This window comes from Bradyrhizobium sp. MI1.11 (genome assembly GCF_055811255.1).
Map to the genome: position 1 here is coordinate 1 of NZ_JBVVPM010000061.1, position 45,383 is coordinate 45,383.

Consider the following 45,383-nt stretch of genomic DNA (forward strand, 5'->3'; position numbering starts at 1 on the left):
CCGGTATGCTCATCAGACGCCTCGCATCGGGGTCCTTTCTGACGGCAACCAAAATCTCTCTGTCGAGCTTCTCTATGATCTGTTCAGCGAATAGGATCAGGGCAAAGCGGGCGGCGTCGGAGACCCTATTGTCTTTTTCGTCCCGGAGAAGCACCAGGAGTTTTGCGATGCCGGCCATGCCTGTCCCGGCGATAATGCCCAATTCGGCCATATGAGCACGCAGAGCATTTGCCGTCTGGCTGCGCTGCCTCATCAGCATCTCTCGCGTTCGCAAAATCATGCTGGCTGCTTGTTGTTCGGCAGTCTTCACCGGTATCCACTGGTTGGGCACTCGCCGGAGCTGTCCTCGTGCTGGCCGGATTGGTCGGATGGGTTTCAAAGGATCGCCAATCGCCCGATGCTGAAAAAACCACTGTCGGACCCGACGAAACGTCGAAAAGCGGCGAGAAATGAAACGACCCCAGTGCGTAACGCGCTGGGGTCGTTCCGAGGTAAGCGCCAGACTTGGGCTGGGGGGCTGAGGGTCAGGCGCCTACGACAACAAATCAGACACGCAGATTTTCCGCGCTGCTCTTACCCCGCTTCGGGTCGACTTTAACCTCGTAAGAGACTGTCTGCCCTTCGCGCGGGTCCGAGAGGCCAGCGCGCTCGACGGCGCTGATGTGCACAAAACCATCTTGGCCGCCCTCATCCGGCTGAATAAAGCCGAAACCCTTGATCGCGTTGAACCATTTTACAATAGCCTTCGCCACGTCCGTCTCCTATCAAAGTTCGGCTGTCGGGAGCCTGGCGATCCTGCTTCCATGCCAGAGAGTGGTCACAGCCGACTAGTTTGACGCAGGTGAGTTTTGATCTTTGCGCGATCCGCGTAGGCTGCGCTCATCGCATCGTTCTGATCCTCCATCCTGTTGCGTCACTTGGTTGACGAAGCTCACGTGCAGGGTAATCGGCCCCCTCGAACCATCAAGCAAGACGCGAAGCCTACTCCGCGTAGCGCTCGAACCCGAGAACGACTCTCTGCTTACCGCTGAGACGCGATCCCGCCGCATCGCAAACGACCACACGTTCTCCCGCGGTCCATTTGTGCCGCGTTCCTTCGCCGATGCATGCCACTTCGAGCGTCTCCAGGCTCAGAACACCAGCCCCAACGCCAGCCAGGCCGTAAAGAGACACGCAGAGGCCAATTCCCACGTAAGGCAATACTGTGCACATCGGCTCCCTCCCTGGTTCCGACACGCCATGGAATGCTGCAAGACTCCTCGTGGCACAACCTGTTTGGATAACACACGCGTAACAAACTTCGCCGAGGGCCACGCGCAGGCCCGGCATTTCACCCAAAACCCGACAGATGCTTGGGTTTGCGCTATCGACCATTCTGCGGCCGGTTTTCCTCGCGGTGAAGCCACGACATTGCATCGGCCCAGAAATCAGCCTCTTGTAGCGCAAGTCCCGTCAGTGTGACGGTGCCCCGGTACGCCACCTGCCCGGTCATGGCATCGACCACAGTCCACCCGAGCGCGTCACGGCGGATCATATACCGCATCGGTGCATCTAGAAGGCTCATCGGCCACCATTTTGCCGACATGCAGCGGCCTCGCAACTACCAAAAGGGGTCGCTGGGCGCGCGTACCGCACCAAGTTAGCCTCGTCCGATGACCGTTCGGGGAAACACACAAGATGGACTGGAAGAAGGAACTAGAGGCCGCTGCTTCAACAATCCGCGGCAATGTCGAACGCGCAGGAACATTAGCGCCTATTCCAAAGCCGACAGCGCCCATCGCGCCGATTGCAAACGCTCCCCAACGGGCTTCCACGCCCGAGCCAAAGTTAAACGATCTTAGGTCGTCAGTTTGCTGGTGCAGAATATGATGCCTTGCCAATATTGCCAGTAAGGCTGTCGCACTTGCGACGAATGTCGCAATTGCGACAGCGATCGTTGGGCTGGCTAGAGCCGGAGTCTCAAATTGCTTGTCATTGTGCGAGATTTCGCGAGCGCACTAGCTGGTACGACACTTGCTGGGCCAAGTTCAGGTCCGTCCGCCCGGAAAGAAGCACATGCACAGTCGCTCCATCAAGACGAGTATCCGACCGGGAGAAAGAGTGCTCTGCAGCGCGAACGAGAAGTATGCTTGTCGCATTCGGTCGAGAACTTCGCAAGCAAGAGGAGCCCGAAATGGCGCCGAAATCCCCTCAGACAGGCTTCAGTGAAACCACGCAGTACTGGCCTGCCTAAGTCGGCGGCGTGAGGCGCCAAATGGACTTATTTAGCTTCGTCGACTGTGCAAGACAAACGCGATCTCTCACGGCGCTGTTCGATCTGCTTGTGAGCTGTTCGAGCGAACTGGGGTTCGGTCAAGTGGCTTACGGGTCACTGACCGACACGGGGCCGACTCGCCTGCCAGAGTATCTCCGGGCGCCAGTGACGGTGAACTTTCCTTCCGATTGGTGCGAGCGCTATTCTGAACGCGGGTACAATGAGATTGACCCCGTGGTTCGGCGGACGACGATGCTATCGGCGCCGTTTCTATGGGATCGACTCGCCGACCAACATCAATTGCAACCGGGCGAAACGCGTTTGTTGAATGAGGCCAGAGAGGCCGGCCTGAAGCATGGCGTGACCGTACCACTGTTTGGACCATTCGGACGGCTATCCGTCGTATCGTTTGCGTCCAGTTTCGACGATGCCGACCCTGAGCATCGTCTCAGTCATCTCAACGCATTGGCTTGGCAGTTTCATCATGCGTTTGCAGAGATCGCGCCTTCATCGGAGGGCAGATGCCAAATGGAAGTGGCTCTATCCGAACGAGAGAAGGACTGCCTCCGGTGGGTCGAACAGGGAAAATCATCTTGGGAAATCGGGGTGATTCTAAAGGTCAGCGAGAATACCGTCAACTTTCACCTCAAGAACGCAATGCGAAAGCTGGAGACGAACAGCCGTACCCAGTGCGTCGTCAAGGCGATTCGCCTTAATCTTATTTGAATTGACATATGCGACCCAAGGAAGCGAGCGACGTCATTGTTTGACAATAGCTGCGAGCGCGCCCACTCCGATATCCCCTTAGATGCAGCCGCTGTTGCCATGAATAGGAGGGCGGACTATTAGCCGCATCGTTGATTGCGTGCCGTCAGAGTGATCTTCAGCGCAAGCGTAACCCGGCTGCTGATCTCAGCGGATGAAGCGCACCGCAAGCCAGATGACCCCCAGCCAAACCGCAACCGAGAAGAGCAAAGCACTTTGCAACGTCCTTGCGCGTATCCTGTGGCGCCATCTAAGGAGCTGCGATGAGCAACCGGTGAAGCGACGACCGCGTAAAACAGCTATTACTTCATCGTAATCTGTGAACCGGAAGTGAGAGCGATGCTTGCGAATATACGCCAGGCGCTCGGTGGGTGAGAGGCACTGTGCCCATACCTCCCATGCCTCATCATCAAAACACGCGCTGTTTTCAAGGACTTCGGCGAGGCGCTCGTCAGGCTTCATGATGCATCCGCTGTACTGACCATCGCGGATCGAGTTCTAGGAAGGAAACCGCACCTTCGAAACCTCTTAGTTTAGGTAGGCTAGCTCAACAATCGAACTCGGCCAGGAACTATTGGTCACGGTCAGCGCGACGTTGATCCTGACGCGAGATCAAAGCGACGTCCGGCAAGGTTTTGGATCTCTCTTCTCGTAGCCTGAGACAGCTCTGCAGGTCAGTCGTGGAGCAGTCCACGCCGTCATGGTTGCAGGAAAGAAACTCGTGATGGGCATCGATGTGGTGTGGTCAGTGGTGCAATCTCCCGACGGCATCGTCCCACCCGCTGCGCAATCGGCGCAACTGTCGTGGCGCGCCGGCTGTTTGAGGGTCGGCAGGCTGCCAGCCGGCCGCATTGAAGTGCAAGGGGGGCCGCACGCATCCTCTGAGATCGAGGGCCGGAATTGCGATTGTCGCCCTGATAGTGCCGGAGAAGGTGCCGCAGCCATGCTTCCCGCGGCCTTGCCTACTGACGAGACCATCTGTGATGAGAAAGACGCTGCTCTACGTGCACGAGTGAGTTAACCAACGTCTTAAGCAGAATTCCGCCAGGTGCTAGGCGAAACCTCGAGTTGGTTAGACGAGCAATGCCAAATGTCGCGGCAAGCGATCGATGGAGCGGAGCATGCATCAATGCATCTCGGGATGAGCGCTGGACATACCGACTTCGCTACGAGGATGCTGAGTGCGGCGCGGTTCTCTGGACATGAACATTTTCATTGCAGAATCGAGCGACCTATATGCTCGGTCGCGGGCCGCCTGCGGCAAATCGGGAGTTGCATCAATTGCAGCGCGCGCGTCGCTCATGATCTGATCCTTAGCGGCAAGAAGCTTTGCGTCTAACATGACATGAAGCGTCTCTCGAACATCAGGTGGGATCGAGCTGTCGCCGTCGATCAATTCTCTAAGTTTCCAAAACATACGCTCGACCGCTACCATCGACCCGAGGACTGACATCAGTCTTGGCGACATCATCGGCTATCTCCTTCTCCAGCCAGATTCTGGCGAGCATCCCAGCGAAATCAGATTGGTCCCCGTTTGACACCGGCACGCTAGCCGACGCCTGAAGAGGCGAATGATCTCGATACATTTTCCACTGCTACGCCCCAGCGGGTGTGAGACGGACGTTCGAGTTATGCTCAGGGAAACTCGCAAGGTGTGCGATTTGCGAGCAAAGCATCCTTCTTCCGATGCTCCAGGCCGTAAGCGTGCGGTGGCTCATGATCAAAACCGAGATGGAGCGTGTGTGCGGCGTTCCATTCGCCACAAGACTTGCAGCAGCCGGAGTGGAACTTTTGGTGGCACGCGTCCGTGCTCTTTCGTTTGTTCACTCAGATCGCTCTGTTGATGAGACCGAATTGACTGAGTGATCCCGGTCACGCAAACATGGTGATCCGATGTCCCAGTGCTCGGGGCGCCCACGCGGTGTGATTGCGTAGGGCATCGAGATCGAGCCTCGCGGCGGTGTGTTGGTCGTGCGCCAGGTTGACTTCGATAAATCTCTTGATTTTCCATTGGCTGTCCGGTCGAGCCCAGAGGAGATACCAACTTGAACGCACAGATCATTTCCATGTACCGCTTCCGGATCTTGATCCATTCTCTCTTACTGTCCTCGTCACTGCACGGCTATGCTGAGCAAAACGTGCATTTCACCCACCAGCGGCCACCGCGTTTCTCCGCACGCAACTTGCCGCGGCGGATCCGAGAGAGCACGGCTTCGGGGCTTATGTGATTCATAGCCGCGAACCGCTGAACAGTGAGGTAGTCATCATCGAGAGGTGGCGGGGTGCTAATGCCGTGCGCAGCCAGCAGAATGCGCAGTGCAGCCAACTCCGCCAGCACGATCTCGAGCTTGCGCGCGATCTCCTCCGTCTGGTCCGAGCGCCGCCGGCACTGCGTCACGACAGGCCCGACCGGACGATAGGGCACACCTTCGATTCGTGTGAAATGCGATAGACGAACTGGCGTGCCAGAGCGGGATCAGCGTGAGCTAACTCTCCTGTCCATGCCGGCCACTGTTCGGTCGATACCCACGCACGCAAAATTAGAGTCAGTGCATTTACTGCCGTAAAGCGTCCTGTTTGGTAATGTAGTCGAACGGATCGCATGCGCGTAATGGCCATTTGAACGATAAGAGCAGCCTGATCGATGCATTCGGCTGCGGTACTCATTGGCCTCGCTGTCGCCATTGCCGGGTCAAGGGCGAAGTTATTGAACCGCTGTCGGGTCACCGTCAGTGATCTGCCGCTATGAGCTCGGAGTGAATGGCATTTGCGGTGTTGAGGCAGGCATCCAGTGGTAGAGATCCGAAGGCGAGCTGGCAAAGGAGATAGTTGACGCCTGCCTCTTCGACGTGATCGAGAAGCGTTTGGCGCACCGAAGCGCGCGTGCCGACAACGCACAGTTCACTCTCAATTGCGGCATCCAATGTCAGGGGCAGGTTGGACGGAGGCAGGATGTCATTGAGGTCGTACAGGAACTTAAAGCTCTTGAGCCATGTTGCGTAGGCTCGCGCCGCGAGTGAGCGGGCCACTGCTTCAGAGCTGGCAATAACGACCATGCGGAGCAACGCGAGAAATGGTGCTGAACTGTTGACGTCACCCTCGGCGTTTTGATGAGCGCGATAGACATCGGTTATCTTACGAACGGCAGAAGAAGCGCCCATGCACGCGAGATTGGCGCCATTTGCCGCCGCCCAGCGGGCGGAGTCTGGCCGATTTGTCGCAATCCACGTTGGGGGACAAGGACGCTGGTGAGGTGAAAGCGTCAAAGGGACTTCGCGCAGCGCAAAATGCTGCCCTTCGTATGAGAGCGGGCCCCCATTCATCGCGCCAACGAAGATTTGGGAAGCTTCCTCGTAACGGCTCGAGGCCACATCGGCTCCAACGCCAAAATAGCTCAATTCGATCGGCAGAGAGCCGCGACCAAGGCCGACCTCAACCCTGCCGCCGCTCAGGTGATCCAACATGCAGATCTCCTCGAATGCCCGCAGCGGGTGATAGAGGTTGAGCAGCATGACCAAAGGACCGACGCGAAGTCGCCGTGTGCGTTGTATGACGCTTGACAGAAACAAGTTCGGCGACGGACCCAGTCCATGCGGAGTGCAATGATGCTCCGCCAGATGATAGGCATAGAAACCGAGCCGGTCGTAGGCCTCCGCCAGCGTAAGGCGGTCCGCGTATTGCCGTGCGATATCGCGGCCGTCCTCGTCAAGATGATCAAAGATGCCGCAGGTCAGATTTGAGGGAACCACGTTTCTCACTCACTCATCTCCTATATAGAGAGGACCGGAGTCCGCCGGGTTTTGGGAGTGCAAGAGGCGCTCGCTGGCAATGCGCTGTATTACTGCGAAGCCGTTCACAACGGGTCGTAATGCGGCGACTGGAGAACAAACTGGCTCGGGGCTGCCTCGCGAAGCTGCATCATGTGTGGGTCCGGATCGATTACGACAGACATCTGTGACATGAGTGGAAGGGACCATTAGCCACGACATCCCACTTTCCTAAGAATGCTGCCGACGGCGCCAAGAAACGCATCCATCTGGCGCTTTGTACCGATGCTAACCCGAATGCACTCTTCCAGGCCGGCATCCGGAAAGAAGGCAACAAGGACTCTCTGGTCTTGCAACGCCGCCTGCCACCATCTGCCACCCTGGCCTACCGGCACACGGGCGAGGAGGAAGTTCGCGTGGGAAGGCGTTACGCAGAATCCAAATTCAGAGAGGGCGGCCGTTACGCGCTGGCGCTCAAGCCTGACGTGGCGATGGTTCTCCTCATAAGCGTCGCGATGCGCAAGGACGCTCATCCCCACGGCGTGAGCGACCACATTCATATTGAAGACATTCTGGATGTTGCGAAGTCTCCCGATCAGCTCGGGATGGCCGAAGCCGAATCCGACGCGGATGCCAGCGGCGGAATAACTCTTGGAAAATGTGCGCAGGACCACAAGATTCGAATGTTGCTCAACGAGGCGTAGGCCGTCCTCAGGTGCGAAATCGACGTAAGCTTCGTCCAGTACGATCAATCGGTCAGATCGTGTAACGAGGCGTTCGATCTCGGCGAGCGGAACAAAGGTTCCAGTTGGATTGTTCGGATTGGCCAGCAGAATGAACTTGGCATGTTTAGCCGAACCGAAAAGCAGCTCGTCCATCGGCAAGCAGTCCGGTTCAGACCAGGGAATTTCAATGAAGCGGGCCCCTTGCAGCATGGCAAGCTTGCGATTGAATGAAAAACCCGGCGACATCATTGCAACGTCGTCGCCCGGGGCAAGAAAGGCTCTGTAAATGAGGCTGAGCAGTTCAGACGATCCATTGCCAGCCATCACGCGATCAGTTGCTATGCCATAGGCAGCTGCGGCCGCTTGCCTCAAGCTGACATTGTCGTCTTCTGGATAGCGGTATTGCAGCTCGAGAGCTGCAATTGCGCTTCGCATCACGACGCTTGGCAAAGGAAAGGGGTTCTCGTTCGTGTTTAGTTTCACGCAATTGTTGCCGGTGGTGGGCCGCCCGGACGGTAGAGCATCCAATTCGCGAACCACCGGCGAAAGCGAGGAAAGCATAGTCTGCAACTTTGCATCCAAAGTGGTGTTCTCCCTTTTTGTCGACGAGAGTAGTTGAGGGCGTTCGGCGAGCCTACGTGGGTGCGTGCGCTTTGTTCGGACCCGAGAAGCGCGAGGCCCGCGTGAATGTGAGTGTTGGGAGGCAGACTTGGCTCTAAGGGCCGTACCGGATCAGACTCCGTCTCAAGGTCCGATAGCGATCAGCACGGATCAGGCGTCGCACGGCGTTTTCCGAACCAATACCTGCTTCCAGGAAAGGGATGGAAGTCCCTCGACCGAACAGCGCAGCTAACGATTGGCTCAAGCTCGCGCAATCCGCAGACGGACTGCGCGTGACTGACATCGTTTCACGACGTACGGTCGTTCTAAAGAGGTCCTGACAGCTCACTCCCGAGAGCGAGGCGGGCATCAATTTCACTGACTGGAAGAAGACACCGGTCTTCGTCGGCCTTACGAATGTGGATGTGATGCTCACTGCAGTGGCACCAGACGAATGGGAACGTACTCTTCGGGCGGCCCTGCGAGCGCGCACGATAGCTGTGATAGCATTGCTGCGAGGGTGAGAAATGCTGCGACTGCCGCGATTGCGAGGCACGTGAGCAGCGCGTAATCGATATATCGAGGATGGTTCATCATTCGAACGCTCCGTACGGTGTTGGCACGGGCGGTCAGTTCTGCTCGACCGCTTCGACGGTATTGTCGCGCCAGCGGTAAACGATGAAACCAGGAGCGGCATTGTCTCCCTTGAAGTCGAATCTAACAGTGCCAATAGCCGTGTCGATTAACTCGGAGCGGAGGGCCGCAGCGACCCGCATAGCATCGAAGGTGCCGGCCCGTTTGACGGAGTCGGCCCATGCTTGAACCGCGGCATAAGCGTAGAGCGTGTAACCTGCGGCGGTTAGGTCCGAACCCTTGAGCTTGGCGACAGCAGCTGCGCCTGCAGCATTCTTCGTCGGGTCCGGCATAAACGTAAAGAGCGTGCCGTTCGCGGCCTCGCCGGCAATGGCCCAAAAGTCGGTTGTCATCAGCGGATCGTTGGCGATCACGGTCAGACGTGCGCCCGCCTCCGCGGCTTGACGCACGATCAGGCCGATCTCGTTGTAATAGCCGCCGATATAGACGAGCTGGATTCCCTCTCTCTTCAGTCGCGAAACGAGAGCGGTATAATCCTTCTCGCCTGCAACATAGCTTTGTCGAACGGGATGCTCGCCGGCTGCACGAAGGCGCGATTCAACGATATCGGCGATACCCCTGCCTGCTGTGCTCTTGTCGTCGAGGACTGCGAGCTTTGCACCTTGGTGATGCCGCGCGATGTATTCGGCGGCAACTCTGCCTTGCTGGTCATCGCGGCCGCAAATCCGAAACAGGGTCGTTAGGCCACGCTCTGTCAGACGGGGATTGGTGGACCCAGGTGAAATCTGAATTACCTCGGCTTCGGCGTATATGTCTGAAGCCGGAATCGACGAAGATGAACAGAAGTGACCAACGACGAGCTTGATTCCGTCAGTTGTCAGGCGATTGGCGACAGCGACAGCCTGCTTGGGATCGCATGCGTCGTCGGCGATTCTCAATATGAGCCTTGTGTCAGGCAGCAGACCCGAAGCATTTATCGAATCCACAGCTGCGGCCGCTCCATCGCGTATCTGCGCGCCGAGCGCCGCAGTGCTTCCCGTCATCGGACCCGCTATGGCAATGTAAACATCTTTTGCCCTGGCGCTCGAGCTCAGGGCCACGGAAAGGAGCGCAGCAGCTGCAAGCCTGTGAATGCGAAGGATCGTCATATTATGACTCCCGGTGTCTCGCGAGACGACTTGGTCTGCTTCGCCATTCTGGTATGACGCGGCGGCCAACAGTCTGGCGCAATGATGTTTGGATCGAACTCAGGTTGCGTACGAATAGGCTCAGGTTGTTGCCAGGTTGGGCCATAAGCTTCGGGCGGGCACGGACGAGCAGACGTTCCGACACTGGTCAAGAGAAGCGGTCGTCTAGGGGCTGACAGGACCAATATCGAACATTCTGCTGATACCCGGTAGATTCGCCAGTCTCCCGTGCTCGACAGGCGTGTGCCGAGGAGGCGCTTGGAAGGCGCGTACGACCATCCATCGACTTGTTCTCGTCGAGAACTCTCACCGAGAACTTCCGAAACTAATGCCGATCATTGGAGTCTACCTCGGTTTAACCGGCGCTCTGTCTGTCGCCCCGTCGATGCTTTAGAAGGTACAATGTGACGCTACGTACGAATCAAGTACTTCGAAGCGTGCTCGTTGGGGTTGATTGCCAAGATCGACAGAGCGAAAGACCCAACCGACAACGCAGAGTCCGAGGCGACTGCTAGGGACAAACCATCCGCGGTCAGACAGGATCACCATCACCTCATCCGGTTTAGAGACATTTCAGTAATAGGGCGTCGCAACGGGTGCGCTCAACTCTTTCCCAGCTGGTCCTCCAGCGCGGCGAGGGCGAGATCGAGGTATCGCATGAGGCTCGCATCCCAGCCGGCGAGATTGTGTGGTTCGGTCAATCGCGTCAGCACCTTAAGTATCATCGAGACAGTCGAATCAACTCCTGCGATCTCAGTCAGCAGCGAACGGGCCTGACGCGCGATTGCATTTGCCCGCTCGCAGCACGGAGGCTCACCCTGGTCCATGCAGCTTCGCAGCTCGTCCCGAATCTTTCGCCACCGATCTTCGCGGCTAGCGTTAGAGGCGCACGTGCAGATGGCAGAGGGGGTACGCTCCTCAATCCGCGACATGGCATCTAGCGTCGCCGGCAGCTCGTCGACACCGACTTCTCTCTTACCTTGCGTCGTCATAGTGCGCAATCGATCCCGTAATAATGTCGCGCGCGCGACTTGAAGCTCAATCCGCTCCAGATGGTTTCGCAACAGGTCCGTGAGAGATGTCCGCCCCTCGATCGCCTTGCGGATCTCAGGAAGCGAGAAGCCGAGCTCACGTAGAGCGCGAATCTGGGAGACGCGTTGTAGGCTTTCCCGATCGTACATGCGGTGACCGCCACAGGTACGTTCCGACACCGTCAATAACCCGGTATGTTCGTAATGATGCAGAGTGCGTACGGTTACACCGGTCGCCTCTGCAAGTTCTCCAATGCGCCATCGGCGCCGTCGTGGTATCGCGTTTGTCATGATCCTCAATTTGCAAGCCTACAACCTGACGTCACGTGAGAATCAAGTTATTTCAATGATCTAGATGATGCGTCTCTTGCTGCAGGCCCCAGAAGGTTAGAGTGCATGCCGGTGCTCAAGCGGCCGAGACAAGTGCAAGCATCAAGTACGCTAGCGACGCCAATTCGTCCCTCGCTGCGCGTTGCATCACCAGTCTGGCGATCGCCACGCGATTCTCGCTGGTTCGCATGCATGACGGTAAAGACGCGATCGCTTGATCGAACAGCCTTCCCAAGCTCGCGAGATCATCCGGATCGTAGACTCCGCTCGGCTTATCCAACAGAAAGCTCCCTTGATGATTGCACTCGCGCCGCACGTGACGAAGCCGTTTGGCTGTGGTGGGGCAAAAAGGAGACGGAGCGGCGACGTGTGCGAAAGAATGTGACGGGTGCGTCCACGTGGTGCCGTTGTGCAACACGGCGTTTGCTTCCCTTTTGCCCAAGAGCGCACTAACCGAACTGTACATGTCTCCTCGATCCTGCAGCAGCGGTGGCTATTTGCGGCCTGATCATCAGGAGAAGCGAAAGCATGTGCGTGGCAACCCGCTGAGACACGGCCTCCCGAAACGGGAAGCCCAGACACAGCACTGATCTGACCAGATGGCTCTTTTTCAGTCGCAATCCTTGCTGTGACGTCTATTACCTAGGCGCGCGGTGCGGTTGATTGGGTTGATTATCGTAGATCAGTCGCGCGATCACGTGCGCGGCGCGGCGCGGCGGCCGGCTCGGCGCCTAACAGCTTTTTCGACCGTCGGCTAGCCCTCTTGTGTTGGCAATGTGGGCTCGAAGGCGTCGCTCGCGCGATTGCTCCCAGGTTTTGAGTGCCGGAAGATGATGGCTGCTCTTCAACGACGCAGGTCCGCCGCCGTAAACGTCGGGAGAATGAGGGGAGGCGGAGCTCAAGACCGGTCCTGAAGACATCATCTCAACGCAGGCGCATCTGAAGCGCCTGGCAAAACGTTGCTCCCAATTTAAGGACCGGGTCTCGAACAATCGTGCCATATCCGTCGCATGTGGCGGCACTCAAAACGCGTCTACGGGCCGCCCCAGGTGCCGCGCGCTCACGCCCGGGGAAAGCCTTGGCATAACTAATACAGCAATAACTTGCGTGTTTAGGCTTGCGCCGGCTCGGTGTCGCGGAGCGCAGTACATCGGACGGCCCTCGGCAGATGTAATCCACCCGAAGTGCAAGGATTCCTAGCGACACAGCCTTTGCAGAATCACTTGGCAAGCCTTTGTTAGCCCCGCTATACGGCTCCGCAATAGCAAAGCAGAGATGCTAGAGATGCTGTAGCTTGGTGGAGGAGTTTAATGCGCGTCTTAAGACCGTGCTCAAGTCAAAGCGACTCCCCAGATCGGGGGGGCAGTGTCTGGCGGATTCGCCGCAAGGATCCCATCGAACATAAGGCTCGACGGCGAGCTGTCGCGGTATTGGCTTGCTCGTCCGGCCGCTCACTCACTCAATTCCAGCCTCTAACAGTATCGCTTTGGCAAGCGCGCTGGACATAGATGCTTCGGGTAAGATAGGCAAATCATCTTGCCGCAGCAAAGGAGCCCTTCGGGGTTAGCGGTGCGAGGCAGCAGCTCGAGATGGACGGCGGTGGCGCGGTGTGAGTCACGCCGCGATCTTTCGAAAAACACGATTGTTGCGACATCGGAAAGAAGGACCCCGCGCCGATGATCCGATTTGGCTCGGGTGAACATGTCGGCCGAAATGATCGAAAGCTGGAGGAGGAGCAGGCTTGGCGAATGGGAGCGGCGAGCGCTTACGCGGGCGCACCTTGGCACAGTTGCGGTCCTCTCATCATGAACACTCCTCACCGCAACACGCGCGCAGCCGGAAAAGTGCCGCCAGCTGATGTCACTTGATCCGGGTTGGTCCTGCGGTCTGCAAGCTTGCAGTTGCACTCGATCACGCGGCATCGCGCGCATCGAGAGGAAGATAAGCGCCGTTGAGAGAGGAAGTGTTCCGAATTTTCATTGTGACATTGTGCAAAGACACGCAGTCTTCCCCGCCCATCCGGGTTTGCGCGAGCTGGCGGTTGGCTTTGGGGTGCGCGATCGTGGGCGGCGTTTGCGTTCAGCTTTCATGTCGAACGACCTGAACGAGCAGGAAGCGCCTCTGCCGGTCATCAGCCATTTGTATCTAGTGGCGCGCTTCGGGACTAACTCCATCGCTGTTGAAGGCAAATGAGATCCACCAGTTCAGGCAAACAGCACGGGTTCGCTACCAGGTGAAGCCTGCAACTTCGATCGCAGGTGCTGGCCTTGAACCTGACGCGGAGTGCGATTCAGGCGAGTTTGGTGCTGAGGCCGAACATTGTTCGCCGGACACGCCACATAATTTCTGCGTACTCTGAAGCTGGCGCATGCACCTGTGATGCGGTCCCGTCCGAATCAGCGGAAAGTCCTTAGCCGCCAAGCGAGCTGTGTGATGCGCAGGATCGTCACGGCACGGCGAGTCAATCGGCTGCGACCCGACCAAACTACGCTTAAGCGCGCTTTTTTTCACTATGCCAAACGTCAATCAGAGGACCGGGGGCTTCGGGCCTGGCGTAAGTTCGGTCAGCGGGAGCAGGCCGCAACCGGCCCGAACAGTCCTACGACGGGCCGTGACATTGGCTGATCTCGGATGGAGAGACCATCGTGGATGCCTGCTGCAAGAATATGTTGCGCAACCACATGCTTGCAGGATCAGTATTATGAATGGCGGGCCATTGGACGGCCTCTGTGAATGTGAGAAGTCGCAGGGGGGGTTCGACAACCCGCAGCGGCATCGTCTGTGCGAAATGGCTGACCAATCTTGAGGGCATGCTCGCTATACGGTTGGTGCCCAATAACATAGGCGGAATCATGCCAAAACCCTGCACCGCGACCTCGGTGCGTATCTTGAAACCATGCTCGAGCAAGAGCCATTCGTGGAAGGAGGGCCTCAGGGAGCGCCCGAACTGGGCTTCCACGTGCCCGATCGAGATGTATTTCTCGAACGTGAGACGCGATGCTAGCTGCTTGTTCATGGGGCAGCCCACGCAGACGAAAGTGTCCTCGAACAGAGCCGCCTTCGGATGCGCGCTCGACATGAACATCTGCGGATACATGAGAAAATCGACTTCACCGCGCCGGAGAAGCTCATCAGGTTCCTCTGCGGGCGGCAGCAACTCGAAACTGATTGTTGGTGCTTCCCGCGCGACGCGGTCCACGACCCCTCGAAGAAACACGACGGTCATGAAGTCAGACAGGATGATCCTAAATCGCCGATTCGATTGAGACGGATCGAAGCCGTCTGGAGAAATAATGGAGTGCTGAATGTGAGCGAGAGCCTCGCGAATCGGGGCTGCGAGCGCTTCAGCCCGCGGCGTTGGGACAAGCTTACGTCCTTTCATGGTGAATAGCTCATCGCGAAAGTAAGTGCGAAGCCGCGCGACGGCGGCACTCATGGCAGGTTGACTGAGGTTGATGCTTCTTGCCGCCGTAGTGAGATTGCCTTGCGTCACCAGGGCGTCGAACGCGACGAGTAGATTCAGATCAAGGCCCTTGAAACGCATAATCCGGAGCGATCCACGCTGTGAATGTGTTCTATCGATATAATCGATTTTACCATTTGTACCGAATGAGGATAGCAAACGATAGTTTAGAGAGATGTCAGATCCATCAGAATGGTTACAAACCGTTGCGCGTCTCAGCCCAGCGCTAGGTATCAATCAAGACGTCTCGATCGAGCGGTCGCAGTTTCGCGCGTGTTGCGCAAGCCATATCGCCGTGAGCTAGAACGATCGGAATCCGCAAAGTTGCGTGGGCGTATACGACGAGCAAACCATCGTATGGCTTCGCCAACCCATTCTATATCCACCGTGTACCGCCGTAGACTTGAGCGAACCCTCAACCAGGCCGTAGATTGCCGTCCGGTCGCACCCCTCCGGTTGCGGGTGCCAAATGTGCCTTGGTCGCATCCGATTGGATTGCGTCCTTGCGACGGTGAAATCGTGCGGAACATGCAAGCGAAGGCGTCCTTGGCGAATCTGATGAAAGTTGCGCACACGCGCGATGTGGTCGCGATTGTGAATGCAGATCAGTCAGTGCGTGAAGATCTGACGGATATGGTGTTTTCCGCAGGTTACGTGCCTGAACCATTCGAGAGCGCAGAGGGGTCCTCGAAATCAGACCGCCGTTCGATCACGTCGTGCTTGATCGCGGACATGCACTCGAGCGCGATGAGTGGCCTCGAGCTCTTCGATCATCTGGTTGCATCCGGATGCGCGATTCCCGCCGTTCTGCTCACAGGCCATTCCAAACACGATGTGAGGCGAGGCCCTGGACTCCAGTTCATGAGCAAGCCTTTCGAAGGTAGCGAACTGCTGGCCAGGAGCCAGATAGCGAACAGGAATGACGCCCTATGAACATGATCGTGCCAGAATCCACACGAGGTGTTTCGGCGCGCCCTCCAGTCCGTTGGAGGTTGTGCTGGGAGAATGACCTTGAACTTGCTGACCACATTGAATTATCCGACTTCTTCCGGAAGACCTATGGTCCGACCGGGGAATTCAATGCAAAGCCCTTTGAAGGTCATCGAAGCTGGGCCGGCGCAAGGCCTGAAATTCGGGCAATCGGCTACGATGATCGTGGCGTTGCGATTCACATCGCGGCACTACGCCGCTTCATAAAAATTGGTCAGACCGATCTGCTCGTGGCTGAACTCGGATTGTACGGGGTTCGCCCGGATCTGGAGGGGCTTGGAATAACCCACTCGATCCGAGTGATGTATCCCGTATTGCGAGATCTTGGCGTGCCGTTCGGCTTTGGCACGGTCCGAGCTGCCCTGCAGAAACATATTACCAGGCTGCTCGGGCGACAGGGATTGGCGACTGTTCTGCCAGGGCTCCGCGTCCGGTCCGCTCGTCCGGACATCTACCTCACTGTGCCTCCGACGCGTGTGGAGGACGTGGTCGGCCTCGTTCTGCCGATTGCGAGACCCATGAGCGATTGGCCGGCGGGTGACACGATCGAACGGAACGGGCCAGAACTGTGAGGTCCACAAACGACGCGACTGAAGCGCGGAGCGACTACCCCGATGCCGGCGGAGAGCCTTGCGTCTATCTGAGCTTTGATGATGGTCCCAACCCGCTTTGCACGCCGGCTATCCTGGATGTTCTGGCGCAGCATCGGACGCCCGCCACCTTCTGCGTGATCGGTGCATACGCGGCGGCCCAGCCACAGCTGATCCAGCGCATAATTGCAGAAGGGCACGAGGTCGCAAACCACACAATGACGCACCCGGACTTGGCCAAATGCATAGCGGATGAGGTGGAATACGAGATCCTCACGACGAATAAGGTCATTGGAATGGCCTGCCCCGGGGCCTCTGTGCGGCACATGCGTGCGCCGTACGGGATCTGGAGCAAGGAGGCCTTCGCCGTGTCGGCGAAGGCCGAACTGGCAGCCCTGCACTGGTCAGTCGACCCGCAAGACTGGTCGCGTCCCGGCGTGGAGGCGATTGTTGCCGCGGTGCTGGCCTCGGTCCAGCCGGGCGCAATCGTGCTCCTGCACGACGGATGCCCTCCCGACGAGTTGGGACGCTGCCCTCATGCTGGTCGGCGCGACCAGACCGTGACGGCGCTCGCGCAACTCATTCCAGCACTGCATGACCGTGGATTTGCAATCCGGTCGCTTCCTCAACCTCACTGAATAGATCGATTCCCATGAGCCTGCTTGCCACCATCAGCACCGCTGCTGTTGCCTCCTACGCGTTGCTCTCCAGCGTCCACAAGAGCGCGCAGGCGCTTTATGCGCTGCGAAGCGACGCTCCCCTGCCGCCGTACGACGGGGTCGACGCCGATGCTCTGCCCAGCGTCGATGTCATCGTGCCCTGCTTCAACGAGGACCCGCGCACGCTGGCGGCCTGCCTGAAGTCTATCGCAAGTCAGGATTACCCAGGGCGATTGCAGGTCTACGTGGTCGACGACGGCTCGGCAAATGTCGGCGCAGTGGCCGCGGTCCATGCGAGCTACGCGTATGACCCGAGATTCACCATCATTCTGCTGCCAAGCAATGTTGGAAAACGCAAGGCGCAGATCGCAGCAATTCGCCGCTCATTCGGCGATCTCGTGCTCAACGTCGACTCTGACACGGAAATCGACAGCGACGTGGTCAGCAAGCTCGTGCGCAAGATGCAGGATCCAGCCGTCGGCGCGGCCATGGGCCAATTGAAGGCCAGCAACCGAAACGACAGCTGGCTGACCCGATTGATCGACATGGAGTACTGGTTGGCTTGCAACGAGGAGCGCGCGGCGCAGACGCGGTTTGGTGCCGTCATGTGCTGCTGTGGGCCGTGCGCCATGTACCGGCGCTCCGCGCTGCTGTTGCTGCTCGAGCAATACGAGACGCAGTTCTTCCGGGGAAAACCCAGCGACTTCGGTGAGGACCGTCATCTGACCATCCTCATGCTCAAGGCAGGGTTCCGAACGGAGTACGTTCCGGACGCCATCGCCGCCACGGTGGTACCGGACACGCTCTTGCCGTATCTGCGCCAACAGCTCCGCTGGGCGCGCAGCACCTACCGCGACACCCTGCTCGGTTTGCACCTGCTGCCCGGCCTCGACCGGTACCTCACGCTGGACGTGATTGGACAGAACCTCGGCCCGCTGCTGCTCGCCATCTCATCGATTGCCGCGCTCGCTCAGCTCGCGCTCACGGGCACCGTGCCCTGGTGGACCGGTCTGACCATCGTCGCGATGACCCTGATTCGATGCAGCGTGGCCGCCCTGCGCGCCGGCGAGCTTCGATTTATCGGCTTCTCGCTGCACACCCCGATCAACATCTTCCTCCTGCTCCCGATGAAAGCCTATGCGCTCTGTACCTTGAGCAACAGCGATTGGCTCTCGCGAAAAATAGCGAAATCACCAGACGTTGATGAATCGAAGGGCTCGACCGAAGACGCGACAACTGGACCAAGCCTTAACCCCGGATCGGAAATGCCTGGCGCAATTCGCAGGGCAGGTCTTTCGCGCGCTCCATCGCAGCTGATCGCGCCGGATGGCATTGCGGCCGAGACTGAGTAAGCAGCTTTGTAGGAGATTAGGTCGTGAACGTGCACCAGACATATCAATCGTTGGAACGGGAGCTGTCTCATGAGGATCCGTGGCGGCTCGACGACAATCCGTTCGAACGTGAGCGTCACACCCAATTGCTGCGGCTGTCGCTGTCGAACAGCGCCGTCTCAAATGGCCTCGAAATCGGGTGCGCGGCCGGTGCGTTTACAGAGAAGCTTGCTCCTCACTGCAAACGGCTCACGGTCATCGATGTTATGCCGCGAGCGATCGGTCGCGCGGTCCAGCGGACCAAGAGGTGGTCGCATATCAGCTGGGCGGCGACTGACGTTCTGCAGTTCTCGGCCGCAGAGCTGTTCGATCTGATCGTGGTCGCCGAAGTTCTCTATTATCTCGAAGACATGACACAAATGCGTATTGCAGTCGACAACATGGTCAAGATGCTTGCTCCGGGTGGGCATCTGGTCTTCGGATCTGCACGTGATGCGACCTGCAAGCGCTGGGGGCATGTCGCTGGCGCCGAGACGGTCATCACGATCTTGACTGAAGCCCTCATTGAGGTCGAACGCGTGCAGTGCCAGGGGCAGTCGGCTGACGAAGACTGCCTGTTGGTCCGCTTTCGGAATCCGGAGCCATCTTCGATCCCACCCAACGGCCGAGGCTGAGAGGAGCCACTATGCGTATCTGCGGTATCAAGTTGACGCATGACGGGGCCGTCGCTCTGATTGAGGACGGGCGAGTGGTGTTCTGCGTCGAGCAGGAGAAGCTGAACAATAATCCGCGTTATCAAACCATCGACAACCTGGATTCCGTTGTTAGCGCCTTGGCGGAGCACGGGCTCGATCCGAGCGATGTCGATCAGTTCGTCATTGATGGTTGGGATGGAGTGTTCGAATCCCAGTTTGAAGTTCTTAGTGGGACGACGACCGTCAAGCTCAAGGGCGCGCCGTATATCGAACGCCAAGGCGATAGCCCCCTCGCGTCCCGTGATCGCATCGGCCTTATGCTTGATGGGAAACTATATCCCTATCAAAGCTATCCGCATGTCACCGGGCACGTAGCATCCGCATACTGCACCAGCTCGTTTGCCAAATCCGCACAATCTGCTTTCTGCTTGGTGTGGGACGGCTGCATGTTTCCGCGCCTCTACTATGTCGAGCCGCACGGCATCCGGTTCATCGAGTGCCTGTTTCCGATGATAGGCCACGCCTATGCGACGGCAGGACATCACTTTGGACCTTACAGGCGGGCAGACCGGACCAGCTGGGATCTCGGCATCGCCGGCAAGCTGATGGCCTATATCGCACTGGGAGCTCCCGACGAGGAGATTATTGCGACGTTTCAGGAGCTTTATCAGGCGCACTTTGCCACGGATGCTGAGGGCGCTTGTCATGAGCTTGCACAGATCAACAGCTCACTATCACCACTTGAAGCTCTGCACGACTTCTTCGATGCGTGCGCACTGCGATTGAAGGCCAAGCAGGCCGAAGACATCCTTGCGTCATTTCACGTCTTTCTAGAGCGCCTGCTGGTTCGCACAATTGCCGATGTTGTGCAGCGACATTCGGATCTTGCGGGGGTGCGTAACCTCTGCATAGCCGGCGGCTGTGGCCTGAATATCAAGTGGAATAGTGCATTTCGTGCGACCGGCCTGTTCGATGACGTGTGGGTGCCGCCCTTTCCGAACGACAGCGGCTCAGCGATCGGTGCTGCTTGCTCTGCACTGGCGGCACAGCAAGGCTTTAGAGCTCTGGAATGGACGGTCTACAGTGGACCGACCGTTCGTCCCAGCGAAGTCCCGCCCGGATGGGACGGCGCGCCCTGCACTATTGGCGAACTTGCGGCAATCCTCGCGAGTGACAAGCCCGTGATCTTCCTTGCCGGGCGTGCCGAGCTTGGACCACGTGCGTTGGGTGGCAGAAGCATTCTCGCGGCTGCGAGCTGGGAGGGAATGAAAGACCATCTCAACGACGTCAAGCTTCGAGAGCATTTCAGGCCGGTAGCGCCGATATGCCTGGAGGATCGTGCCGCGGAGATTTTTAGCCCTGGAGTACCTGATCCGTACATGCTGTTCGATCACCAGACGCGACCGGAATGGCGGGACAAGATTCCCGCCGTCGTGCATCTCGATGGATCCGCTCGCCTACAGACGGTTTCCAGAACATCTCAGCATAAAGTGGTCGAGCTTCTCATCGCGTACGAGAAGCTCACAGCCATTCCGCTGCTTTGCAATACCAGCGCCAATTTGCATGGACGCGGCTTTTTCCCGGATGCTGCCGCCGCGTGCCAGTGGGGACGCGTCGATCACGTGTGGTGTGACGGCCTGCTTTGGACGAAAAAGCACGCAACAAAGGACGCGGTGCGAACAACGTCCGTCGCGATCGCGTAAGCAAATGTCAACCCCGGCAATCGACCTTTTCGAGGTGAGCAAGTCCTACAACGACCGGACCGTCGTGGACGCTCTTTCGTTTACGGTCTCGCCCGGAGAGTGCTTCGGTCTGCTGGGACCAAACGGCGCGGGTAAAAGTACGCTTGCGCGATTGATCCTTGGTGTTGCATCGCCCGACGCAGGTAAGATCTACGTGCTTGGCGAGCCGGTGCCGGCACGTGCGCCCTTGGCGCGTCGGGGCATCGGGGTTGTTCCACAGTTCGATAACCTCGATCTTCAGCTCACCGTGCGCGAAAACTTGCTCGTTTTCGGTCGCTACTTCGGCATGAGCGCGACCGAGGTCAAAGCGGTGACGCCGTCACTGCTCGAATTCGCCCGCTTGGAGAACAAGGCGGACGCCCGCGTCGCCGAACTGTCCGGCGGCATGAAGCGGCGGTTGACGCTGGCACGTGCCCTCATTAACGACCCGCAGCTCTTGGTGCTTGACGAGCCGACGACTGGCCTCGATCCGCACGGCCGGCACCTCATCTGGGAACGCTTGCGCTGGCTATTAGCGCGCGGCAAAACGATTCTTCTCACCACCCATTTCATGGAAGAGGCGGAGCGATTGTGCGACCGCCTGTGCGTGCTTGAGCACGGCCGCAAGATCGCCGAAGGACAGCCTCATGCTCTGATCGAGCAGCAGATCGGGTGTCAGGTGATCGAGATTTACGGTGGTAACCCGCATGAGTTGCTGCCGCTGCTCAGAACCCAAGTGCAGCACGCTGAGGTGAGCGGGGAGACGCTGTTTTGCTATGCCGCGGATCCCGAGCAGGTGCGTCGCCGGCTTGCCAACCGTCCGGATCTCCGTCTTCTGCAGCGTCCTCCAAATCTGGAGGATGTCTTCTTGCGGCTAACCGGGCGAGAGATGAAGGACTGAACGATGTGGCAACGTTTTGCGCCCGCGCTCCCTGCTAATCCATGGAACTGGATCGCGGTATGGCGTCGCAACTTTCTGGTCTGGCGGAAAGTCGCTCTGGCATCGATTCTTGGGAATCTGGCCGAGCCGATGAGCTCTCTGTTCGGTCTTGGCTTTGGCCTCGGAATAATCGTAGGTGGCGTTGAGGGAACTTCATACATTGCGTTTCTGGCGGCTGGTATGGTCGCCACAAGCGCAATGGTCTCCTCAACCTTTGAAACCATCTATGGGGCTTACGCTCGCATGCAGACAGGTTGCACGTGGGAGGCGGTGCTCTGTACGCCTCTTACGCTCGGCGACATTGTTCTAGGTGAAGTGGCATGGGCAGCGAGCAAGGCCTTGCTCGCCGGGACGGCGATCACGATTGTTGCCGTCGCGCTGGGGTATGCAGAGTGGTCGTCCATTCCCTATGCGTTACCAGCCATCGCCCTCACTGGCGCTGCTTTCGCGAGCCTCGCGATGGTCGTTTCAGCTCTTGCACCGAGCCACGACTATTTCATCTTCTACCAATCACTTATCCTCACCCCCATGATGTATCTGAGTGGCGCGATCTTCCCAATCAGCCAGTTACCGGGTTCATTTCAACGCATATCGGCCTTGTTGCCCCTGACACATTCGGTCGATCTCATTCGTCCAGTAATGCTCGGTCGGCCGGTCGACAGCGTCGGTTTGCATGTGGGCGCACTTTGCATCTGCGCAGCGTTGCCCTTCTTCGTCTCGGCCGCGCTGCTTCGGCAACGCCTGATGCGGTGAGAGGAATAAGGCGTAAAGCGAAGCGCCGCGCGTGCGAGATCAGACACCGGACGTAACGAACGCTCGATTCGCGGCCGACGCTTATATGAACCTCGTTTCGTTGGCGATGCCTGCGGCCCCGCAACGACGTGCGGCCGACTCGCCAAGCGAGCGATACGAAATAGGTCAACAGACCTCTCAGAATGAACGGAGAACAAGATGCTGTGTCTAGGATTGAGTGGCGGGCTTGACAGGGTCTATGAAAACCCGCTGCAACTACCGAACACGTTTCTGCACGACGGCGCCGCGGTGCTCGTCAAGGACGGTCGCGTGATCGCTGCCGTCGAAGAGGAGCGTCTCAACCGCATCAAACATTCAAACAAGCTTCCGAGTAGTGCGATTGAATACTGTCTAGCAGCCGCGGGCGTGGAGCTTCGCGACGTCGATCGTATTGCGTTCTACGCGACTGAAGCCTACTGCAATTCGATGCTCGAACGGTTGTTCATCTCACAACCTGAGATCTCAATACCGCTGGATGCGAATCTCCTGTTGCGGCACCTTCTCGCGGCAGAGTTCGGTACCCAAGTTGACCCTTCGCGGGTGTCATTCGTAGGCCATCATCAGGCCCATGCCGTAAGCGCTTTGGCGATGTCCGGTTTTGAAGAAAGCCTGGTTCTCGCGATCGACGGCTGTGGCGACTTCCTCTCGGGTCTGTTGGCGGTGGGGTCGGGCACCGAAATGACCGAGCTCATGACGTTTCCAGAGACCAACTCTCTCGGACTGTTCTATCTGGAAACGATCCGATACCTCGGCTACGGCCTGTTCGACGAATATAAGGTCATGGGATTGGCTCCTTATGGAGATCCCGCTCGCTATCGAGAGCTTTTCTCCCAATTTTATGAGCTCTCCCCCAACGGTGCCTACCGCGTTCACCTCGACCGTATCGGCCCGGCATTGCTGCGCAATATCGAGGTCCGGCGAAAGGGAATGCCGTTCACGCAACAGCACCGAGATGTGAGCGCTTCGTTGCAGGAGGCGCTGGAGCGGATCGTCTTTCACATTCTTCGGCATTATCGTGAGCAGACCGGAATGAAACGGTTGTGCCTGGCTGGCGGGGTGGCCCACAACTGCACGCTAAACGGAAAACTGCTGTACTCAGGCCTGTTCGAAGACATTTTTGTGCAGCCGGCCTCGCATGATGCCGGATGCGCATTGGGCGCAGCACTGATGGTATCGAACGAGGCCGGGCAGGCTCCGCCCCGTGAGCGACTACAGGCGGTTTATTGGGGGCCCGATGTCGGCAGCGACGACAGCATTGAACAGCAACTGAAGGGATGGACCGGACACCTCGAGATTGAACGGACCGCTGACGTCGCAGCCAGAGCAGCCGAGTGGATCGCTGATGGCGCTGTGATCGGGTGGGTACAGGGCCGGTCCGAGTTCGGCCCTCGTGCGCTCGGCAACCGCAGTATTCTTGCGGACCCGAGGCCCGCGGCAAACAAGGACCGGATCAATGCGATGGTCAAGAAGCGCGAGAGTTATCGACCGTTTGCGCCATCGGTTCTCGAGGAGGATGCGGGCGCGTTCTTTGAGTTGCCGGATGGTCGCGCAGAATATCCCTTCATGAACTTCGTCGTTCGCGTGCGCGAATCCATGCGTGCGTTGCTGGGCGCGATCACGCATATCGATGGTACGGCTCGGCTGCAAACGGTGTCCCGCACGAGCAATGCCGCCTATTGGGAACTTATCAATGCGTTCAAAGCTCGGACGGGTGTCCCGATTCTGCTTAATACGTCGTTCAACAACAATGCCGAACCGATCGTAGATTCCGTTGCCGATGCGATTGCAGCCTTCTTGTCGACCGAGCTGGATGGCCTTGTGATCGGGTCATTCCTCATCAAAAAGCGGGCAACAACGATCGAAAATTGGACTGCGCTCGCTGTATCACTGCCGCCCCATGTATCTCTTTACCGGGTTCGCGCTCATGCGGGCCGAGACCGCCAGGAGACAATCTGCGAGATCCGCATGGGTCACTCCAGCCATGACGGCGTTCGCGTCTCGCATGACCTATTCGACATGCTGATGCAAATCGAGAAGGAAGCTGTTCTTGCCGATCTTCTCGCCAGGGTCACCTCTGACAGGACCAGGCGCGAAGCTCTCCTGAACGAGCTGCGCGGGCTGTGGGATCAGCGTCGTATTCGGCTGCATCCGTCACAGACTGTGCAGTCGTAAAAAGTGCGCAATGTGACACCTCTTGCATGACCTGCCAATCACAGTGCCGTGCAGGATGAGTTTGCGGGTTGAGTGACTTGCGTCCAGGTGACCAGCGTCCGGCGTGGATCGGCATCGCAGATCAGTTGGTGCGCCACACTCGCGGAACGAGAAGGATTTGGTAAACGTGACGAAGGAACGCTTTGTTGTTTCTCGGAGGCGCACCGGCTTTGGTGATTGCCTCTGGTCGTTGGCATCAGCCTGGTCGTACGCGCAGCGGACCGGGCGAACGCTCGCTATTGACTGGCGCGGTTCCTGTTATGTCGACCAACCGTTCAGCAATGCCTTTCCGGTGTTCTTCGAGCCGGTTGAGGAGATCGCTGGCGTGCCGGTGATTTGCGATGACAGGGTCAACCAGCTCTCGTTTCCCGGCCCATTCTTCCCGCCGTGGTGGAATAGGCCATCGATCGACTGTATCAATCGTCCGGACGAGCAGATCTTCCGAGAACGTGACGAACTGACTGAGCTGTTCCAAGCAGGAGACGATAACGAGGCCAACACCATTGTCTGTGACGCTTGCCTGATGTGGCGTTGTGGTGAGGAAGCCGAACGACTGATCTTCCGAAACATCAAACTCAGGTCTGAGATTCGAGCGCGGATCGAGGACTTGTATGAGCAACACTTTAGCGGCCATAGTATCATCGGCGTTCATGTTCGGCACGGCAATGGCGAAGATATCATGGGGCATGCTCCGTACTGGGCCGATTCGGAGCTCGCTCTTCGTCAGGTCTGCATGGCAATCCGTAAAGCCATGGCTTTGCCATATCCAAAGCCTGTTAAGATCTTCCTGTGCACGGATAGCGCACAGGTGCTCGATCACATATCGGGTCTGTTTCCCGATATCTTCGCCGTACCAAAACGGTTCCAGGCCGATCTGGCAGGGCCGTTGCATAGTGCGGAAATGGGAATTGAAGGTGGAGCTTCCGCGCTCATCGACATGTATCTTCTTGCGCGATGCGCCACCGTGATCCGCTTTCCCCCCACCAGCGCCTTTACGCGCTATGCCCGTCTGCTCGTGCCACGCATTATTGAATTCGATCTAAGCAATCCGGAGCAGTTGACCCTGGTCGATAATCCATACGAGCATTTCGCGGCTTCATGAGGTGCCGCGAATCTGAACCTGAGCAATCGTCGCCTAGATCGTCGGCCTGATACTGCTGGCTTCCACAGCATCGGGTTTCGCAACGTCCGCAGCTGAGGGCTGACCGACGCACTGCCGGGATGCAGTGGTACAGCGAATGCCCGGCGAAGCGTAGGCCAATGCCGGCGAGCGTCGGCGGCCTTGTCCCAGGATACGTCGGACCGCGACGTGTAAGTCGACTGGCCGGAGAAAAGGTTAGGGTCCCGGCATCGCCGGGCCGAAACCGCCATCGGTGGCCACGCGGTGAAGAGCACGGCAATGGTGGCCCGGGCCGCCGAGGAATTTGACGTAGCAGACGGCCACGTCAGAATGTCCCAGCAGCAAGGACGCGCGTCAGGTAGACGTACCGCCGTTTCTGCGTTAATCCCTTCGCGGTCAGCTCGTCTTCTGGACGACGGCCTTGTTCATGCGCTGGTTGCGAAATACTTTCGACCGCATCTGATCAACGGCACGAGCCCCAGCCCATCGATGTCGAACCAGAGCCGCATCTGCGGCGGCGCGTCCAACCGAGGAAATTGAACGAACTGGCCATCGATCCTGATCTCCGCACAAGGCAGCTAAACTATTTCCGCCAATTCGAATGAGCCACAGACCACCCCTGGAGTGCGACGCGGTCAACGGGCCGGGGGGGTGACGCGGCGTTGCTGTTGTCGAAAAGCAAACAGGCCAGATGTTCAGAACCTGCCATTTGTCGCAAAAGTGCGCCCCTTATGCCCTGCGTCGCTTTGGCCCGGATCCTGCACCAGGTGCACAGCCGATGGGAGCGGAAGGGAGCCGCGTGTGAATCTAGATCTACCAGATGACAAAGCGGTCGTACCTCAATCGTCGGAAACGGACCCTAGCGGTCCAATTCACGCCGATCGAGCGGGCCGTCCGCTGCGTGAGCGAAAGACGCTGGTATTGACTGGGGCATCGCGCGGTATCGGTCGCGCCACCGGAAAATTGTTTTCGAAAGCCGGTTGGCGCATCATTTCTTGCGCGCGCCAACCATTGGACGCGGCGCGCCGGCCATCAGACTCAGAGGGCGACAGCTATATCGAAGTCGACCTGGGCGATCATCGGATGCTGCCGCGCGTGATTGCCGAGATCAAGGAGCGCCTTGCTGGCGCACCGTTGCACGGACTGGTAAACAATGCCGGCAACTCACCAAAAGCGGCAAACGGTACCAGGCTGACATCGCTGGCGACCTCAGTCGACACCTGGATGAGCGTGTTCCACCTCAATCTGGTGGCACCGATCCTACTCGCTCAAGGCCTGTTCGACGAATTGAAAAGGGCGTCAGGCTCGATCGTCAACGTGACGTCGATCGCCGGCTCGCGGGTGCATCCAGTTGCAGGCTCGGCATATGCGACTTCGAAAGCTGCGCTCGCTTGTCTCACGCGCGAAATGGCGCACGATTACGCCGCGCATGGCATTCGCGTCAATGCGATCGCGCCCGGCGAAATCAAGACGGACATTTTGTCGCCTGACACGGAAGCGCATCTTGTGCCAAAGATCCCACTCCGCCGAGTGGGTACACCCGAAGAGGTCGCCAAGGTCATTTTCTTCCTATGTTCCGATGCGGCAAGTTATGTTACCGGCGCCGAAGTGCCGATCAATGGCGGGCAACACTTATAATTCAATCCGCCCCTAAAGAGCCCCGGCTGTTCTGAGCTTCATCGCTGGGAAGTCATGTTGGTTGGGGTGAATCCGCGCAGCGAGTTGGAAAGAACAAAGCGGCAAAGCTAGTCACTCTAAGTGCTGCCGACGTGCCATGAAGAGGGGTAATCTCTCGTTCCGCCCTGAGAACTAGATGTCAGATCGGCATGCAACACGAATCCAGCAAGTCCGATGGGGAGGATCGAGAAAGGAACGGAGAAGTCGGCATGCTAGACAGCATATCCCTGCGCGAAAAGCCAAACTCAACCTCCGACGCGGACGCTTCCGCTTGTATTGTGCGGTCCCAAGAGAAATCGCTAAGCACGATTGTTGAAATAGCGCACACGCTCACTGGCCTATGTCGGCTCGAGGCTAAGCTGACGAGCGTCATCGAGCGCCTGGGATCGCTCGTGCAGATGCGGCGCGGCATCGTATGTTTGTTCGAGCATGACGGCGGGCCGGAGATCATCGTAGAGGACGGCAGGAGCGAAGACCGCGATGCGCACTGCCGGGTGCGCTTGCCGCAAGGAGCAATCGATCAAATCGTCGCCTCGGGGCAGCCGCTCATCGTGGAGAATGTAGCGCTGCATTCGGCCTTCAGTTCTTCGGAGGTCGATATGCTAAATGGCGGCGGTCATACGCGTGTTGCGTTCATCGGCGTTCCCATAGACGTTGACGGCAAAGTTGTGGGTACGCTGAGCATTGACCGCATCGCGGACAATGGGACGCGTGCGCAGCTCGAGGACGACCTCCGCCTTCTGACGATGGTCGCCAGCCTGCTAGGCCAGACGACGAAGCTGCATTGCTCGTTTGTGCGCGATCGCGGGCGCCTTATGGACGAGGAGTTCCGGCTGCAGAAGCAACTCTCCGAGCTCAAGCCTCATGGGCGTGACCGTAAGAAGGTCCAAGTCGAGGGAATGATCGGCGACAGCCCGGCGCTGCGCGCGCTACTTGACAAGATCGAGGTGATCTCAAAATCAAATAGCACGGTTTTGTTGCGTGGCGAATCGGGTACCGGCAAAGAGCTGGTCGCGAAGGCTATTCACGAGCGTTCAGCGCGCGCCAAACGCCCCTTTATCAAGCTGAATTGCGCAGCCCTCACCGAGACCGTGCTGGAATCCGAATTGTTCGGACACGAGAAGGGGGCGTTTACGGGCGCATTCAACGCGCGCAAGGGGCGCTTCGAGATCGCCGACAAGGGAACGCTGTTTCTGGATGAGATTGGAGAGATCTCGGGCTCGTTCCAGGCGAAGCTTCTGCGCGTGCTTCAGGAGCAGGAATTCGAGCGGGTGGGCGGCAATCAGACGATCAAAGTCGACGTTCGCGTGATTGCGGCCACGAACAAAAATCTTGAAGAGGCGGTGGCAAGGAACGAGTTCCGTGCCGATCTCTATTACCGCATCAGCGTTGTTCCTCTGCTATTGCCGCCGCTGCGGGAAAGACGCACTGATATTCCGCTTCTCGCCGCTCGTTTTTTGAAGAACTTTAACAATGAGAACGGCCGTACTCTGGTATTCGATTCAAGTGCGATTGAGGTTCTCATGAATTGCGGATTTCCCGGTAATGTCCGTGAGCTCGAAAACTGCGTGCAGCGGACCGCGACGCTAGCGCGAGGATCGTCGATCGTAAGAGATGATTTTGCGTGCTGCCACGGGCAATGCCTGTCGGCTTTGCTATGGAAGTGTGGACCGGCGGAAATGGCCCGACAGCCGAGCCCGACAATCTCACTGCCTGCTAGGCTGAGCATGCCGCCAACACAAGCCGTCACACCCGTTCAGCCGGTGAGCAGCGAGCTGACATCGCTGGGGCCACCCGGGCGCCCCGTGGTGGGTGCCGCGAAAGTCACCGATCGCGAGCGCGTCATCGCAGCCATGGAAAGATCCGGGTGGGTACAGGCGAAGGCGGCGCGCCTGCTTGGACTGACCCCGCGCCAGATTGGCTACGCCTTGCGAAGACACGGCATCGAGATCAAATGCTTCTGAGCCAAGCGTCGAGCTCGCTCCTCTCTCTCTCGCTCGGCCGACTGGCATAGGAGAGCGTGGAAAAGAGGCGGTCGCCAGCTCGGATGCATGATGGGATGCTAGCGTTGTGCCTTGGTTGGGATTTACTCGTCGGCGACGCGTAGGGCGTCTTCGCTTCGGCCAGTCTTGTCATCGTCTGTTTGCAACGTACGCGCCCTGAAAATGGCTTTGGCTCGAAGCGGCGCGTGATCGCTGCGGCTCCGTTGCCGCCCCTGAATCCGATCAGCTTGAGATCACGCCGGTGCGTAAAACATCGCAGTTGCGACAACCGGCTCGTTCAGCCTGCATTCATTCCTCGTTGGCGAAATGCCTTGGATGGTATGACATTTGCTGAGTCGGGAGTTGGCTCGGCATCTTAGGAGAAGTACATGCACAGCATCGTCTGCATCAAACAGGTCCCCGACTCCGCGCAAATCCGCGTGCACCCTGTTACGAATACGATCATGCGCCAGGGTGTGCCGACAATCATCAACCCCTATGATCTCTTCGCATTGGAAGCTGCACTCGAGCTAAGAGATCAATTCGGCGGCGAAGTCACCGTCCTGACAATGGGACCGCCGTCGGCCGAAGAATCTCTCCGAAAGGCGCTGACATTTGGTGCCGATCGCGCTGTCCTGCTCACCGACCGTAGCTTCGCGGGCTCGGATACGCTGGCGACGAGTTACGCGTTGGCGAGCGCGATTCGCAACATCGGCAAGGAATATGGCCCACCGGACGTCATATTCACCGGCAAGCAGACGATCGACGGCGATACGGCGCAGGTGGGACCTGGCATTGCAAGGCGGCTCGGGGTCCAGCAGCTCACTTATGTTTCCACGATCAAAGCGTTGGACCTCAAGCTACGGACCATCGAGGCCGAACGGCGCTGCGAAGGGGGCGTCCAGGTGTTGGGTTCCAAGCTGCCGTGTCTCGTCAGCATGTTAGAGGCAACAAATCAAATTCGCCGCGGCGCAATGATAGATGCGTTGCGTGCCGCCCGCACCACAATCGTAAAATGGAGCGCCCAAAGCGCCGGCGTGGATGACATGACTAATTGCGGTCTGAGGGGTTCGCCGACCGTCGTCAAACGTGTTTTCGCGCCCTCCGCGCGAGCGGAGAAAGCGACGTGGGTGGAGGCGGCCGAGCAGCCGGCGCAAGCATTGATCGACGCTATGTTCAAGCGCAACCCTGTGCTCGAAACTGAGCTCGCACAGCTCGCCTCATCCGCGCAAGCTCGCGGTGCGTGAAGTCGCGTCTGATCGAGCGGAGCGAGCAACGACCTCGGTGGTGGTTATGCATTGGCCGCGGCTCGTTACACAGGCACGATGAAACTTCTCGACCACTCCCGCCAGACGAAGAAGGTGAGCCTTCAACCTGCTTGTCCGAGGGCCGAGAGGCCGGCATCGGAGCAGGATACAAGACGACTGGCTACGCTAACGTTCGGCGCTACCTGCGAGAAGACCAGGCCACTGGGGGACTTCACGCAACCCGACGATGAGCGCGCTCGAGTTTTGTGACAGTCGCACAGAATATCAGCGCGTGGAGCTCGCGCGAGGGATCTCAGTCCTCGCGCGAGATCTGCCGTGTTTCACGCGACTGCAAAGTGCGGGCAGTGCACCGTCCGACCGCAGGACTGAATGGAGGTTAGATAGACTCAGCCATCCTCGGTCAACATCGCCGCCAGTTCGTTACTGCCCCAGATCACATAGGAAGAAACCGTGTCGGGCAGAACGGGCCGCTCACCATCGTGAAAATCACCGCAGGGATAGTCGCGCACCAATTTCAGTTCAGCCTTGGGCGGTCAACGTCCCGCGGGCGCGCGCGTGCTGGTAAATTGCGCGCTTACGGCACGGTTAGAGCGCTCGGGTCGCAACGGCTTCGCAACTCTCTTGGTGTTTCCTGGATAAACCGTGAGTGCGGCGATAATGCCGAGCAAAGCCGCAAACATCAACCAGAAACCGGGCGAGGCCTTGTCATCGGTCCGCTCGATCAGCCAGGTTGATGCGAGCGGGGTAAACGTGCCAAAGAGAGCGGCGGCGAGTGCGAAGGCCAAAGAAAAGCAGGTTGTGCGAACGTGCTTCGGCACGATTTCGACCAGAGCGCCCAACATGGCGCCGCTATAGGTACCAAAGTAAAACGAGAACATCATCTCCACTATCAGCATCTTGCCGAAGCTTGGATCGGTTACAAGCCAAGACAACGCCGGATATGCAGTCGCCAAGGCAAGGCCGGCAATGGTCAGCAGGACCGGTTTCCGGCCGATTCTGTCGGAAATCGCGCCGCCAATTGGGTTCCAGATGAAGTTCGTCACCGCGACCAAAAGCGTCACTAAGAGAGTGTTCTGCGAGGACAACTGCAATACGTGCCTGCCGAACGTAGGCGTGTACACCGTCACGAAATAGAAAGTCGTGGTCGTCAGCATCGCGATCATCATGCCGAGAATGACGATGCGCCAGTTCGCAAGTGTGGAGGCAAAGACCTCGCGGGCCGTTGGGTGGTTCTTCATGACCAGAAACTCCGGAGTTTCCTCCAGCGTCCGGCGCAGGAAGAAGATAAGCGGTACGATCAAGCAGCCAAGGAAGAACGGGATCCGCCAGCCCCAAGCGGCAACCATTTCGGCCGGAAGTGCTTCGCTCAAAAAATATCCGATAAGAGCAGCGACAAAGATCGCAACCTGCTGGCTCGAGGACTGGAAAGATGTGTAAAAACCGCGGTTGCCCGGAGTGGCAATCTCGGAGAGGTAAACGGAAACACCACCAACCTCAACGCCGGCAGAAAAGCCCTGCAACAGCCGTCCGAACAGCACGATCGCAGGTGCGGCAATGCCGATCGTCGCATAGCCCGGACAAAAGGCGATGATGATGGTGCCAATGGCCATGATCGAAAGCGTGATGATCAGGCCTTGCCGACGGCCAATCTGGTCAATATAGGCTCCAAGCACGATCGCACCAACAGGTCGCATCAAGGCACCCAGCCAGAACACACCGAAGGTGTTAAGCAGTGAAGCGGTTTCGCTTCCTGATGGAAAGAACGCGTTTCCGATGGCACTGGCGTAGAACCCGAACAAGAAGAAGTCGAACTGCTCGAGGAAGTTGCCGCTCGTGGCACGTAAGATGGCGCCAATGCGCGATTTGGCATTTGAGGCGTGCGCAATGGGCGCTGGTGACATGGCGAGTTTCCTCTCGATTTTGAAATGGCCGCTTCCGGAGAAAATCTCACCGCAGCCGCGTGCAGTTTCATGGCCGCGAATCGGCCATTAGGGCACTGTCGACCAAGCCGTAAGCGCCTGACGTTTCCGGCATATTTTCGGCAATTGCCGCAAACCCTCACAATTTTCGCTCGTTATTCCGCTCGTGCAGCAGGAGTGGCTCTCAAGCTACTGAACCCTCGGGCAATTCTCGGCGCCAAGGTCGGCGACAAGGTTGTTGTCTGTGGCGTGGCCGAAGTTCTCATCAAGCGTACCGATATGCAGTGAAAGGGGAAGAACGAGATCGGTGGCATACAAGCCGCAGCGAGGAGCTCCGTGAGATGTCGTGCTAGAGCAGCTCGCGAGCCTGCGATTGGGGCCGAACTGCGCTATTATCCCGCCCGATCTCCAGCGATGTCGATATGCTCAAAGTTAACCGGAGGTTCGCCGGATAGGATTTTGTGAGCGCGCCGGCGATCAAGCGCGGCGCCGATGGCTATGCTTGTAAACAGCCACGTTGTCTTCGAGCGAGGCGCGCCTCGTACTTCGAGTGGCGCTCCGGTTCGTATGTGGTCCAAACCCGGCGTCTCCGTAAACAGGGCAAGAACAGGCACAAGCCTCGGTGGCATCGGGGCCTGGAGCTGGGCGGCACATCGCGAGTCGATCTGACCGCGGCTTGCGCATTCGGAATCTGACCACGACAACCGAGGTCGCATCACTTTGCCTTATTCGACGGTTACCGATTTCGCGAGATTTCGGGGTTGGTCGACGTCCGTGCCCATGAGGATGGCCGTGTGGTAGGCTAGGAGCTGCACCGGAATCGCATAGACAATCGAGGTGAATGTCGCACCCATCTCCGGCAGCACAATGGTCGCGAGTGAATCCATGGATACTTCTGCGGCTCCCCTGGCGTCCGTTATCAAGATAATCTTGCCGCCGCGTGCAGCGACCTCCTGCATGTTCGAGATGGTCTTTTCGAACACCCGGTCGGAAGGAGCGATGACGATTACGGGAACACTCTCGTCGACCAAGGCGATCGGGCCGTGCTTGAGCTCCCCGGCCGCATAGCCCTCGGCGTGAATATAGGATATCTCTTTCAGCTTCAGTGCCCCTTCCATGGCCAGTGGAAACGACGTGCCGCGACCAAGATATAGCACGTCACGCGATTTGGTGATGTCGCGTGCGAGCTTCTCGATCTGCGGCTCGTTGGCCAGCGCCGCTGAAACGAGCCGAGGAATTTCGATCAGCTCGCGTACCAGATCGATGCTGTCGCTCTCCGACAATTCACCGCGGGCCTTGCCGGCAGCGACTGCCAGCGCCGCCAGGACGACCAGCTGGCATGTGAACGCCTTGGTCGAGGCAACACCGATTTCGGGCCCCGCGAGTGTCGGCAATGCTGTCCCGCTTTCGCGCGCAATGGTCGAACTGAGTACGTTCACGATCGAGAGGGTATGCAGACCTTGCGATTTGGCGTAGCGGAGCGCGGCCAGCGTATCGGCGGTCTCGCCTGACTGCGAGATGAAGATAGCAAGATCTCCTTGGCGCATCGGTGCCTCACGATACCGAAATTCGGAGGCGACATCGAGCTCGACCGGAATACGAGCCAGCCGCTCGAACCAGTATTTGGCGATGTGGCCGGCGTAGCCTGCCGTACCGCAAGCCGTGACCGAGATATGTCCGATCTCATTGAAGTCGAACGGAAGCTCCTGCGGCAGTGCCACGCTCTCGCGGGCAATATCGACGTAATGCGCCAGCGTCTGCCCGATCACCTCTGGCTGTTCATGGATTTCCTTCGCCATGAAGTGCCGGTAGTTCGCTTTATCGACGAGTGCCGACGACGCGCCAGAGTTCACCACATCCCGGCGGACGACTGTGCCTTGTGCGTCGTAGACCACGCTGAAGTTGCGGTTGAGCACAGCCCAATCGCCATCCTCAAGGTAGGTGATCAAGTCGGTAAGGGGCGCGAGCGCGATAGCATCCGATCCGAGATACATTTCGCCTTCGCCATGCCCGATCGCGAGTGGTGAGCCCTTGCGCGCACCGATCATGAGGTCGTGTCGGCCCTTGAACAGAATTGCAAGCGCAAACGCGCCCACTAGCCGCGGCAGGGACGCTTTTACTGCCTCCTGCGGCGAGCTGCCATTCTTCAGATAAGACTCGATGAGATGCGCCACCACCTCCGTGTCCGTTTCAGAGGCGAAACAGGCGCCATGCTGTTTCAGCTCCGCGCGCAGCTCCCGGAAATTCTCGATTATGCCGTTATGTACGACTGCAACATTGTCCGTTGCATGCGGATGAGCGTTGTGTTCGGTTGGCTTGCCATGAGTAGCCCAGCGCGTGTGCCCAATCCCGACATGGCCTGAAAGCGGATGGCAGCGAACACGTGTTTCAAGGTTTTTCAGCTTTCCCTCGGCGCGTCGAAGCTCGATATGATTTCCTTTGAGCGTTCCGATGCCAGCTGAGTCGTAGCCGCGATATTCCAGTCGTTTAAGTGAATCGATGAGGCGATCCGCGACCGGACCGCGCCCCAAGATGCCTACAATTCCGCACATGGCAACCAGTTTACCTCAACTTCAAAACAGAGCGTCTCGCAAGACGCGCCTGACCAATTCGCTCGCTATTTATCGACCGGTGTAGTCGTGCCGGCCTTCCATCGCGCACGCGTCACTCGGCGTGCGCGAGCTCAAAGCAACACCGGAAGCTTAATCGAAGTCGCCAGACGATCTGAAGCAACTTTCTGGGAATCGGACAATGAGCGCCGTCAGCAATTAACAGCTGCATGATTCTCTCCTTTGTCCGATTTGGCCGATACCGCTAAGAAGTCCTGGTAGGTCTGCCGCATTCCATCTGTAAGCCATGTCCTCGCGCGCCAGCCGAGCTTTGCGAGGCGGCTGACGTCGAGCAGCTTGCGCGGCGTGCCGTCGGGGCGCGAGGTGTCGAAAGCGATCTCGCCGCTGTAGCCGACGATCTCTGCGACGACGCGCGCGAACTTGGCGATGGTGATGTCCTCGCCGGTGCCGATGTTGATCAGCTCTGCTCCCGAATAGGTCTTCATCAGGTACACGCAGGCGTCTGCCATGTCGTCGACATAGAGGAATTCGCGCCGTGGCGTGCCGGTGCCCCACACGGCAACGCTTTTGGCACCCGCGACCTTCGCCTCGTGGAAGCGCCGGATCAGCGCCGCGACGACATGGCTCAGTTCGGGATGATAATTGTCGCCGGGTCCGTAGAGATTGGTCGGCATCACGCTGATGAAGTCGCTGCCGAACTGGCGGCGATAGGCCTCCACCATCTTGATGCCGGCGATCTTGGCGATCGCATAGGGCTCGTTGGTCGGCTCCAGCGGACCTGATAGGACCGTGTCCTCGCGCAAGGGCTGCGGCGCCAGCTTCGGATAGATGCAGGAGGAGCCCAAAAACATCAGCTTCTCGGCGCCATTGAGATACGCAGCATGGATCACGTTCGCCGCGATCGCGATGTTGTCATAGATGAATTCGGCACGCAGCGTGTCGTTGGCGACAATGCCGCCGACCTTGGCGGCAGCAACGAAGATCACCTCTGGCCGCGTCTTGGCGAACCAGTCGAACACGGCGGCCTGGTTGCAGAGATCGACCTCGCGCCGGTCCACCGTGACGAGATTCACGTTCTCCCGCCCCAGCCGGCGCACCAGCGCACTGCCAACCATGCCGCGGTGGCCGGCGACATAGACGCTTCTGCCCTTCAGCTCAAATGGTGCGTTTGCCACTGGCCACATCCCGTTTGGCATCCGCCAGGTCGCTCGCCATCATTTCCGCGACGAGTTGGGCAAACGTCCGCTTGGGCGTCCAGCCGAGTACCTTGCGCGCCTTGCTGGCATCGCCGACCAGGAGATCGACCTCGGTGGGGCGGAAATAGGTGCGATCGATCCGGAGTACGGTGTTGCCGCTCTTGGTATCGACGCCGGTCTCCTCGATGCCCTTGCCGCTCCATTCGATACGGCGGCCGACTTCGGCAAAGGCAAGCTCGACCATCTCTCGCACCGAGCGCATCTCACCGGTGGCGAGCACGAAATCGTCCGGCTTGTCGGCCTGGAGGATCTTGTGCATGCCTTCGACATAATCCTTGGCGTGACCCCAGTCCCGCTTGGCCTCGAGGTTACCAAGATAGAGCGTCTGCTCCAGCCCGAGCTCGATGCGGGCGACGCCGCGGGTGATCTTGCGGGTGACGAAAGTCTCGCCGCGGATTGGGCTCTCATGATTAAACAGGATGCCGTTGCTGGCGAACATGCCGTAGGCTTCGCGGTAGTTCACCGTGATCCAGTAGCCGTAGAGCTTGGCCACGCCGTAAGGCGAGCGCGGATAGAACGGCGTGGTCTCCTTCTGTGGGACCTCCTGCACGAGGCCATAGAGCTCGGACGTCGAGGCCTGGTAGAACCGCGTCTCGTTCTCCATTCCGAGGATGCGGATCGCTTCCAACAGGCGCAACACGCCAATCGCGTCGGCATTGGCGGTGTATTCCGGGCTCTCGAAGCTGACGGCGACGTGGCTCTGGGCGGCGAGATTGTAGATCTCGGTCGGCCGGATCTGCTGCACGAGACGAATCAGGTTGGTCGAATCCGTCATGTCGCCGTAATGCATCAGGAACGGCACATTGCCGAGATGCGGGTCCTGGTAGAGATGATCGATCCGTGCGGTGTTGAACGAGGACGAGCGCCGTTTTATGCCGTGCACGATGTAGCCGAGCGACAACAGGTATTCAGCAAGATAGGCGCCGTCCTGGCCGGTCACGCCGGTGATTAGAGCGACCTGCCGTTTGCTCTCTTGGTTTAACAAATGATTCCTCTGCGCAGGCTAATGTCGTTCCCCGATCGACGACGTCAATCGCGTCTGGCTCTTCGAAATGCGGAAGCGTCACGCTCTCGAACTGCCGAAGTGTGGACCTCTACAGGTATTGCGTCGATTGCTCAACTGTACGGAGGTAAACCCTCCACCTCGAAAGAGTTTTGAAGGACTATACGAAAGTTTGTAGTCCGGCAGAGTTTGTTCGGCCTTCGTCAGGCGCTTCTCTATTGCTTGGGGGGCCCAATGAATTGCAGGGCAGCTAAGAGGTAGCAGACCATTTGGTCGAGAAGCGTTCTACAGTCTCTCCGTGCTCAGCTTGCGCGTCGAGCCAGGGAGTGTCCCTCATTCCTTGTCCTTGCCTAGAAGTTTTCTAGTCTTGCTGTTCATCCAGGTGCGACTGCGAGCAAGCCGGCGCAAGCAAAGCCTTGAAAGTTGTTCTCTGTCGCGCAGTCCGTATCATCGATCAATTCCTGGACGATCGTGTTGGTGGTCGGACAAGCAAAGGGGAAGGCGCGCATGTTGCAGCCCCGCGGCAGAAACACGCGGGATGAGCTGATCGTGGAGGGAGCCGACTCGGGCTGTTCAAGCACGCGCCGCCTGCTCGAATGCGCCAAAAGGGGCGTGAGCTTAGAGGCGCGCCATCGAAATGGATCGCTGGCTTATCGGGTTTGAACGCCGCGTAGCGCTCAATCAAGGTGCCGAGATCAATCTTCGATCGCTCGCGTGTCTAAACTTCCACATCATTTCCGTTCCAAGGCGATCACATGAGGTTTCCAATGCTCGTTCGTCGGGTGTTAAAGGGCTCGTTGCCTGCATCGGCGTCGGCCCTGGGGCAATCGTCCGGCCTGCATCTCGAGCAGGCCCAGCTCGCGGAGCTAGCGGCAGCTCTCTTGCTGCCGCAATCAGCCGCTATCCATGCCGCGCGCTCGTCCCGGACTACTCGTTGTCTTCTAGTCTGCTTTCATTCAAGGACGGGCGCGTCCGTCCGACCATGGCATGACGTGCATTCGGACATGGTGATAAGCGCACCATGATGACGGCTTTTGGCGCAGTCCCGTCACAATTGGTTCCCCGCACATATACGCTCTTCCAGGATCGCCATTCTTGAAGCCAACAATTGCCCGACATTGGCCCTCACAATGGTCGACGAGCAACACCGTGTTGGATCCATCGGGTCTTCTCACATCACCGCTCCAGGATAGCGCATCAATCTCGCAGCGGCTCGTTGGCACTTGGCGCTCGCAACCGTATTTCGAAGTCTCCAATGCTGGATTGGTCCTTCTTACATCTGGGCAATCGTGACGTCATGCGACTTGACGATTTGCGTAGACAGAACAGGAACAGCGTCCCTTCGTACTCAGCGCGATTCCTCAGCCGCTTTGGCAGAACACCTCTCATCACACGCGATCGGCTTGCTTCGCTTTTGTCCACAGGAATTCTAGGGCGAGTGACGATTGGAGCCACCTAGCAGGGGCACTCTACAATCTGACGCTACGTACGATTCAATCCCCTGCGGGGATTATTGCGGGAATATCTCACGCCAGGAGCCAGCCGCGACGGGAGGAGGGCGGGAGGCGCTGCGCCAAAGCGGCTGGCTTTCGCTATTCGTCCTCCGCGGAATTGCGCAGCCAGGGTCTGCCCAAGTGTGCCGGCATAGCTACGCCGCGGCGGTGAGGCGGCTGGTCGTGCTACGAGCGACCACGCGTGTCAATGAAGTTCTTGTAAAGGTCCATGGAATAGGAGCGCGCTCGCCGGCCGAATCAAGCGTCCATGGCGAGGATGCTCTGTGGCATCTGTGCGAATTGGCGCCTCGTCTATCCGGCCGAGCTCTCCCGCTACACTGTCTGGGTGGGGCTGTTTCCCGGGATTTCTCGGGGCTGGTGCCGCGGGGCAGAATGGGAAACGAGATCCATCGGCAGCGGTTATTCTGGTCAATGAGTGCAATTCCCGCCAAGGCACTGAGCAGTGACTTTGCCGTTCCAGACAAACTTTGGACGATGGACCTCGAAAGGCGCCGTCAGGTGCAGGCCGCGTCAGGTCAACGATCATTGCGGGTTCGATCCATGTGGGGGCCGTCATGCGTTGGAAGACGGCGCCCAGCGGTGCTCAGCCCTGGACCCGTTCAGAGCGTCGCGGTTTAGGTCCGGATTGGTGCGTTTGCTATAATCGTGGCTGGTCTCCAACAGTTGCTATGGGCGCGTGCAACTCCAGAGCGGCCAGGGAAAAGGCAGTAAGTCTGCCGGCAATCAAACGGCTGTTGGAACGAGCGGCGCAGCCCATGCTCTCTGATCGCCGGGCAGGGCCTCGTAGGCGGCGCCGATCGGCGCTCCTCCCCATTCATCTTGAGGCGCGAGCGACTGTTAGGCCGGCATTCTCCAGTGCATCCAAGATCCTATCAGCAACCACCCGGGGATCGCGCCGGTCCTCTATGCTCACGCTACAGGCCAAGGTAGCTGCCATGATCGCGTGAGCCGTTTTGCGCTGGAGGCTGTTGTACTCGGCATACTCGCCGCAAGTGTTGCAGGTGATCACTGGTCGGCCGGTCCAGGGATCGTGCATTGCGATCTCGCACCAGTTATCTCTGTGACATTTCTGGCAGAGCATAATTAGAGAGTTCCCTGTGATTTGAGCTCGCGCTACATGGTCGTCAGTTGAACGACTGCTTGGCATCCAAAGCTGCAGAAGCCACTGCACTCTGGAGGCGCTGTTGCCGTCCCGAAAAACACGATGGACGCGGGCTCGGAAGCAATCCGCCCGAAAGGGCTGCGGCGTGAGCGAACACTTGATGCATCTCTGCCGAGAGCGGCGGCGATGACGCCGCCTCCGTGCTCTTCTGGAAACGCCGTTGAACGCAGAGCGCCGAGCATCTGCAGAGATCTGCAGCGGCCGTTCAATGTACCATTCGACATAGTGCCGCCCGTCAAAACCTCGCTACTCACTACGCGTGGATCATTGCCTCGATGGCTAAAAGTACGACCAGAAATCCGCCCCGCTGAACGAGGTTGCGAGCCCATCTCGTCGCCTATCACGATCACCTCGCGCCTAAAAGTGTGGTGCCGTTGGTCGCGCCGCTTGCTCGCGTGATCCTGCATTGAGTTATCGTCCTTTGGACCAGCGCAGCCCTTCGTGCCTTACGAGCGGTGTACAGCCGTGTTCCGTTTGCTTCAAAACGCCGCATGTGATGGTGTTCATCGTCGGTCACCTAGCGCTGTCCAATTGCCGATAGCCGCAGCGGCTCGATGACAGATCGCCACTTCGGGCCACTTGCCTAACCCATTCGCCAAGTGTGCGAACTCTTGCTCGGTGAAACGCGCAGTCCCGGTGAGGCGGCGCAGGACCTCCTGGGAGATCACGACTGCGACTTCGCGAGAGGTGACCTCCTTCGGCCAGTGACTGAACGCACGCATGAGCTGAGCAAGCTCCTGCTCGCTAAAATCACAAACCTGGAAAGTGCGGCGAAGAATCTCCTCCGCGATGGCTACCGTCGCATGGCGAGAGACCTCCTCTTGTCGCCATTTGCTGAAGCCGTTGGCGAGGATCGCCAGTGCTCGACGCGTAAAATGGGAAAGCCGGTCGGAACGGCAGGCCCGAGAAAGGACCTCTTGCGCGATCGCAGTCTTAGCTTCGCGCAGCGGAACTTCCGTTGGCCATTTGCTAAAGCCGTTCAACAGAATAGCCAGTCCTTGCTGCGTAAAATCACAGAGCTGACCGGCCCGTCGGGCACGGTAAACGACCTCCCGGGCGAGCGCAGCCGTCCCGTCGCGAAGAGACAGCTGTTGTGGCCACTTGCTGAACCCATTTACGAGGTTTGCCAGTGCCTGTTCAGTAATGCAGGAGACGCCGTCGGCGCGGTCACAGCGGGCGAGCACTTCACCGGCAATTTCAATTGTGGCTTGGCGGCAGCTCGGGTCCTGCCGCCATTTGCTGAAACCGTTTACCAGCATCCCGAGTTCCTGGTAACGAAAATAAGAGAGGCGCTCGGCACCGCGAGCGTGACGGATGACTTGATCCGCGATCGCGACGCTCGCCGCGAGACAGGCAACCTCCGCCGTCCATTTGCTGAAGCCGTTTACCAGACTCGCCAACTCATGGTGATCGACGGAAAGCCCGCGACGAACGAGTTCTCCTGCAATCTTGGCGGTGGCTTGCCGAGGCGCGAGCTCGCCCGGCCACCTGCTGAATCCGTTTACGAGCTTAGCCAGACGCTGCTGACTGAAATCGGAGAGCTGATCGGAGCGGCGGAGAAGTTCGTTGCTGATCGCGATCGCTGCCTTGCGACAACTGGAATCTTCCGGCCGCTTGCTAAAGACGCTGATCAGATTCGCCAGGTGTTCCTGGGTAAAATCGGAGAGTCGATCGCTTCGGCGCACAAGCTCATCTGCGATGATCACAACTGCCGTGTGAAAGCGTTCCTCTCCTAGCCATTTTCCGACGCCGTTCACGAGCATTGATAGATGCCGCGGGGTGAGCGCTGAGAGGCGATCATCCGAACGCGTCCGGCAAGAAATCTCAGTTGCGATCCTGAGAGCGGCTTCACGAACCGCCGGTTGATCCGGCCACTTGCTAAAGCCGCTTATCAGCAATGATAGGTGCTGGCCGGTTAGGTCCTGGAGGGGCTCGCTCTCGTCGCGGCAAACTTCAGCAATTCTGATCATGCCATCGCGGCAGTCGGAAGACCCAGGATGGCGGCCAAATGAACACGCAAAGAGCGAAAGTGATGTGAAGTCGACTTGTTCCATCAGTGCGTTATTAAGGCGGGAGAGCTGAGCCGCCAGAGCTTTGGAAAGATCGGTACCTGCCTGACCGCCAGACTGCCGGCTGAGCGCATCACATATTGTGGCGTATTTCGATGCTAGCTTGAGGCGGATGTCTTCCTCGAATCGTGGAACAAATACGATCTTGAACGCAGTCGCGGCCTTTCGCAGGAAGCGTGCGCGATTTGATCTCGTGAGCTGCTTGGAATCGTCGAATAGTGAACCTGAGAATGCGCGCACGTCCTGACAACGGCAAGCGTCGCTGATCGTTGCGAGAAGCTCATCGAGTGTGGCCATCGTTCGATTTGGTGGCTCTGAGTGTTCCGCGCGAACGTGCTGCTCCAAGCGGAGGCGGTCGAGTGAGACTGCTTGTCCAGGGCGCGTCATCTGTCGACCCTTCCCCGACCAGGATCTCGAACTGAAATCGGATCGCGACATTGCTCACGCAAGCTGACTGGAGTTCGGACAGGTAGCGCTGGTGCCCTCACACCGTATATGTCTGCTGCACAGGCCACGTGCGTCCCGTCTGTAAGTCGTCGCTCCCAAGCCATCGGCAGGCGATCGTGGACGCTCGCTCGCAAGAAGACCCTACAATCTGACGCTGCGTCCGATTCAAGCCATTTATGTCGAGAGCCGCGCATTTCGCGCAGAATTCTGCGTCAGCGGCCGGTGAAGCCAAATCTCGTCCATCATGCTCCGTTCGCGTGGCCTTTCCAATCGGCCTTCTCAACCGAGGGATTTCAGTAAAGCTTACTCGCCGCGCTTACGTCTCTTGCCAGCGGCTTGTAGCATGTCGGACATTAACAAAGCGAGTGGCAGCGCTGACGGCAGATGAGGTGCTTTTGCGAAAGCCAGCCTACGGGATCTTACGTAGGGGCCGTGTCGCATTTTCTTGATCTAAACATTGCATCCTCTTTTGCATGAAGCAGAAAAATCTATTGTCAGACGCCAAACATTGGCGAGGCCGTGCGGAAACGACCCGACTAAAAGCGGAGTCGATCGAGGACGATACATCTAGATGCAGGCTCCTCAAGGTCGCTGAGGAATATGACAAGCTGGCTCGCCTCGCGGAGAGGCGGCAAAGAAGCCAGCTTGACGGGCAGTTCTGATCGCTACCGGAGCGAACTGTGACTGGCGGCCAGCGAAGTCTCTCCGTGTTGGAGCTCGAGGCACTCTAGGGCTGAACTGCGAAACTTCGTCACGCGTTCCCTGGCCGTGGATCCATTGTGACCGGCCACATAGATGACGCATTGACGGTGTCTCAGGCGGTAAGCCGGCTAACCGCTCGACATGAAAAGGACTGAGATGAAAGCCCACCGTCAGATCGTCGCAAGAGCAAAGTCTCTCGTTGACGAACTGGCGAGACATTGGCGTCGCTTTGCATCATGTGCTGAAGCCGATGACGTTTGTTTGGTGCCAAACTAGCCGGTTCGCCGGATCATGCCGCGCCAAATGGCCTCCGCCGCCATTGTTGCTCTGAGGCGTTTCAGTCGGTTCTGGCATCAAGCACGGTTAGCCCAACGCCATACCTTGCGGACTTGTTTAGGCGAAGGGGCGGCAGCAGCTCCTGCAGGCCCGGCTTGCCGCGACAACCATCGTAGATGTCTGTGCCGATTGTCTGCATGAGGCAAGTTCGCAACGAAGGCACGAATGACGAGAAAATCCAAGGAAAGATCAGATGTCGAAAGATAAACTGCAGGAGAAACTCTCCGCTGGACGATCCGGAGAAAGCCGATGTTCGTCTTCCAACTAAGTTCGGTGCAGATGGTCCGCAGTAGTTGGGATTGCCCATGCCGGCGCGGCGGCCGGTCGATGTATGAGTCGGACAACACGAGTGGTGCCGGATTCGACCCTATCGGTCAAAAGAGGGAGGAGGTGTGAGGAAGCAAATTGTAGAAAGGCTCGAAGCGGGACGCGTGCGCGATGGCCGGTTCGCCACCGCGCCCGGATCTGGTCCTTCCGGTCTCTTCTTCGTGCAGGGGCCTTGTGGCTGCCAGCTCAAGATCATCGGCTTCGTTCGTCCGGGATGGGAGCATGTCTCTGTGTCGACGCCACGGCGATCTCCAAATTGGGAGGAGATGTGTCTCGCCAAAGATCTGTTTTGGCATCAGGAGGAATGCGTAATGCAGCTGCATCCTCCTCAGTCACAGTATGTGAACAACAGTCGCTATTGCCTGCATCTCTGGAGGCCGACCCGTCAGGTCATTCCGATGCCTCCGTCAGCCTTCGTGGGCATCGTCGGGCTGGGGCCGTCCGAAGCGGCAATTCTGTTTGCGCAGATGCGTGCCATGTCTTAACGGATCCGGCCGCATCGATGCCAACTCGAGCCGCGGCACGTAATCGAGAGCGCAGTGGCGCTGGAGCCTAGGCGGCCACAGGCCCGCCAAGGGCCCGCGGGCACCACTCTGCGCACCAAAGGCCGCTGCGCTTCTCGAAGCGGCAAGGCACGCCGCAGAATCGGCTCGTCTATTGTGCGCAATGTGACGCGCATAACAACGCCAGCGAGGAATCGGCCAGGTGACGAATTAGAGCGGATCGGTCGATCCGGTACACATTGCGGGCGGCCAAATCCTCGCATCAGTAAAGGACCTACGGGGCGCAACTACGTACGCATCGGCTAGTGACCTGGGTGAGGCGCGTCGGGCAGCGTTGTTGCGCGTGCCTCGATGCTGCGATCAAATCCTGGAAGGCGGGCCGGCTATTAGCCTGATATGCGCGCGATGGCCCGCGCAACTCGGCGATATTTCTCCTTCAATACCGGGCAAGCGTGTAGTTTCCGGAGCTGCGCATGTGGGTGTTGTTTGTATCCACTGGACTGAAGGCGGCTCGCTTGATGGATCGGTCTGACGTGGTCGCCGCCGCCTAACGGGCCAAGGCCGCCGGGGCGACCCGCTTCTGCGTGGCCGGTTCCTTGCGCAATCCAAAGGACCGCGACCTCGATCAGGTCTGCGATATGATTGCCGCCGTTAAAGATTGTGGCATGGAGACGTGCGTAATGCTCGGCATGCTCACGCCAAAGCACGCCGCACGGCTCGCCGACGCCGGCCTCGATTTCTACAATCACAACGTGGACACCTCGCCTGAGTTCTACCGCAGCATCATCACGACCGGGACCTTGCTAGTACGCATACGACGAAGGCCGCCTGATTGACACATGCGCGCGAGCGCGGCGAGTTCTACGATGGCGTTGCGTGAAGG

General features: G+C 58.5%; 32 protein-coding genes and 2 pseudogenes. 17 read left to right on the plus strand and 17 right to left on the minus strand.

What is annotated here, in order from left to right; translation table 11 throughout:
- The 3 genes and pseudogenes from AC0L30_RS35855 to AC0L30_RS35865 all read right to left on the minus strand — a co-directional run.
- Positions 1–310 (minus strand): annotated as a pseudogene (locus tag AC0L30_RS35855) (IS110 family transposase); the annotation flags it as partial.
- Positions 311–545: 235 nt separating this feature from the next.
- Positions 546–752 carry a cold-shock protein gene (locus tag AC0L30_RS35860; protein ID WP_473308696.1) on the minus strand — a complete coding sequence of 69 codons (207 nt, stop codon included), beginning with the start codon at positions 750–752 and terminating at the stop codon, positions 546–548.
- 611 nt (positions 753–1,363) lie between these two features.
- Positions 1,364–1,585 carry a hypothetical protein gene (locus AC0L30_RS35865; RefSeq protein ID WP_473308695.1) on the minus strand — a complete coding sequence of 74 codons (222 nt, stop codon included), beginning with the start codon at positions 1,583–1,585 and terminating at the stop codon, positions 1,364–1,366.
- A 669-nt stretch (positions 1,586–2,254) separates the two neighbouring features.
- Here AC0L30_RS35865 and AC0L30_RS35870 point away from each other — a divergent pair.
- The gene (locus tag AC0L30_RS35870) at positions 2,255–2,980 is read left to right on the plus strand and encodes a helix-turn-helix transcriptional regulator (protein ID WP_473308694.1); all 726 of its coding nucleotides are present in this window, start codon (positions 2,255–2,257) and stop codon (positions 2,978–2,980) included.
- A 186-nt stretch (positions 2,981–3,166) separates the two neighbouring features.
- On the opposite strand, the gene AC0L30_RS35875 is transcribed toward AC0L30_RS35870, so the two are convergent.
- The 8 genes from AC0L30_RS35875 to AC0L30_RS35910 form a co-directional block, all read right to left on the minus strand.
- A complete protein-coding gene (locus AC0L30_RS35875) occupies positions 3,167–3,481 on the minus strand; it encodes a hypothetical protein (RefSeq protein ID WP_473308693.1) in 315 nt (104 codons plus the stop codon).
- A 664-nt stretch (positions 3,482–4,145) separates the two neighbouring features.
- Positions 4,146–4,490 carry a hypothetical protein gene (locus AC0L30_RS35880; RefSeq protein ID WP_473308692.1) on the minus strand — a complete coding sequence of 115 codons (345 nt, stop codon included), beginning with the start codon at positions 4,488–4,490 and terminating at the stop codon, positions 4,146–4,148.
- Between the two features lie 651 nt (positions 4,491–5,141).
- Positions 5,142–5,444, minus strand: a complete 303-nt coding sequence (locus AC0L30_RS35885) for a hypothetical protein (RefSeq protein WP_473308691.1) — start codon at positions 5,442–5,444, stop codon at positions 5,142–5,144.
- Positions 5,445–5,748: 304 nt separating this feature from the next.
- Positions 5,749–6,777: an LLM class flavin-dependent oxidoreductase gene (locus AC0L30_RS35890; RefSeq protein WP_473406296.1), complete on the minus strand. Its 1,029-nt coding sequence runs from the start codon at positions 6,775–6,777 to the stop codon at positions 5,749–5,751.
- 218 nt (positions 6,778–6,995) lie between these two features.
- Positions 6,996–8,072: a histidinol-phosphate transaminase gene (gene hisC, locus AC0L30_RS35895; RefSeq protein ID WP_473308697.1), complete on the minus strand. Its 1,077-nt coding sequence runs from the start codon at positions 8,070–8,072 to the stop codon at positions 6,996–6,998.
- 668 nt (positions 8,073–8,740) lie between these two features.
- The gene (locus AC0L30_RS35900) at positions 8,741–9,853 is read right to left on the minus strand and encodes a branched-chain amino acid ABC transporter substrate-binding protein (RefSeq protein ID WP_473406297.1); all 1,113 of its coding nucleotides are present in this window, start codon (positions 9,851–9,853) and stop codon (positions 8,741–8,743) included.
- Between the two features lie 641 nt (positions 9,854–10,494).
- Positions 10,495–11,214 (minus strand): MerR family transcriptional regulator, encoded by a 720-nt coding sequence (locus AC0L30_RS35905; RefSeq protein WP_473308688.1) that lies wholly within the window; start codon positions 11,212–11,214, stop codon positions 10,495–10,497.
- Between the two features lie 2,638 nt (positions 11,215–13,852).
- On the minus strand, positions 13,853–14,797 hold the full coding sequence (locus tag AC0L30_RS35910) for a LysR family transcriptional regulator (RefSeq protein ID WP_007605762.1): 945 nt from the start codon (positions 14,795–14,797) through the stop codon (positions 13,853–13,855).
- Positions 14,798–15,262: 465 nt separating this feature from the next.
- Between AC0L30_RS35910 and AC0L30_RS35915 the strand changes: the two genes are divergently transcribed.
- The 13 genes from AC0L30_RS35915 (at position 15,263) to AC0L30_RS35975 (ending at position 30,671) form a co-directional block, all read left to right on the plus strand.
- Positions 15,263–15,649: a response regulator transcription factor gene (locus tag AC0L30_RS35915; RefSeq protein WP_473308687.1), complete on the plus strand. Its 387-nt coding sequence runs from the start codon at positions 15,263–15,265 to the stop codon at positions 15,647–15,649.
- On the plus strand, positions 15,646–16,278 hold the full coding sequence (locus AC0L30_RS35920; protein ID WP_473308686.1) for a NodA family N-acyltransferase: 633 nt from the start codon (positions 15,646–15,648) through the stop codon (positions 16,276–16,278). The genes AC0L30_RS35915 and AC0L30_RS35920 overlap by 4 nt, the downstream gene beginning before the upstream one ends.
- Positions 16,275–16,934: a chitooligosaccharide deacetylase NodB gene (gene nodB / locus AC0L30_RS35925; protein WP_473308685.1), complete on the plus strand. Its 660-nt coding sequence runs from the start codon at positions 16,275–16,277 to the stop codon at positions 16,932–16,934. The genes AC0L30_RS35920 and nodB overlap by 4 nt, the downstream gene beginning before the upstream one ends.
- Before the next feature lie 14 nt (positions 16,935–16,948).
- Entirely contained in the window at positions 16,949–18,307 is a 1,359-nt protein-coding gene (nodC, locus tag AC0L30_RS35930) for a chitooligosaccharide synthase NodC (RefSeq protein ID WP_473308684.1), read from the plus strand.
- 23 nt (positions 18,308–18,330) lie between these two features.
- The gene (gene nodS, locus AC0L30_RS35935) at positions 18,331–18,960 is read left to right on the plus strand and encodes a nodulation methyltransferase NodS (RefSeq protein WP_473308683.1); all 630 of its coding nucleotides are present in this window, start codon (positions 18,331–18,333) and stop codon (positions 18,958–18,960) included.
- A gap of 11 nt (positions 18,961–18,971) precedes the next feature.
- The gene (gene nodU, locus AC0L30_RS35940; RefSeq protein ID WP_473406298.1) at positions 18,972–20,684 is read left to right on the plus strand and encodes a nodulation protein NodU; all 1,713 of its coding nucleotides are present in this window, start codon (positions 18,972–18,974) and stop codon (positions 20,682–20,684) included.
- A 4-nt stretch (positions 20,685–20,688) separates the two neighbouring features.
- Positions 20,689–21,603 carry a nodulation factor ABC transporter ATP-binding protein NodI gene (gene nodI, locus AC0L30_RS35945; protein WP_473308681.1) on the plus strand — a complete coding sequence of 305 codons (915 nt, stop codon included), beginning with the start codon at positions 20,689–20,691 and terminating at the stop codon, positions 21,601–21,603.
- Between the two features lie 3 nt (positions 21,604–21,606).
- On the plus strand, positions 21,607–22,395 hold the full coding sequence (locus AC0L30_RS35950; protein WP_473308680.1) for an ABC transporter permease: 789 nt from the start codon (positions 21,607–21,609) through the stop codon (positions 22,393–22,395).
- A gap of 198 nt (positions 22,396–22,593) precedes the next feature.
- Positions 22,594–24,606 (plus strand): carbamoyltransferase family protein, encoded by a 2,013-nt coding sequence (locus AC0L30_RS35955; protein WP_473308679.1) that lies wholly within the window; start codon positions 22,594–22,596, stop codon positions 24,604–24,606.
- Positions 24,607–24,772: 166 nt separating this feature from the next.
- The gene (locus AC0L30_RS35960) at positions 24,773–25,747 is read left to right on the plus strand and encodes a nodulation protein NodZ (RefSeq protein WP_473308678.1); all 975 of its coding nucleotides are present in this window, start codon (positions 24,773–24,775) and stop codon (positions 25,745–25,747) included.
- 819 nt (positions 25,748–26,566) lie between these two features.
- Positions 26,567–27,403: an SDR family NAD(P)-dependent oxidoreductase gene (locus AC0L30_RS35965; protein ID WP_473308677.1), complete on the plus strand. Its 837-nt coding sequence runs from the start codon at positions 26,567–26,569 to the stop codon at positions 27,401–27,403.
- A gap of 248 nt (positions 27,404–27,651) precedes the next feature.
- Positions 27,652–29,406 carry a nif-specific transcriptional activator NifA gene (gene nifA / locus AC0L30_RS35970; protein ID WP_473406299.1) on the plus strand — a complete coding sequence of 585 codons (1,755 nt, stop codon included), beginning with the start codon at positions 27,652–27,654 and terminating at the stop codon, positions 29,404–29,406.
- 407 nt (positions 29,407–29,813) lie between these two features.
- Positions 29,814–30,671, plus strand: a complete 858-nt coding sequence (locus AC0L30_RS35975) for an electron transfer flavoprotein subunit beta/FixA family protein (RefSeq protein WP_473308675.1) — start codon at positions 29,814–29,816, stop codon at positions 30,669–30,671.
- A gap of 407 nt (positions 30,672–31,078) precedes the next feature.
- Here the strand turns inward: AC0L30_RS35975 and AC0L30_RS35980 are convergent, their stop codons facing one another.
- Complete coding sequence (locus AC0L30_RS35980; RefSeq protein WP_473406300.1) at positions 31,079–31,204, minus strand: hypothetical protein; 126 nt, start codon at positions 31,202–31,204, stop codon at positions 31,079–31,081.
- A gap of 21 nt (positions 31,205–31,225) precedes the next feature.
- Positions 31,226–32,593, minus strand: coding sequence for a tricarballylate/proton symporter TcuC (gene tcuC, locus AC0L30_RS35985; protein ID WP_473308673.1), 1,368 nt, complete (start codon positions 32,591–32,593; stop codon positions 31,226–31,228).
- Positions 32,594–32,617: 24 nt separating this feature from the next.
- On the opposite strand from tcuC, the gene AC0L30_RS35990 reads away from it, so the two are divergent.
- On the plus strand, positions 32,618–32,899 hold the full coding sequence (locus AC0L30_RS35990) for a hypothetical protein (RefSeq protein ID WP_473308672.1): 282 nt from the start codon (positions 32,618–32,620) through the stop codon (positions 32,897–32,899).
- A 437-nt stretch (positions 32,900–33,336) separates the two neighbouring features.
- On the opposite strand, the gene glmS is transcribed toward AC0L30_RS35990, so the two are convergent.
- The 4 genes from glmS to AC0L30_RS36010 all read right to left on the minus strand — a co-directional run bounded on the left by glmS (position 33,337) and on the right by AC0L30_RS36010 (position 42,482).
- Entirely contained in the window at positions 33,337–35,163 is a 1,827-nt protein-coding gene (glmS, locus tag AC0L30_RS35995) for a glutamine--fructose-6-phosphate transaminase (isomerizing) (RefSeq protein ID WP_473308671.1), read from the minus strand.
- Positions 35,164–35,372: 209 nt separating this feature from the next.
- Positions 35,373–36,365 (minus strand): GDP-L-fucose synthase, encoded by a 993-nt coding sequence (gene fcl, locus AC0L30_RS36000; protein WP_473308670.1) that lies wholly within the window; start codon positions 36,363–36,365, stop codon positions 35,373–35,375.
- Positions 36,337–37,422 (minus strand): GDP-mannose 4,6-dehydratase, encoded by a 1,086-nt coding sequence (gmd, locus tag AC0L30_RS36005; protein ID WP_473308669.1) that lies wholly within the window; start codon positions 37,420–37,422, stop codon positions 36,337–36,339. The genes fcl and gmd overlap by 29 nt, the downstream gene beginning before the upstream one ends.
- A gap of 3,197 nt (positions 37,423–40,619) precedes the next feature.
- Entirely contained in the window at positions 40,620–42,482 is a 1,863-nt protein-coding gene (locus tag AC0L30_RS36010; protein ID WP_473308668.1) for a hypothetical protein, read from the minus strand.
- Positions 42,483–44,062: 1,580 nt separating this feature from the next.
- Here AC0L30_RS36010 and AC0L30_RS36015 point away from each other — a divergent pair.
- Entirely contained in the window at positions 44,063–44,482 is a 420-nt protein-coding gene (locus AC0L30_RS36015) for a DUF7694 domain-containing protein (RefSeq protein WP_473308667.1), read from the plus strand.
- Between the two features lie 512 nt (positions 44,483–44,994).
- Positions 44,995–45,315 (plus strand): annotated as a pseudogene (locus AC0L30_RS36020) (radical SAM protein); the annotation flags it as partial.
- Between the last annotated feature and the right edge of the window lie 68 nt (positions 45,316–45,383).

Bases quoted from the DNA above. Each gene is read 5' to 3' on its own strand.
- AC0L30_RS35865 (WP_473308695.1), bottom strand. From the start codon at position 1,585: ATGTCGGCAAAATGGTGGCCGATGAGCCTTCTAGATGCACCGATGCGG.
- AC0L30_RS35870 (WP_473308694.1), top strand. From the start codon at position 2,255: ATGGACTTATTTAGCTTCGTCGACTGTGCAAGACAAACGCGATCTCTC.
- AC0L30_RS35875 (WP_473308693.1), bottom strand. From the start codon at position 3,481: ATGAAGCCTGACGAGCGCCTCGCCGAAGTCCTTGAAAACAGCGCGTGT.
- AC0L30_RS35880 (WP_473308692.1), bottom strand. From the start codon at position 4,490: ATGATGTCGCCAAGACTGATGTCAGTCCTCGGGTCGATGGTAGCGGTC.
- hisC (WP_473308697.1), bottom strand. From the start codon at position 8,072: ATGCTTTCCTCGCTTTCGCCGGTGGTTCGCGAATTGGATGCTCTACCG.
- AC0L30_RS35900 (WP_473406297.1), bottom strand. From the start codon at position 9,853: ATGACGATCCTTCGCATTCACAGGCTTGCAGCTGCTGCGCTCCTTTCC.
- AC0L30_RS35905 (WP_473308688.1), bottom strand. From the start codon at position 11,214: ATGACAAACGCGATACCACGACGGCGCCGATGGCGCATTGGAGAACTT.
- AC0L30_RS35910 (WP_007605762.1), bottom strand. From the start codon at position 14,797: ATGCGTTTCAAGGGCCTTGATCTGAATCTACTCGTCGCGTTCGACGCC.
- AC0L30_RS35920 (WP_473308686.1), top strand. From the start codon at position 15,646: ATGAACATGATCGTGCCAGAATCCACACGAGGTGTTTCGGCGCGCCCT.
- nodC (WP_473308684.1), top strand. From the start codon at position 16,949: ATGAGCCTGCTTGCCACCATCAGCACCGCTGCTGTTGCCTCCTACGCG.
- nodU (WP_473406298.1), top strand. From the start codon at position 18,972: ATGCGTATCTGCGGTATCAAGTTGACGCATGACGGGGCCGTCGCTCTG.
- nodI (WP_473308681.1), top strand. From the start codon at position 20,689: ATGTCAACCCCGGCAATCGACCTTTTCGAGGTGAGCAAGTCCTACAAC.
- AC0L30_RS35950 (WP_473308680.1), top strand. From the start codon at position 21,607: ATGTGGCAACGTTTTGCGCCCGCGCTCCCTGCTAATCCATGGAACTGG.
- AC0L30_RS35955 (WP_473308679.1), top strand. From the start codon at position 22,594: ATGCTGTGTCTAGGATTGAGTGGCGGGCTTGACAGGGTCTATGAAAAC.
- nifA (WP_473406299.1), top strand. From the start codon at position 27,652: ATGCTAGACAGCATATCCCTGCGCGAAAAGCCAAACTCAACCTCCGAC.
- AC0L30_RS35975 (WP_473308675.1), top strand. From the start codon at position 29,814: ATGCACAGCATCGTCTGCATCAAACAGGTCCCCGACTCCGCGCAAATC.
- tcuC (WP_473308673.1), bottom strand. From the start codon at position 32,593: ATGTCACCAGCGCCCATTGCGCACGCCTCAAATGCCAAATCGCGCATT.
- AC0L30_RS35990 (WP_473308672.1), top strand. From the start codon at position 32,618: ATGGCCGCTTCCGGAGAAAATCTCACCGCAGCCGCGTGCAGTTTCATG.
- glmS (WP_473308671.1), bottom strand. From the start codon at position 35,163: ATGTGCGGAATTGTAGGCATCTTGGGGCGCGGTCCGGTCGCGGATCGC.
- fcl (WP_473308670.1), bottom strand. From the start codon at position 36,365: ATGTGGCCAGTGGCAAACGCACCATTTGAGCTGAAGGGCAGAAGCGTC.
- AC0L30_RS36010 (WP_473308668.1), bottom strand. From the start codon at position 42,482: ATGGCCACACTCGATGAGCTTCTCGCAACGATCAGCGACGCTTGCCGT.